The following is a 57,671-nucleotide window of genomic DNA, read 5'->3' on the forward strand; positions in this document are numbered from 1 at the left end:
TTTATTTCGCAGCTATATTGATCACTGCTAACAAAATGTAAACACTACGTAGTATAACTTATAACCAATGACTGTGATTTTTCAACTTTTATCAACCAAATTAAAATTTTTGCGTCTAACAGATATAAACAGGGTTGCTATACAATGGATTGCCATATCCGCTGTCACCCCAAGAACGTAAAGATAAATAGTGGGAAGCAATAAAGAAATACCGGGATGTTTTTATGGTTGTCAGTTAATCAACGGTATGAATGCAAATCAACGGTATGAAGCCCGTGTGGGCTTCCCCGTATGGCATTCCCCGGGTTGTTAGTTTTTAGTTATTAGAGAATCCCTAACTGGGAACCGTGTCTTAGAGCGTTCAAGGTCAAGGAAATTGTTGCAGAGACTCTCTTTAACCGATAACTGATAACCGATAGCCGATAACTACTAAAGGGAGAAACGAGTGCCAAAAATTAAAAATATATGCGGCGTTGCTTGCAAGCCGAAACTTGCTATCATAAGTCAGGTTTTTGTCGTCTGTCTTGCAGTTCTGTTGGTGCCTGCTGATGTCTGGGCAGGTCTCACGAGTTTATCACTTGATGCAAAGGGTGATTCGATTTTCAGGGGAGAGAAAGAGCATTTAAATATTGTTTTTTCGGTTGATAATGAAACCGCTGTAGATGGTGATTCCTATACTGTTCGGGCAAATCAACATCTGATTCGGCGAGGGACTATCTTCCGAAACCTATCAGTCCGTATTAGTTGGAACGGACGTGTTAACGATGTACAGTTAGCCGACGGGACTTATACAATTAGCGTTGTTCTTGACAAGGAAGCCGCACCGGGCGAAGTATTGGAGAGAACTGCTGAGGCTATTTTAGACACCAGACCGCCCCGCATCTCCAGCATATTTGCCAATGACGATCCTAATTTGTTGCTTACTAATGGCATTCTTATCAATGTCCCCCTACGGAACATAACTGTAATACCGGACGTGGATGAGGGGAGCGCGATTGATTTCGCTGCGAGACGGACGAATGTCGTCTTAAGGAATGCACGCGGTGTTGTCCGTCCTGGATCCCTCAATTACACAACGCAGCTGAGTTTTAGTTTAGGAAACCCCTTAGATGTACGTGCCGAAAATGGAAGTTATACCCTAACAATTACACTTGTCGATAAAGCCGGTAATCTTGTTCAAGAGACAACAGAATTTACCTTTGATAATGTGCCTCCCAATTTGGTGAGCGTTGCTGGTAATACCGGAGCTATCGCTCCAGGGAGTGGCGTTAGCCGTCAGTTAGATTTTGTTGAAGCGACGCTCGCAGACAATTTTGAGAACGGTGTGAATCTCTCAGGTTCAACGATTCGCCTCACGGGACCCGAAGGTGAGATTTTAGGGCGGCAGACATTTCCGGGGAAAAATAAAATTCGGTGGGTATTTTTATCGCCTTTATTACCCAAAGACGGTCTTCGCGATGGCGAATATACCGTTGAAGTTGTTGGAACGGATAACGCTGGTAATCAAAGTGGTGCTATTCGTGTCCCGTTTGTTTATGATAACCTCGCACCGCAACTCGTCTCTTTGAGCCCTACACAGGATGGCGGTGCCTTCAACCAAATTGGCGATACCATTTACCAGAATCAGCCGCTTACCCAGATAGTTGCCGTCTTTAACGATGGCGATGCTGGGGTTGGTGTCGATTTTGAGCAGGGAACGCGGATTCAATTTAGTGCTATCGGTGCTGGAAATACTGCTGAGTTACTCACCGGTCGTACTTTTGTAGATAGAACAAACTCCCAAATTACCTACGTTTTAGACGAGCCTCTCGTGAGTCAGGATGGCAGCTATAGGCTTGACATACAATTCGCCGATACACTCGGTAGTAGGGATAGCGAGACTTTCCTGTTTCTCTATGATACTCAACTGCCAACCCTTGTATCTACCTTCCCCGCACCTAACGAAACCGTTGATAATTTATCACAAATCCGCATCGTTCTGAATGAAACAGCGAGTGGTATTGATTTCATTCAAAGTAGTTTCCGGTTAACACGGGAAGTGGGGGGCGCGCAAATAGATATCCCTGTTAATATCGCAAATAATGGAAGAGATACCGCAACTTTGACCGTGTTGGAGCCCATTGCCTTGGATGGCTCTGACGATGGCACCTATGTGATAGAGGTTACACCCACTGACCGGGCCGGCAACCTCGGCGCGCCGGCGCGCCGTGAATTCTATCTCGTCAGCCAAACCCGAGCAGAAGTAAGACTGACAATGCCTGAAGAAACGATAGTCACTGATTTGGAGACGGTTGTCGCAGCACTTACTAATTATATTGGGACGGGTATTAATTTCAACGAATCGACGCTTACTGTCACAAATCCTCAAGGTGTTGTTGTTCCAGAGCGAAGGATTGAGACGGATACGACAAATAACCTCCTAACTTGGAGCACTGATGCGGTAATTCCCCGTGACGGCACCGCAGATGGCGAATATACCATAACTGCGACCTTCGTTGATTTTAGTGGAAAACGCTTTACACAGGAATTTCCAGTCTTTTTGGATACGCAATTTCCAGCGATTGAGAGTGTCCGTGTTGAAACACGCACCCAACCCCTACTTTCTGTGAACCGTACAACGGACTTGACTGCAGGTTTCTCACAAATCGTCGTAAATTTTGGGGAACGTTCTGGAAGCGCGGCACGGAATTTACAAATCCCGGATAATGATGTCGATTTTGTGAATACGGGTGTTACCCTTGTCGGTCCAACTGGCGAAAATATACCCGTTAATCGTTTTGATAATGGTCGAACGACTTTAACATTGAATTTCCAAGCCTTGACGCAGTCGGGGAACTATACGCTTTCAATTACACCGCAAGACACGATAGGCAATCGGAGCACAGCTGCCTTTGTCTATAGATTTCAAATTGATGTCTCTCCGCCCGTCGTCAGTTCTGTTCTCATTGATGGAGAGATTGGCGGGATTGTTTACGTCAATGGTGCTGCGACTGCGATAGAGGTTACGTTTACGGATCCATCTGGTGTTGGGGTAGACTTAGGCGATGGCGGTTCAACTATTACCGTCACAGGTCCCACCGGTATTCCTGCCCCTGGTATCACTACACGGAGTGGAACGAATCAATTGAGATGGGTTCCCGTAGTCCTGCCAACCGATGGGACTGCAGATGGGAGTTACACGGTTGCTGTCACACCCGTTGATAGGACAGGTAGACAAGGTCAAGTTGTTTATCGACAGTTGATTTACGATACGCAGGAACCTCGTATTACCGCCTCGACACCAGTGGCGTTGCTCCAACCCGTCACATATATCGGCGGGACGCTAACGCAACTCCAATTTACCATTGAAGATGTAGGACCTGCCGGTTTGGATTTAGAAGAACAAACGGTATCAATACTGGATGCGAGAAGCACACCTATTGCCGCTGCTCGCATTGCTGATGAGATAAATGGTAACCTCTATCTCACGCTTGACGCGCCATTTGCTCGGGATGGAAGTATGGATGGTGAGTATCGGGTAAGAATATCACTTGTTGACAGAGCCGGGAATCGATTTAATGCTGAGCGTCGCCTGATTTATGATTCGCAAGTGCCGCGAGTATCTGCTGTCACGATCAATACGGCTTCTCCCATGGAGCTCCTACCGCAGCGGCTTAACGAGATTGTAGAACCTATAAGTCATATTACCGTTCAATTTGAGGAGGCAACGCGCGTTGATTTTGACAATACAGTGATTACGTTGGTAGCTCCGAATAACGTGTCGATTCCACTCACGTTGCGAGATGATGGTAAGTCTCGACTCACGGCGAGTTTCCTTGATTTGCATCAAGTCGGTGTCTATACGTTATCTGTCACATCGAGAGATATAGCTGGGAATGTTGCTCCCGGTTCTATTGATTACCGGATTGCTCTGGGTTTAACGTTGCCGAGTGTCAGTTCGGTTGTTATAGGTGAACAGGTTGGTGATGTCGCTTACCTCAACTCAGATAATGTAGTGATAGATGCTACTTTCCTTGATCCAACTGATATAGGATTAGCGTTGGATAGTGAAGGGTCAAGCATCGTGGTAAGGAATGCTTCGGGAATGGTTGTGCCGGGGCAGACGGAGATAAATGGTGTTGACCAATTGGTATGGAGACCTATATCTCTTCCGGCAGACGGTAGTGTTGATGGACGATACACAGTAGAAGTTACACCTGTGGATAAGCTTGGCAGGCGCGGTGATATTGTTTCTCGTCAGTTTATCTATGACACGGAGATGCCTCGGATAACCAGCGGGTCTCCGTTGATATTAAGTGAACCGGTTTCTTATATCCCTGGTGATTTCAGACAGTTTGTGTTTACGATTGAAGATGTAGGGCCTGCGGGTCTATTTTTTGGGGATCAAGAGATTACGTTGATGGATGCTGCAGGTAATGTTGTCCCAACAACGATGACGTTTGATGAATTAACGAATCAGCTCTATCTAACGCCTGCAGCTTCGTTCCCGCGGGATGGGAGCGCGGATGGTCAGTATACCGTACAAGTGTCGCTTGTTGACAAGGCACAGAATCGTTTAGATTCGGCGTACGTATTTGTTTATGATTCCAAGGCCCCTCGTTTAACCTCGGTTCTGGTAAATACCGATCCGCCGGTGGCACTTGTGCCAGATCGAACGACTGAGTTTTTGGCGTCTATTAGTAGTATCACGCTTGCGTTTGAAGAGTTGACGGAAGTTGATTTCTCGAATACGGTGATTGAGTTGGTCGGTCCTGATGAAGCAGCAATTCTACTCACGTTAGAAGATGATGGTATTTCTAAGGTTGTTGTGGATTTCTTAGAATTGACGCAAATTGGTTCATACACCTTGTCTGTGACCCCTCAGGATATAGCCGGTAATGCGGCATCGGGTGCGGCAAGTTATGAGTTTGTTCTGGATATACCGCCGCCGAGCGTTGATAGGGTGGTTATCGCTGAACAAGAGGATGGCATTGCGTACGTCAATGCCGGCAAGGCGGTAATAAGTGTTAGGTTCCTTGACCCGACTGAAACTGGATTGGTTTTGGGGAGCGAAGGCTCAAATATCCTTGTGACGAGTGCTTCAGGTGCGGTTGTGCCGGGTCGGATGTCGTCCAATGGCGTTGACCAGTTGACATGGCAACCGTTATCTCTCCCGACAGACGGTAGTGCTGATGGGCAGTATACAGTAGAAATTACATCCGTTGATAAGGCAGGAAGACGGGGGGATGTGGTCTATCGTCAATTTATCTATGACACGGAGAAGCCTCGGATAACGGCAGCCTCTCCGCTAATATTGAGTGACCCTGTCTCTTATATCCCTGGTGATTTCAGACAGTTTGTGTTTACGATTGAAGATGTAGGGCCTGCGGGTCTATTTTTTGGGGATCAAGAGATTACGTTGATGGATGCTGCAGGTAATGTTGTCCCAACAACGATGACGTTTGATGAATTAACGAATCAGCTCTATCTAACGCCTGCAGCTTCGTTCCCGCGGGATGGGAGCGCGGATGGTCAGTATACCGTACAAGTGTCGCTTGTTGACAAGGCACAGAATCGTTTAGATTCGGCGTACGTATTTGTTTATGATTCCAAGGCCCCTCGTTTAACCTCGGTTCTGGTAAATACCGATCCGCCGGTGGCACTTGTGCCAGATCGAACGACTGAGTTTTTGGCGTCTATTAGTAGTATCACGCTTGCGTTTGAAGAGTTGACGGAAGTTGATTTCTCGAATACGGTGATTGAGTTGGTCGGTCCTGATGAAGCAGCAATTCTACTCACGTTAGAAGATGATGGGGTGTCTGAGGTTGTTGCGAACTTCTTAGGATTGACGGAGATTGGTTCGTATACGTTGTCTGTGACCCCTCAAGATATAGCCGGTAATGCGGCATCGGGTGCAGCGAGTTATGAGTTCATCCTTGATATACCGTTGCCGAGTGTTGATAGAGTTATTATAGGTGAGCAGGAGGAAGGGGTCGCTTATGTCAATGCCGGCAATATGGTTATAATTGCTGCGCTCCTTGATCCAACGGAGACGGGATTAGCGTTCGGTACTCAGGGTTCAATAATCCAAGTGCAAACGCCTGATGGAATAGTCGTTCCGGGAATTACCGGTTCTAATGGTGTGGATTTGATTGGTTGGGAACCCGCAGCCTTTACCTCTGACGGCAGCACGGATGGAAGATACAGCGTATATGTCGTACCTATTGACAAGGCTGGAAGGCAGGGCAACACCGTCTATCGTGAGTTTGTCTACGATACCCAAAAGCCCCAGATAACTTTTGCTGATCCTGTTGATCTCAGTCAACCTGTTTCATATATCAGCGACAATTTGACACAGTTTCATTTCAGCGTCGAAGATGTTGGTCCTGCAGACCTCGAATTGTCGGCGCAGAAAGTTAGCCTGCTTGATGTGAGTGGAAACCCTGTACCAGTGCAACTCACGAATGATACGAGCAGCGAAATCTTTCTCACACTGGATGAACCGTTATCCCGTGACGGTAGTATGGATGGAAACTATACTGTCCGTATTGAGTTAGCTGACAAGTCTGGGAATGCTTTCGGTGTTGAACACCGTATTGTCTATGATACGCAAGCCCCGACGCTGGTGAGTACTGTCCCTGCTGATGGTGCCCTTGTTACCGAGGATCGTACACAGGTCCTGGTAACCCTCAACGATGACGGAGGAAGTGGTATGGACTGGGAAGCTACTACGTTGACGCTAATTGACCCAAATGGAACCCAAATATCGGGTGAACTGGTGAGTGACGCGGCGACACAGTTAACACTGAATACGAACCAACTTATTGAGGATGGACGCTATATCATTCGCGTGCGAGCTATCGACCGAGCAGGGAACGGGAGGGCGACTGTCTTTGAACGCGGTTTTCAAATTTCAAGACGTTTGCCAATCCTTGTTTCGACCTTGCCAACAACGATGCCAGTAGATGAAGCGTTTAGTAACGAAGAAATTGATCAGATAGAGGTGACAATTGAAAATGATGATGAAAACCATCTCTCGACCCTACGGCTCCTGAATGCTTCAAATCAAGTCGTTGCTGGACAACAACTCCGTGAGACTGACCGGTTGATTTATAACCTCGCCCGTCCACTCGCTGTAGACGGGTCTGACGACGGAATATATACCATTGAGTTTACACCCATCAGTGGATCTGGACGAATTGGGGATATTCAGTTCCTCACCTTCACTCATGATACAGAAGTCCCCGAAGTTGAGCCTGAAGCGATTAGCCTCATTGTTACATCTCCTGATGTTAATAATTCCTTGACGGAAATTCATGTTAACCCGACCGATGAGCAATCGGGAATTGATTGGGAAAACGTTGATGAAGAATGGCTCGTCCTTGAACGCGTTTCACCCAACCCAACCAAAATTGACGGACGCGTTGAGGATGACAACCAAACCACGCTCCGTTTTGTACTTGCTGTGCCCCTTGCGGACAACGGGTCAGCTGATGGTGAATATCGAGTGACGGTTACCCCCAAAGATCAAGCAGGCAACGGGGATGTGTCTTATGAAAAGGTCTTTACCTACGACACCAGCCCACCGATGATTGATGCAGGTGCCTTGCTTCTCAATGATGCGCCACTTCTCGTTGACATTAATGCAATAGATTATCCGACAGCAGTTTCTACGACGGGTGGGGTCGTTATACAAGCGAACATGTTTGACACGGGCTTAGGTGTTAACCTCGCTCAGTCAAGAATTGTCGTCAGGGGACCTGATGGTGCCGAACTTTCTGGAAACACGCAACAAAACGGTATTGATACGCTTCTCTTCAAATCCGATGGTTTAACAGCCCAAGGGCTTTATCAAATTACGGTTATTAGTGTCGGAAACGACTCTGAACTCCTCGGCTTCGCACCCACCGATTCTATTACAACGGAATTTCTTTATGAAACGACGGTGCCTACTGGTGCTGTAACGAGTGATGGGGGTGAGACTGAACTCACCGATGCAGCACTTCCTTTAGAAGGGACAGCCTCTGACCCAACCGGCACGCAACGCGTCGGGGAGGGCGAAATCTCTGTCCCAGCATCTGGGGTCTGGCTTGTTGAAATCGTCGGGATTGGTCCCGATAATCAACCCATTGATCCGGTCCCTGCTGTTGATGATAGCAACGCTGAACAGGAGCCGTGGAGCATCTGGTCTATTGATTTCCTACCAACGCGCTCTGGTGAATATGACTTGGATGTTCGCGTTACCGACAATGCGGGCAATTACGCGGTTTACGACATCGGAGAATATACCATGTCGGTATCTCTGACATTCCGAGAACCGACGTTTGGATGGCCAAATCCACTCAGGATCTCCAGAGGTGATGTCGCATTCTTTTCCTTTGATGTTAACGTACCACTCGGGGAGACTGTTGAACTTACCTTGAGCATCTATGATTGGAGTGGCGATATGATCCTCTCACAGACCTATCCGGATGTTGTATCGGGGCAGCGGAACGACCAGTTAGTGAAATGGAATTTGGAGAACCAGGCGGGGAACCAAGTCGCACGAGGGCTCTATATCTTCCGGTTAGAAGCGATCAACGCAGCTGGAAATAGCGCAAACGCTGTCGGCAAAGTGCTTGTTGTGGAATAGTTGTCAGGGAGAACCGCAGACCGCTCTTCGCGAACCGCGAACCGCGAATAGCCAATAGCGAAAAAGGAGAATTTATAATGGAGAAAAGGGGAGCCGTTTTCGCAAGCCGCGTGTGGGCTTGGCGGTACAATGTAATGGTGCTTCTCATAATAACCGCAGGTGTCCCAACTGCCAACGCAGTTAATATCCACGACGGAGCCGGGACTGTAGGTGCCGCTTTCCTCAAGATTGAAGGCGGGAGTCGTCCTGTCGGGATGGGTGGGGCATTTGCAGGACTTGCGAACGATGTCAACACCATCTTTTGGAATCCTGCAGGCTTAACTGCCGTTCATGACCAGGAATTGACGGCAATGCAGCACTTTTCGTTCGCCGATATTAACAATCAGTCTATCGGGTACGCACAACGGGTCAATGGGTTCGTCTGGGGGGCAAGTTTCCTCGGCAGTTTCACAGAAATTGAGCGTCGGCAAGGCCCAACGGAAGACCCGGATAGCACGGTAACTGTTGGGGGATTCGCTACGGGTTTATCTGTCGCTTATCCGCTTGGTACTGCCATATCTATCGGTGGTACGGCGAAGATAATTTCAGAGCAACTCGATATTCAAAACGCCTACGGTGCTGCCGCGGATGTCGGTTTAATCCTGCGGCTCCTTGACAATCATCTCGGTATCGGGGTCGCTGTCCAAAATGCTGGAGTCTTAGATGGAGCGGAGAACTTGCCGATGGCACTCCGTGCAGGTCTGGCTTATAGGGCTTGGCAGGAGTCGACGGAATCGATGCCTGAACGTGAAATGTGGGCTCTCGTTGCCGATGCACACCTTCCACTCATTGATGCAAACCCAAGTTTTCACGTTGGGGCAGAACGCTGGTTCTATGGCAGTGTGGCGGCGCGTATCGGCTACCGTATCGGCTTAAACGAGAATCCGAGTGACGGGTTGTCACTCGGCGTTGGTGTCCGACGCAGCGGCGAGGATGCCTTAGCGAATATTGATTTTCAATTCGACTACGCTTTCGTACCGGACGCTTACGTCGGTAATGCGCATCGCGTCTCTTTTATTACAAGGTTTTAGTAGCGGTCAGCGGTCAGCACGCTCACTACGTTCGCTTTCAGTTGTCAGTAACTCGCTTGTGGCGAGCGAAAACGTCCGCAACTGCCACACGACTTACCTGACGGCTGAAAGCGTAGCGACCTGATGGCTGACGGCTATTAAACACTCGCTTCAAGCATTCGCTCGATTGGTGCGCGGGCTTTGTCGATAACTTCAGGGTTGAGTGTAACCTCATATTCGCTGAGGTCATCGTTCTGATCAATTGCTTCCAGAATATTCGCAATCTTGCCCAAACTCACCTTTGCCATGTGTGAACATCGGACGGAACAGGCTGTCCAGAATTGGACCGCCGGGAACTCTTGTGCCAGATTCGAGGTTAATTCACACTCCGAGGCGACAAAAGCACGTTCCAGCTGATTCGCTGCCACACGCGCCGCAATGTCCTTCATAATCTGACTCGTACTGCCGTAAAAATCTGCTTCTTGTAAAACATTCGGACGGCATTCCCAGTGTGCATAGAGTTTGCGGCTGGGGTGTCCTTTCGGAATTTCAAAGGATTCGCGGATACTTAGAAGGTCGGCAAGTGTGAATCTTTCATGAACTTCACAGACTGCGCCGCGCGCAGTATTATCTTTACCGGGATAGACAACCTTTTTCTCGTCCTTCAACTCTTCCTCTAAATTCTGGGCGAAAAAGATGTCCGGCACAAAAATTACTGTGTCCCCGGGTAACGTTTTTGCGATGTGTGCTGCGTTTGCCGATGTACAACAGATATCCGATTCCGCTTTCGCATCGGCGTAACTGTTCACATAGATCATCACTGGTGCACCGGGATAGAGGTTTTTCAACTCCCTGACATCTTCCGCACCGAAGTTATCGGCGAGTGAGCATCCTGCTGTTTTATCTGCAACTAACACCGTCTTGTCGGGGCTTAAGATTTTCGCTGTTTCTGCCATAAACGGTACACCGTTGAAGACTAAATAAGGTGCTTCCGTTTTTGCTGCGTACATACTCAAGCCGAGTGAATCGCCCTGTTCCTCTTTTTCGGACAATCCGAAGACGAGCGGTTCCATATAGTTGTGACCGAGCATCACAACGTCGTGCTTCTGCTTTAATGTGCGTATTCTGTGGATGGTCTTGGCATGCGCCTCTATATCGAGAAACGTTAAACTCGGATGGTGTCGCTTGTATAACTCTTGCTTAACGTCCTCAACACTGAGGTCGGTTGTACAATCAGGTGTATCTGTTGCTTGAGGGGTTTCTCCGTTAGAACGCATAACAGTCATCTTTTTATCACGCTCCAAGTCAATTTTTAATCGTTCCTATTAAGATACCCCAAAACTATTCTTTTTGTCAAGGTTAAGACAAAAATGCGAAGTTTATGTCAAATTTTCTCTGAGAAAAAAAAAGAGATGTGCGCTTTCGCCCTTATTTTCTCTCTAATGTGGGGGTTGACACCGGCTGCGGAGAGTATTTCGGTTAAATTAAGAGGGAAAATTGCGTTGGCTGGGATTCTGTCGGGACTTGCGTATGCAACGCATACCCTTATTAAGCGAGACAGGCGGGCAGTGGAGAAACTACGACTCCATCTTGGCCCACCTGAGCGTGTTGTTCAGTTTGAACGCGGATTCGATTTATGGCGTATTGATTATTACCGGGAACAGTGTTATCTGTTTCAAAACAACCGGTTCATCAAATCTATGCCTTACGCTGACCTGCAATCCGGACATCGAGCGAATATTCGTAGTAAGACCTGCACATGCAAGTTCATGCCACCATTTCTTATTGATACGCCCGTTTTAGGGTCCCCCAGGTGGTCGCGGCTTTGCCTTTTGCACTTACAGCAAGCCCCTCAACTTGTATCTTCCGGTCTCTATCGTTTGGGAGCCGAACGTTCGCTTGATCTGGGGCTGTCGCTTTCACGTTAGTTGTCACGAAGATTGCATCGATCATCGTAGCGTCTTCCCGGACAGCGATCCGTAAAAGCGTCTCACCCTTTTTGTCGAATTCCCACTCTCGATCAAATGTTCCGCCATCTAACCAGTGGTTGATACGGTCCCAGTGCCACGCGGCACCTTGACCAACGCCCCACCGAAACTCTGTATTCTGTGTCTGTTGGGCATCTTCGTCTGGATCGGCGGGTTGCCATGTTACCCAAAAGGAATCACTGTTGCCATCCCATGCGATGACATGCCCCCAGAGAGCATAGTCCCCCGGTTCCGGAATATTAATGATAAAATCAGCATGACCTGTGCCACCGCCACCGGCGACCGGTGCGCCTTCCATCCAGATAAATTTCCCATCAGAGGCAAGTTTATCCTCTGCAATAATCATAGGTTCTACCATCTCATTTGCGAGTTCCGCTTCGAGAGCAATCTCAACCTCTGCGCCAAGTCTTGCTGTTCCATATAAGAATGTTGTTAATATAACCAGCATGAAAATTATACTGTGTCTCATCGCAAACCTCCTTTCTTTGTATAGTAGTCAGCGGTCAGGGCGCGTTGCTACACAACTCTCTCAGCAGTCAGCAGGATGTTGTGGGTATGACAAACGTTCAATTATTGCCACAAACGAGTTACTGACCGCTGATCGCTGAGAGTGAAGTGGAACGGAACGCCCTGACTGCTATTACCTATCTTGCTGCTTTGAGTTTACCCCAGGTTGTAGTGAGTTTATCTTGCGGTTCAACCGGGACTAAGGAATCTGATGGAATCGGGTCGCGGGGACCTGCTTCCGCTTCATCTTCAGAAAGATTGTCGGTGATGAAAATTACATCCAACATTGTCGCATCTTCCCGAACTGCGATACGGAGTGTTGTTTCGCCTGCCTCCAATTCCCATTCCCGTTCAAATGTTCCGCCGTCTAACCAGTGGTTAATACGGTCCCAGTGCCATTCTTCACCTTGGCCAACACCCCAGCGGAACTCAGTGTTTTGAGTCTCTTGAGCGTTTTCGTCTGGATCGGCGGGTTGCCACGTGACCCAGAAGGAATCACTGTTACCGTCCCATGCGATGACCTTGCCCCAGAGTGCGTAAGTGCCGGCTTCTGGGATAGGCAGGATGTATTCTGCCCAACCTTCACCACCGCCACCAGCCAATGGAGGTCCTTCCATCCATATAAACTGGCCCCCTGAAGCATCGGCATCGTCGTCGATTATCATTGGTGCTTCGATGGCATCCGCCATTTCTGCCTCAATTGCCCGCTCATAGCCGTAACTGATACCGCTTGTTAGCAGTAATCCGAATATGAAGAGCATACCTAATACTAAAGTTGTGAAACGCATAAAACGTATCTCCTTTTATTGTAGCACTCAGCCATCAGAGCGCTGCGCTTTCAGCAATCAGTAAGGCGTTGTGGTGTTTACAGAAATTTCTACTAATACCGATAACGATCTCTAACTGACTACTGACCACTGACAGTGAGCGTAGCGAACGCCCTGATGACTGACAGCCATTTTGTTATGGGGTTCGGATTTTGCCCCATTGTTGAATTTGTAATCCTGAAGGTTCTATTGATAGTGCATCTGGACCGCTATACCATTTCGGTTGTGTTGCCCATGCACCGTTGTTAATTAATTCACGGCGTTCGCTACCATCAGCACGTATGAGATGGATAACCCACCTGCCGTCTTTTTCAAATTGAAAAGCGATAGTATCTCCATCAGGTGCATAAGCAGGAACGGCTTCATCTGTGGGTGTATCGGTCAAAGCTTCCTTATTTTCACCGTTCACTGCGTCCATAATATACAAGTCAAAATCGGCGAGTTCTGCCTCTTGGTGCATGGCGGCGTATACAATCCGTGTGCCGTCAGGTGCCCAAGCCGGATAAGTGTCCATCAACGGTTGATCCGTCAACCGCCGTTCAACTCCGGTATGGACATCAACGACGTATATATCCCAATTGAATTCCCGCTTTGAGTGGAAAGCGAGACTGTTTCCATCGGGTGCCCACGCTGGAATCTCATCTTCAAAGGCATTTTGCGTAAGTTGGATGACCTCATCGTTATGAAGATCAAGCAAGTAGATGTCGAAATGCCCGCCGCGATTTGATGTGAAAGCGAGGCGTTTACCGTCGGGTGCCCACGCTGGTGCTTTATCCGTCCCGGGGTGATGTGTTAATCGGTGCTGGTCGTTGCCATCAGCCTGCATCACGTAAATCTCATGATTTCCGTCTCGCCGTGAAAAAAATGCGATCTGCGTGCCGTCAGGTGCCCACGTTGGATAGTAGTCCGCCGCAGGGTTGCGTGTAAGATTCACAGGCTGCTTCCCGGCGGTGTCTGTCAGATAGATTTCCCAGTCACCGCTCACATCCGAGGCGAAAGCGATCGTTAGGGGCGGTTGTGGTTGGCACAAAGCACTATCGATTAAAAGTACAAACGTGAAAAAAAGACTACTCTGACATACTAACAAAATTCGCATTTTTTGTCTATGTTTTTTATGAGGGTTCTGGGTTTTGGGTTTTGGGTTAAAGAGACCTCTCTTGACTCACTACCCACTACCCACGACTCACCACCCACTTCAGAATTTCCCGTCGCGTACCTCAAAATGGGTCGGTTTGTGAAGCGTTGTGCCGCCTATCCTGACCCATTCTGCTACCCATTCAACCATCTGCCCTAAGGAGACACAAGGGTATCCAAACAGTTGATGACACCGAGAGGCGTTGCTCAACAGGGCAGTTTCTGCCTCTTCACCGTCAAAACGCAGCGATTTGCTAAAGAGTGTTCCGAAACATGACGCAAGGTATCGGACAGAAACAGTCTCTGGACCCGTCACATTGAGAATCAACGGTGGGCTTTGACAGTGCGCAAAAGCCCGTAAGGCGACCGCATTCGCATCGCCTTGCCAGATTACGTTCACATTTCCCATTTCCAAGGAGATTGGCTCTTCAGCATAAACTTTTTCAGCGATATCCAACAGTATACCATAGCGGAGGTCTATGGCGTAGTTCAGTCGCAAAATTGCCATCGGCGTACCGAATTGCGATGAGAAGTAGGTGCATATCCGCTCACGGCTCAGGCACGATTGCGCGTATTCACCAATCGGAGCAATAGGTGAATTCTCAGTGGCACCGCCGTAAGAGACCGGGGTCAGCGGATAGACGTTCCCTGTTGAGAAAATGACCAACCGGGAGTTGCGAAACTTATCCGCTACACGTCCCGGCATATAGCCGTTCATCGCCCACGTCAGACTTTCATTGCCTATAGAGCCGAATTTCCTACCTGCCATTAGAATCACATTTTCGATGTTAGGTAGGTTTTGCAGACTGTTTTCTGAGAGTAAATCGGCGGCAATCGTTTCAATACCCGCTGCTTGTAAGTTTTCTTGTACGCCGGATGTCGAAAAACGGGAGACCCCAATCACTCTTTTGGTGATACCTGCAGCGTCGATGGCGCGTTTCGCCTGTTTCGCGAGTGTCGGTCCCATCTTGCCCCCGACACCGAGGATGAGGATATCCCCTTCCAGCGCAGCGAGTGCCGCGATTACTTCATCTGTCGGCTTGGATAAATATGATTCTAATTGGGATTCTGTTTTTATCAAAGGAGGTTAAAAAGTTAGCGACGATTAGGAATCCTATATCGCCTTTCTCTTAAGTCGATATGTTTAAGGGACAGGCACTGAGACCTGTCCCTACCGTCTTTTGATTAATACTCAGACTTGATGTTTGCCCATGTGGTGCTCAATTTGTCCTTAGGATCAACGGAAAATAAAACACCTTTGTTCATATCAGCGTTAATTTCGTCCTCGCTCAAGGCACGTGTATAAAAAGCAAACTCATCAATAAATCCGTTGAGGTATTGAATATCTGCCTCATTGTCCTTGCAGAGAACAATAGCACCCGTCGGTGCGGCAAAGATTGTGAACTTACCACTCCAATCATCTTCACCCACCACTTTGCCGTTGAGATAAGACTTCTGAACTTTGCCGTCATACGTGCCAGCAATATGCACCCACTTCTTAGTTGGTAGAACCGGAATCGGTGTCCGGTGTTCTGTGTTTTTAGTGTCGTAGATGTAGAACACCATATCCGCGGCCCCTTCGATGAAGGTTTCCGCGGGCCACGCTCCTGCAGCATTCAGTGATTCCCAGATTTGCTGTGTGTCACCGGTAGGTGCCTTAATCATTACCCAATGCTCCACGGTCATCTCTGTGAGTTCAACGTCGGTGAGGCCGGGTACCTCTGGTGGTGATTTAATAGCGCTTTGCTCACACTCCATCGCACCGCCAATTTTGCCCTCCTTGCTCCAGTCTGCGCCATCGACTTCGGCATCAAACCCGTTCCCGGTGTCGTCTACAACCTCTTTGTCATCATCTTCGTCGAAGGAGTAGTAGATTAGTAGGTCAGGATCGTTCCGAATCGCTTCAACGTTCGCTGAAAACGCGAGGACAGCACAGAAAGCCAGCCAGAATAGTAACCTTTTCATCGTGATTCTCCTTTTTTAATGGTTGTTGGTTATCAGTTGTCAGTTGACGGTTACCAGTAGTAAGTCGAAGCCGAGCTATCTGTTCGACTTAATGTTCGCCCAAGACGTAGTGAGTTTCCCTTTCGGTTCTATAGGTGTTAGGAACGACGTAGCATCTTGGTCCATGCTCGCTTGGATCTCGTCAGCCGAGAGGGCACGCTCCCAAAGTCTAACCTCGTCAACGCTCCCTGTCCATGCTTCACCGCCCCAGGTGCCGATAGTCACCGCACTCGTGTTTTGAGCAGGCGCGACCGGGTTGCCGGATTCTTCGGAATACGTCACCTCGCCGTCCACATAGATCTCCACTAAGCCGTTGTTGTCGTCTGTATGAGTATAAGCGAGATAGTACCATCTGCCTAACTCTAATTCTGTTTCGTTATCGTTAATATCTTTGAATCCACCATTTGCACCGTTTGTCCAAACTTTGATACCGTTTCCTGGATTCATACCGAACCCGAAACCGATATGCCGAGTTGCCCCGCTCTGCCGGGTACCGAAGATAATAGCGTGTGCGTTTGGCAGTCTGTCGAGTTGCACCCATGCTGCCTGTGTCATCGCGCCTTCGAGATGGAAAGCAGCGTCGTCTTCAATAAGGACGTGATCTGCAGCCGCCCCAAATTGAAGGGCTTTGCCGAATTGTCTGTCAATCCATGTTGCGCCGCCCATCACTTCGCCTTCAAATCCGTTTGGTGAGAAGTCTTGTGTCACGGACCCCGAGCCTTCATCAAGCGACAGAACAAGCCCGTCCATTAAATCAGCGTGCGCGAATGCCGTCGTTATGAGTAGACAGAATGTGATTACTGAAAAAATTTTCATGGAGTCTCCTTAGTTACCTTAAATACCTTTAAAATAGGACTTACGCAAAGCGCAATTATGAAGATTAATTTATTAATTCAGTAATTTTCAACGTGCGATAAATCGCACTACTACGAACCGGTCCGTTTGTAGTAGGGCAATTTATTGCCCGTCAATTACCGAATCATTTTCTGAAACTTCATCATTGCGCTACTATGAACCGCGCGTGTTCCAAAAAACACGGATATTTTCAAGAAGTCGTGTTTGTGGTAAGATTTTAACAAATTTTGGTTTTTGTATCAACGCTAAAATGAGATTTTGAATTGTAGCATGGTTTCCTGTTAGGCTGTGCCCCGCGTCGGCGAAAAAAACTTGTCACCCATCGAAACAAATTGACGTTACTTATGGTAAGGTTTAGAATTAATTGGATACTTTGCATTGGCGAGGTTAGGAAACCTCGCCAGCAATGGTAAAGCACTTTGTGTCTATCTATTTTTGTTTCCACCATAAACCATATCAAAAAAATCTTGACAATTTTATGCTAAATGATGTATAATACACTTAATTTCAAGATTTTCTTGCATTTAATAGCTGTATCGTGTATAATTTTAACGTAACCGCAGCGGTTTTCGGTTTTGTGATAGCAGAGCAGTTGACTGGAATTGCGGTGCATTCAAAGAAAACTTGACAATTTTAGTTACATCCTGCATAATGTGCATGAGAACCTAAGAAGATACTTGGCAAGTTAATCGTAAATGGTCCATCATGTTCATGAGTGCTGAAAATTACTTGCATTTAAAATGTGTATTATGTATAATTTAGGGTAACCGAAAAAAGTTACCTTGACACAAAGGTTTCAATCGTTATTACGATTGAATGGAGAACAGGCAGAAATGTCTGCAAAGGAATGCGGGGCCTGCCCCGCGAACAGGCTTCGCACCTGTTGCCTCCAAAACGCGAGGCACGAACGACGCGAATGTAGTGCGGTAACCCACACACAGGCGCGTAGCGTCCCTGCTGTTAGCGCGGTGGGGGTTGATGAATGTGCTCGAGCACATCAACATAGTTTGTTTTAAAGTTTTTCAAACTTAACTTTAAGGAGAATTGAATAGATGAAAACGTTTTCACGTTTAAGTTCATTTGCTTACTTTGTCCTCGTTTTCTCGGGTATTGCGTTCATGCTTGTTGGTAATCTGGCTGATGCGCAACAGGATGGGCTGCTGGTCGAAACAAATAAGCAAGCAGGTGATTATGCTATAGGGGATACAGCAGAAGTGAGATTTACTGTGACACCTGAAGCTGAAATTACCCTCAATGTTTCATGGGTAGGTATCAATGTCACGTCTGTGGTTGGTCAAGGTGGAATTATTGCCGGCCCTCATACTTCGCCAGCAAGGTACACTACTGATGGTGATACAGGTCGTTTGGTTGTTACGGGTACTGTGATATCATCCGGTGCTCACGTTACAGCAGTTTGGCCTGAAGGGGGTAACAATGGTCTGGAGGCTCGGGCGCTTCTCGGTGGAAGCCCGGATGCTCCGAGGATTGTTGTGGGACCGCCTAATGTAAACGGCACGGGAACACGCTCGCCACTGCAGGTCGGCGATACCCTCACGCAACAGATTTGGGCTAGGGATTTTCTGCCACCAATCATTACCAGTGATTTATCGGCATGGCAAATGGAGATTACATACAATCCCCAGATACTTAGCCTCGTTTCAGTCACTGAAGGTGATTTTCTTGAAGAGGGCGGCATAGATGCCCTTTTTATGGCAGATACGAGAACTCGCGGTAAAATCAAGGCATATCAGGCTCGTATTGGACGACAAACTACTGATGGTGTTGAGACGCTTACGCCAGCCGTGCCGGGTGTCACTGGAAGCGGCTTGCTGCTAACAGTGGAATTTAAACTGTTGGAATTTGCAGAGGAAGCCTTGGGCTTGAGCAATATTCAACTCAGTGATTCACAACTGACCGCAATCACTGATAATGCCTCACAAGCAAGTCGAGAATCTTACCATGTTGTCGTCAATCCGATTGTTGCGACGAACAGGTTCCCGGCAGTGGATGTCAATCGTGATGGCATGGTTGATGTGATGGATCTGGTCGCCATAGCTGGTAGCCTTGGAAATGTCGCAAGTAATCCGAGGACAGATGTGAACAACGACGGTTTTGTCAATGCCCTTGATCTTATGGCAGTCGCTTCAAGTGCGTCATGGGGACAGGCAGTGGCAACTATTAACATCCGAAGCGCAAATAATCCGGATGCTGATGGTAGTGCCCCTGTTGCCAGCGTGGCGAACGTCACACCTGAAACGATTCAAGCGTGGATTGGACTCATACAGGTTGAGGACGATGGTTCCGCTATCTTTAATCTCGGTATCGCGAATCTTGAGGCACTTCTGGCTTCCAGAATTCCGAGTGAGACGAAGCTCCTGCTGAACTACCCGAATCCGTTCAACCCTGAAACGTGGATTCCGTATCAGTTGGCGAAAGCCACGGAAGTCACTGTGATGATCCATTCCATGAACGGTTCCCTGATTCGGACCATTGAATTAGGACATCAGGCAGCTGGCACTTATAAGAGCAAGAGCCAGGCGGCATATTGGGATGGTCGTAACGAACTCGGCGAGCAGGTGGCGAGTGGACTCTATTTCTATACGCTGACTGCTGGCGATTTCACAGCCACGCATAAAATGCTGGTTCGGAAGTAAATCTTGTTTCTATAGGTGCGTTTGAAAAATCGTATCTATGAACCCAATTAAAATCAGGCGATTGATGTGCATCTTTTGGATGTGTGTTGATCGCCTGATTTTTTTCTATAGGTATGTTGTTCTGCTGTGATTATCGGTATTCGGTAATTTGTCACCTCTGGCGGATGCCCAAACTTGTTTGGGCCCGTGTGTATGCTCCCGAACAAGTTCGGGCTTCCAAGAATAGCAATATTACCGAATTAAAAAATTAATTCTTCATTCAGTTTGCCAAAACTCCACACTCCAGCGGAGTGCTATGTCTTAGATCCCCCAAGAGGCTAATAAATCATCTTCCTTTAATTAGAAATGGTGTTAGCATTCACCGTAGCATTTGAAGGGGCTGCTTGTATGATGGGAATGACGTAGCTCCGAATGCTCACACCAGCCACGGTTTCCGTCTCTACGCGAGTTTCCGGTTTTTGACGGTGATCAAAGACGACGTAATAGCCTTCCTTTACACCTTCCAATTTGAGATACGCCGCCAGTTGCTGTTTGCCTGCCTGATAAGACCTATTGCCTTCCCAAATCTTTGTTTCAACGATATATTTTCGCTGATTGTGTAGGAGCACGAGGTCCATCCTGCCACGGCCTGTTTGGACTTCGAGAAACATATCGCCGCGTACGATCCGGACAAAGGTGTCCAGATAGGCATAAAGCAAGTACTGTCCAACGTATTCTTGCGGCGTGTCTGGGACTTGGAGGATCCTGAACCCTGCGCGTGCGATGAAGTCCTGGAAGTTATCCAAGAGCTGCGCTATCTCCAACGCTCCTGTAGGAGAGAGGTAATCCGTAAAATCTATGTCTTCGGGGAGATATGTCAATTCAAGTCCGTTAATTGTAGGCTTGAATGTCTGGAGGATCCGGTGTTGATAGATCGGATTAACGATCTCACACATTCGATCGTCTCCGTTCTTAATGACGCCATAGGTGACGAGTGCGTTTATAAGTGGATCGTCCGGGTTGAAAGTTAAACCTCTGTCATAAGAGGCAATTCTCATGAGAATTCTTTCAAAGTGCCGATCCCTGCGAACATTGGTTAGGAGATGATCGATGTTAGTGTTGCCTTCCTCAAGAAGCTGCGTATGGGCTTTTGAGAAGTGATCCATCGTAATTGTCTCAGTTTTGGGAATGTTGAGTTCCGCTGTCAGAATTTGTGCGGCGCGGTTGACGAGGAACGGCTGACCAGCCGTCTGTTTGTGGAGGGTCTGAATGACTTCAGGTGCGAAAGGTTGTCCGACCGCATCTGTATACTGTGCGAGGAGTTCACCGACCTGTTCGAGGGTAAAGTTCGGCACGACGAACTCATCTTGGATATTAAAAGGTGAAATAGAGTCGTCATAGTTGAGTTGCCTGATGTTTTTAACGCCGACGATGCCAACGCTGTGAGGACAGTGAAATTCCTCGGAGAGATAGATATAGCGGAGGGCGTAGAGAAAATCGCTCACAATCTCCTCGGGAATGCCGTCAAACTCGTCAATAAAGAGAACAACTCGGTGATGTTTGAGTAGACTCCCTAATTGTTCAAAGAACGCCATCATCGAAAAGTGGTCGGTGAGGGATGTGTTTTCCAAGAATTGTGTGAGTGCGTCAGGCAGTAACTCGCCGCGTTTTTGGAAAACGAATTGGATTTGCCTACGAATCATGTAGAGGAGCTGGGCATAAAAAGCGGGGAGTGCGGCGTTACGCTGGATTTGGAAGTCCAGTTGAATAGGGAAGTAGGAGGGGTCTTCCGTTGTAAGTGTAGCGAGTGCAGCGCGAAAGAAAGTCGTTTTTCCGGTCTGTCGGGGTGCAAAGATGACGATGTATTTTCCATTTTTGATACGCACAATGAAATCAGCGATTTCCTGAGAACGTGTAACGATATAGTTATCATGAGGATTGACAGGACCCTGCGTTCCAAAAGTTCTCACGGTTTTTTTCTTTAGCCAGGGGCATTAATTTAAAAAAAATTGCTTTATATGTGTGTACGTTTTCCTCTGTAGGAGCGAGCTGTGCTCGCGATAGTTGAGAAAAAACGTCAACTTATACCATTTCTAAATAAACGCTTCTCATTAAGGAAAACCCGTTCGTAGTAGCGCAATTCATTGCGCTCTTACATGCGGATACCTCATAGAGTTCCACAATCTCTATAAGGCGACTTTATTTTTCAGATTTGGTATTATGTAAACGAAAATCGAAATCAAAACCGAAAACTAAATAGTCCTGTCCTTTAGCGGTTAGGGGTTGACAATTAATCCATGATCTCCCGACTGTTCTAAGACTCTCTTTGCTCCAGATGGAGTTCATTAAATATTTGGGTAATTGACGGGCAATGAATTGCCCTACTACGAACGGTGTGGCTTGTAGTAGTGCGATTTATCGCACGTCTGGCTGTGGAGAAATCTAAAACTCTCGATCCCATGATTGTCTTTCTGACTTGAGATAAGCGTCAATTTCTTCGACGGTGCTGCCCCATGCCCCTTTCATTGAACCACTTAGTTTCTGGATCAATGCTTTTTTTTCTTCACGGGAGAGTTCGTGAGGCGTTTTTTGGAGAACGCTGAATTCAATCTCAAGTTTTTGTCCTTCGGGAAGGTTGAGTTTATCCAACGGTTCAATAATGCCGTTTTTGTATGTTGCTTTTATCTTTTTCCTTTTCATTCTTTCTCATTTCCCATCCCCATACCTCTGCAGTGCCTGCATGAAATTCTCCAGATGCTCTACGTCGAGAGCCGTGTGAAAGAGTGCCTTGAGTTGTCGTAAATCATCAATGGTTTCGAGTTGATGACGCAACTGGTGTGTATGGCTGACATCGAAGCGTCGCTGGAGTAGGTCCAATACATTTTCGATAGTACTTTTTTTCTCACCTTGTTCGATGCCTTGTTCGATGCCTCGTTCAATACCTTGTTCAATCCCTCGCTCAATAATCATTTGGTAAACAGATGACTGTTCCATGATATCCTCCGAAAGTAGTGTGGATATGTGTTGGCGTTCATGTGCCAAACCACTCATGACCCATAACTCTACCAGTAGGTTGCTCCGTGCTTTTGTATCTAAGGGTAGTGATCGTGTTACCTCCGCACAATGCTCCGTCCACGCAAGTCCTGACATACCCGCGGGAGGGTTCATCAGTGGCGTAAACGGCATTAATCCCGGATGCCGTGCTTCCAGGATTGATTGTCCATCAATCTCACTCAGCCGGATGACCTGATATTCAACGATAAAACGATGTCCCGGTACATTTTGGAAATACCCACCTGGATCCCCGCGCCCGGCTGTTGAACGCAGATAAAGCACGAAGGAGTAGACAGGTAGCCCATATTTTTCATAGCATCTACCAATATAGCCTACATTCCGCCGCACCATATCTGGATTCCGGCTGTCGTCTGTTTGAATTTCGCAGTGTATGAGAACGAGTTGTCCATCAAGTGCTACCTTTATCAAAACGTCCATGTGGCGGACTTCGACGTTGGTTAGATTGCTATCAACGTGTTCGATAAACTCAAAGTCTTGTCTGTTCATTAGAAACTGTAGCATATCTTCAGGGAAGACGTAAAACGGGTCTTTGGCTACAATATCGAATTGTTGGCGCGGTAAAATAGACGCATCAGATGCAGGTTGTTCTTTATCTATGTTATTTTTCATTTCAACTTTCTCCTCCCTGTGCCCCAGCGCATATCTTCAACCCTGACACGCCACCACACCCGTATTATATATCAATTGACTGCCAGATGTCAAAGTAAAAATACAGCCTCTTTACCAATAGCCAACAGCCATTAAAAAATCCGCGTCATCCGATAAATCCGCGATAATCCGTGATTTGCGGTGTCCCCGCCTCGGGAAATGCCATACGGCATTCATATCGTTGATTCATGCGACGTGCATTCAGACAGAATTATGAAACTTATTTCGTCTCCATAGCGTATAAAAGCGTGAGGTTAATCGTTTGATACGTTACCTTGCGAAACCCAAAAAATATTAGCCGTTTCGCTGGAAGTTCTTGTAACAAATAACATGCGTGAATTGCGTAAAATTTCAAAAAATCAGTCCAACGCCGCACCAGCGTGTAGTTTTAAAGGAAAGAAAAGGAAATGAAAAAGCAAATATTTGTCTGTGTTCTTATTTTCACAACCTGTCTATTTTACCTTTTAATGCCAAGCGTTGTTTTCGGACGATCCGCTGTAGTGGTATTTTCAAAGTACAAAGATACTGTGTTTCAATATCCGGATGTTCAAAGGTATTTTCCGGATGTCCTGCGCGCTTTTCAAGATCCGCACAAGCAATTATTTCTTGATTCAAGTGCTATGAACCGTTTTGTTGTGGAACCTGACTATCTACGAAGAGCTTACGCTCCTGCAGCAGATGATAGCATCCTAATCCTTCTGCTTCTGGATGCAGACTTCCAAGCGTTATTCAGAGATGGAGATTTTCATGCTATTATTAAAAGTACCGGCGAACTTAATACGCTTATACGGTTGATTCCGCAACCAACAACACAACTACCCGAGGACTGTGAAATCCCTGAACCTGAACCGCCAAAGGCGACGACGTTGGAGATAGTCTTAGGAAATGACCAGAGCGGTGAGTTTGGCGAATTGTTGGCACAAGAATTAGTAGTCGGTGTAAAAGATCAAAATGGCAGCCCACTACCTAACATTGGAGTGACTTTCCGTGCTCGTACCTCTACCTCCGGAGTTAAGTTCTCAAATCAATCGACATCTACGGAATCGACATCTACGGATAGTTTCGGTTTAGCCAAAACGACTCTCACGCTTGGTAGCCAGGAGGGCGAGAATCAAATAGAGGCAAGTGCTGCTGGTATTTCATCACCACAGATTTTTACAGTGACTGCTATCGCGCCTCCACCTCCAGAACCGGAGCCAGAGCCGGAACCAGTTATGCCTGATCCACCTTTGACACCGGAGCCCCCTCAGTTTCCACCGGTGTATTGGATAGAAGGCGGTACCCTTTATCGTGAATCTCCGATTCAAGGAGTTGAAAAATTAGAAGTGCATAAGCCAACGAATGGGACGCTAACCGGGGGGCTTGCCATGGATATGGAGGGCGGAAGGATTTATTGGACGGAGGAAACCGCAGACGGGATGGGAAGAGTTCTCAGTGCTAATTTTGCTGGGGGAGATCTCCAAATAGCTAAGGAAATAGAAGCAGTGCCTTATGGTATTGCTGTTGGGAGTGACAAGGGTAACAATCGTTGGATTTATTGGACGACCTCTACCGGAAAGATCCAACGTATCAAGGTTAATGGTTCAGGTTTTAATGGGAACCTTGTCTCAAATGTGGATTCTCCAATGCATATCGCCTTTGATGAGGTGAATCATCAACTTTATTGGACGGAAGCGAGTCGTATCCGGTCTGTATCTGCCAACGGTAAAGGAAAAAAGGAAAATGTAGTTGAGAACTTATTGGGTCATTTAGGTGGTATTGCTGTTGCTGAGGGTGTCGTGTATTGGACGGAGTCAATAGGTTCTGAACAAGGAGTCGTCAAGTCCCAGAAGGGCAACGGATCCGGTCAGAAGCTGCTCGCTGTGTTAGCGGGTGTCCCTGCAGGAGTTGCGGTGGACGCTGCGGGTGGTAGGGTGTATTGGACGACATCTCTGGGTGGCGTCGAGAGTGCCCCGATCATTGAAGTTATCGAAACTGTGGTTAAACGTGCGAATATCCCCACTACAGGTATTGCCTTGGGGAATGGGTCATTGATACCATTGAGTTCTGTTGCTGCTGCACCTTCAATAAGTTCGGTGGGGCCCCAGGAGAGTACTTTACTTGCGAACTATCCGAATCCGTTTAACCCCGAGACATGGATACCGTATCAGTTGTCGGAATCCGCGGATGTGCGTGTGTCCATCTATGCTGTAAACGGTAGTTTGGTACGTCAGTTGGATTTAGGACATCAGTCTGCGGGGGTGTATCGTAATCGGAGTCGTGCGGCGTATTGGGATGGACGTAATGAGTTCGGCGAGCGCGTTGCGAGTGGTTTGTATTTCTATACGCTGACGGCGGGCGATTTCAGTGCGACGCGCAAGATGCTAATACGGAAGTAAGTTTTAGGTTCGTAGTAGGGCGATTCATCGCCCGTTGCGAGTCACAGAGGCGCAATAAATTGCGCTACTACGAACCGGTTCTTCAGAAATGTTACCTGCCTACACGGTTGGAGAAGGAGGAATCCGAAAAGTGAAGATTTTTGTTGTGTTGGTTTTATTGATGGGTCTCGTAATGCTTGCAGGCTGCGGTGAAGAAGTAGAAATCATAGACACCGTGGATACGATTATGGATACTCCAACAACCGTGCCACCCGAGCCGCAGCTGCCTGTTACCACACAGCCCAATCCTGTCGTCGTATCTGGAAATATGGTGCGGATTCCGGCAGGCACGTTTCGGATGGGGAGCAACGATCCGGAGGCATTTATAGATGAGCAGCCGGTGCGTTCCGTCTATGTCAACGCCTTTTCTATGGACAGGTACGAGGTAACGAATGCGGAATATAAACGGTTTTTAGATGCTAACTTACAGTGGCAAAAGGGTCGTGTTCAGGCGAGATACCATGATGGGGATTACCTTAAGAACTGGGTTGGAAATAGTTATCCGTCGGGGGAAGGAAATCATCCGGTCGTCTACGTAAGTTGGTATGCGGCACGGGCGTACGCATCGTGGGCAGGGAAACGGCTGCCGACCGAAGCGGAATGGGAAAAGGCTGCGCGCGGTGGACTGGTTGATCGGAAATATCCACGCCGCAATTCTACAGATGCGGATTCTATAGATGCGAGTAGTGCCAACTATGGCAACGGTATTGGTGGAACAACCGCTGTTGGACGGTATCCTACGAACGGTTACGGGTTGTCGGATATGGCAGGGAATGTGTGGGAGTGGTGTTCAGATGTGTATGATAATATTGAAAACTCCCGGGTATTGCGGGGTGGGTCTTGGAGTTCGCACGCGCTGGATGCGCGGGTCTCGTTCCGGGGTGCGGACATTCCGATTTTCACGAGTGACGATGTCGGTTTTCGGTGTGTGAGGTAGGGGGAGTAGCGGTTGGCGATTAGCAATGAGCAGTTCGTAATTAGTGATTAGTAGTCAGTTTCACTTCTCGGTAGGCGCGGTTTCCGAATCGCGCCTATTTTTTTATTCTCAGAATCAGGATTTTCAGGATTCAAGGATTTTCAGGATTATAGTTCTGTAATAGGGCGACGCGGAAGATGTTGATACGAAAGTAGACCGCCACCCCTATCTGTTTGAAGGGGCTTTTTGTATAACAGGAATAACATAGCTCCGAATTTTCACGCCATCGATCATCTCTGTTTCTATGCACGGTTCGGGTTTTTGACGGTGATCGAAGACGACGTAATAGCCTTCCGTTGCGTTTTCCAATGTAAGGTACGCTGCGAGTTGCTGCTTCCCTGCTTGATAAGACCTATCGCCTTCCCAAATCTTTGTTTCAACGATATATTTTTGCTGCTTGTGTAAGATGATGAGGTCCATCCTGCCCCGACCGGTTTGTACTTCAAGAAACATGTTGGCACCCACGACCCGGACGAAGTGATCCAAGTAGGCGTAAAGCAGGTGTTGTCCAACGTATTCTTGGGGTGTCTCTGGGACTTGCAAAATACGGAATCCTGCGCGTGCAATGAACGCCTGAAAGTTATTGAGGAGTGCCTCTATCTCAAGTTGACCTGTAGATGAGAGATAATCGCTGAAGTCTGCCCTTGTGTCTTCAGAGAAGTATTCCGCTTCAAGTCCGTTCACTGTCGGCTTGAATATCTGAAGAATGCGGTGTTGATAAATCGGGTTAACGATCTCACACATTCCATCAGTACCTGCTGCGATAACGCCGTAAGTGACGAGTTCCTCTATGAGGGTGTCGTCGGGATTGAATGGCACGCCTCTATCGTAAGAAGCGATTTTCAGGAGGAGGGTTTCAAAGTGCCGGTCCCTGCGGACATTGGTTCGCAGATGATCGATGTTGGTGTTCCCTTCCCTTAGCAGGCGTGTATGTGCTTTTGCGAAGTGCGTCATTGTCAGCATTTCCGTTTTGGGGACGCCCAGTTCTTCGGTCAGAATTTGGGTCAGGCGATTGACGAGGAACGGCTGTCCTGCCGTCTGTTTGTGTAGGGTTTCAACGACTTCAGGGGCGAAAGTTTGGCCCACCTCATCGATATACTGCATGAGAAGTTCGCGCACCTGTGCCAGCGTGAAATTGGGCAGTACGAATTCGTCTTGTATGTTGAAAGGCGAGATAGAGGCATCATAGTTGAGCTGTCTGATGTTCTTAACCCCCGCGATACCGACGCTGTGCGGACATCGGGGCTTCCCAGCAATGTAGATATGGCGGAGGGCGTGCAGAAAGCCTTGGACTGCATCCTGCGGAATCCCATCAAACTCGTCGATGATAAGAACGACGCGATGCGGTGCTAACACCTTTCCGAGTTGTGTAAAAAACCTTCGGGTTGTGACGGGGTTGGTGAGTTTCGCATTTTCTAAAAATTGCATGAGGGCTGCAGGGGACGTGCTCCCGCGCTGCTCAAAGACGTTATTGATTGCCTCGTGAACATCTTCGGAGAATCCCGAATAAAAATCGGAGCCGGTGAGTGTCGCGTATGTTTCAACATTCAGTTGGATAGGGAAATAGAGGTCTTCTTTTTTGGTGAGTCTGTCCACTGCTTGTTGAAAGAAGGTTGTTTTTCCTGTCTGTCGAGGTGCGAAGATGACGATGTATTTTCCGTTTTTAATGCGTTGAATAAAATCCTCGGTTTCCTTGGAGCGTGTGACGATATAGTTCTCTTTAGGATTGACGGGTCCGTGTGTGCCGAAGGTTCGCATAGTATGCCCCTCGCTGTTAGGTTTTTTTATGCGTTTATTGTATCACGCGGAGTGCTGTGTGTCAAGGTGCGCGTGAACGAAATGCCCCTTTACGTTTTCCCAGAAAATATCGTATGATTTTATGGTTTGTATAGGATAATTGTATTTAATTTGAAAAAAAAAGAAAAATAGACCTATTATAACCTCAATGGCTGAGGGTGGGCATAATCCGAGATCCTTCTACAGTCGTAAATCATTGCCTGACAAAATATTTTTTTTCACCTGATGTAAGGTTTTGGCAAAAAAATGTGTCTTTAACAATTAGGGCAGAATGTGTCTTTACAATTCTATAATAACATAATTGTGTAGATTGCATTGCACAAAGCCCGAGACGCAGTGCTTAATTAGATGTTTCTGTGGATGTCAATGCAGCCGAATCTGTGCCTAAGGAGGGAACTCAGTGGCGAGAGAAGACGATGCGCAATTGGTTCATGCCGTTTTATCAGGCGACGACTCAGCATTCAGCATTTTAGTTAAAAAATACCAAAAAGGTGTTCACGCCCTCGTGTGGCAGAAAATCGATGATTTCCACTATGCAGAAGATCTTACGCAAGAGACCTTCCTCCGCGCCTATCAAAACCTTTCAACGTTGAAAAATCCGAGCCAGTTTTCTGGATGGTTGTATGTCATTGCGAATCGGGTTTGTCTGAATTGGCTGCGCGAACAAAAACCTGCGCAGCAGTTGCAGTCATTGGAGGACACACCTATGGAAGAAGTGGTGAAATCTGATTATGAGCGTTATGTATGGGAACAACGCGAAGCAGAAGCAACTGAACACCGTTTTCAAATCGTCAAAAAACTTTTGGACAAGTTGCCGGAGGGTGAGCGTACAGCGGTGGTGCTTCATTATCTCGGCGAAATGACAGCGAAGGAGATTGGCGAATTCTTGGGGGTGTCGCCGCAGACAATATGGACTCGACTGAGTCGCGCCCGAAAACGGTTACAAGAAGAAGAGGAGCTCTTGATCCAAGAAGTTCTCGGTGGTGTGCAGATATCAGCAAGTATAAAGCAGAACATCATGCGAAAAATTGTTGACATGACACCGACACCTTCTCCGAAAATGGAACCGTTCTTGCCGCGGGTCGCTATTGGAACTGCTTTGGTTGTAGCAACCCTATTGATTTTCAGTAGCAGCAGCCAATACCTTCCATATTTCAAAAACTTTATAGGATTTATTTTGCGCGATGAAAAGAGTTTCACTGCTGATTTTACCATAACACTCGGAACCCATAGGAGTGGTAGGGATCTTTTAAATACACTGCTCGAAGCAAAATGCCAGATCAGCGCATGGTCGGCGCAAGCCCTTGAAAATCCGGATTTTCCGGTGGTGGCAGTGGAAACAACGGTTGATATCGTTGTTGTTTCTATGCTGGAGATGGGATTTGCTGCGGGCGAGTTCGCCACCCTTGATACCATTTATGATCGCGCAAAACAGATGGGACTCGAAACGTGCCCGGTTGAGACTGCCGCGCAGCTGCGTCTGTCATTTCTCGACCAGCCACACTGGGCAACCGAAGGGAGGCTGGGGAAGTTTTTCGTCGCGAGTGAACCGTTTGTTCTGACTCGCGATGGCTTTCCGAAGATTTTCAGTGTCGTGCGGGGTGATCAATTCCCACACCCTGAAATCGGTATCGGTCTATGGCTGATTGCAAATGGTACCGTTGAAGTCGAAAATGCGAAACGCCCTGACAGACTGTTTAATGCATCCGATGAGGATCGTGACCACAGAGGTCGTTTTGCATTCGTTATTCCGAAATAAACAGGACACAGTCCTTGTGTCCAATAATACTTAACACTCTTTAAAAATAGGAGGATATTGTGAAAATCACAAGAACGTTTTCCCTAATTATACGCCTCGTGCCAGTTAACATTTTAATAATGTTGGTCGGTTGCGGTGTAGCTCAAGTAGCACTTGAACAGCATAGAGAAGCTGATCCTGGAAATATCAGTGTTGCGAAAACACCTTCGTATAGTTCTGATCAAGTTGCTAAGTATAACAAGATAATTGTCGCATCCCGTGAATCAGGCGGGAATCAGTTAGGTGGCGTGATGTATGGCGGTGCTACTGAAGTAATTGGTGGTTTGTTGCCAGCAATCACTTCAGGTGCTTTGAAAAAGAAATTAGAAAGGAACTAACAATTCAATTATGAAATTACTTAAATACGGGTTTTTGTGTATCGTTTTATTGGTCTTTATTAGCAGTGGAATGGCGCAAGATGATTTTGGAATACAAAGTGGTTTTGGAATACTAGCACCGAATGCCGAAATCATTGAAACAGTGTATGACAATCGCAGCATCGCCATGGGTAAAACAGCAATCACTACCGCAAGAGAAAGTGGTGCTATCTTTTCTAATTCATCGATCCTCGCGACGTTCTCCGAGCCACAGATACAAGTGGGTGGAAAACTTCTGTACGGGACAATCACGGCTGAAGCACTAAGCGAATTGGACCGCTATGATTCTTATGAGGCAAAGTATCCAACCTTCCCCAGTCGCTCCTATCTTGCATTGGCAGTACCCTATCGGTTACCTGATACACAACTGAAACTTGTGTTTGGTGTTGGATATCAGCGGAATGAAGGAGTGAAAGTGGAAGAGGAGGCGGCCTGGTCAGTGGAAGATTGGTCAGAATCAAAGGGTAGGTTCGTGGACGTTCGCGTTACATCAAATAGCACCGGCAGAAGTCGCGGGAGTTTGAGCACACTCACCCCAGGGGTTGCCCTTAATTTCCAAGACAAATATTTCTTTGGTGCAACGTTCAACCGGACCCTGGGGGCAATTATCGGTACAAGTGAAGGTAGAAGTTCAGATAGACACTGGAAAATAGATGTGGAGAGAGAACAGTCAGCACTGTTCCTAAGGCTTGGAGCTCTTGCTGAACTAACCCCTGAACTCTCTGTGGGTCTGATGTACCGCCCAGAATTTGAATGGGAATTGGGAGAAACGATCGTGAAAATTACCGAGGATGGCGACCTTGACACAGAGAGAAATCAAGATTATCTTGAGTTAACGATGCCCGCTATGTGGGGAATCGGGGTAGAATACGAGGTGAATCCTGAATTCATTGTCGCTGCAGAAATACAATCCCGTCCATTTTCTGACCTTGAGTGGAGAGGGGATGATGTTAGTGAACGTCCCATTATTGACGACGGTTTTAACGTTGCTATTGGTGCAGAGTATTTAGGACTCGACTTTCCGGTTCGTATTGGTGCCTTTCGCGACCTGATTCCGTTTGTGGATGAAAACAACACGGATCCTGTGGGTGTTACCGGAATCACTGCTGGTATTGGTTCTCTTGGCGAGGACGAAGACTTCTCTTGGAACCTTTCAGGAGTCTTCGGTAGGTGGGAACGTATCGTCAATGACGATGGACAGAAGTACGCAGAAGACCTCTTTCGTGTGGGAATTTCGGCGACTTATCGTTTCGATACGAATCTTGTTTCGTCCCTCATAAGATAAGGTAATTTCCATAATGAAAAAAACGCTACTTTCCGTTTCTTTAACGCTGTTTCTGACCTTAGCACCCTATTTACCGAACACGCTTGTGGCGCAAGAAAACATCCACACCCGCTACGTTGAGCATAGATATGCCGTCTACAGCGTAGCGTTCAGTCCGGATGGGCAAATTCTCGCAAGTGGAAGTGCGGACAAGACAATCGGTCTGTGGAGTGCTACAGCGGAAAAGCAAACGGGATTAAAAATTTCTAACAGTGTCAGTGTGGACAAAACAATCAATCCGTGGAAAGCTGCGAGGGTTACTTCCCAATTGATGTCGTCGGATGGTAACGTATCGAATACAAAACATCTGAAGACGCTTGTCGGGCATAGGTATACTGTCCATAGTGTAGCGTTCAGTCCCGATGGAAAAACCCTTGCCAGTGGCAGCGAAGACAACACAATTATCCTATGGGACACAACCACCGGAGAACACACGAGAACTCTCGCCAGCCCCACGGGTCCCTTCGTCGAACCCACAGGTACCCTCGTCGGACATACGGATACCGTCTATAGCGTGGCTTTCAGTCCCGATGGACGAACCCTTGCAAGCAGCAGTGAAGACAGCACGGTTCTCCTATGGGACACAACCACCGGAGAACACATAAAAACTCTCGCCAGACCTACGGGACCTTTCGTAGGACCCACAGACCCCCTTGCTGGTCATACGGATACCGTCTATAGTGTGGCTTTCAGTCCCGATGGTCAAATCCTCGCCAGTGGCAGCGCAGACAACACAATCATCCTCTGGGATGCAACAACAGGGCAATACAAGCAGACGCTCACTGGACACAAGAGAGCCGTCTATAGCATAGCGTTCAGTCCCGATGGTCAAATCCTCGCCAGTGGCAGTTGGGATAAGACAATTATCCTATGGGACACTACCACATGGAAATATATACACATACTCACCGGACACGAGAAGGTTGTCTATAGCGTGGCGTTCAGTCCAGATGGACAAGTCCTCGCCAGTGGAAGTGCTGACAAGGCAATTATCCTATGGGATACTACCATTGGGAGACACATAGAGACACTCACAAGGCATCGGAAGGCAATTTATGGTGTTGCCTTTAGTCCGGATGGACAAACCCTTGTCAGTGGTAGTGCTGACAAACGTATTCGCTTTCAGACGCGCTCTATTATCAAGTGAGAAAACCATGTGGGTCTCTTTACAACTTATCGTTTCAATACGAATTTCAGGATATCGTTCAAAAGATAGGTGCGTTTTTTTTATGCCTGCCAAGATTCATTCAAACCGTAGTCCTAAAAAAGGAGATTTTTACCATGAAAACAATTACAACGTTATTTGTTCTTCTGATCATATTTTCATTAAACACCTTTGCCCAACATGTTCCCTATACGAGTCTTGAAGGGCATAGGGATGCTGTTTTCAGCGTAGCGTTTAGTCCTGATGGAAAGATGCTCGCAAGTGGCGGAGATAGAACTATCAAATTATGGAATGCCGTCACAGGCAGCCTCATACGCAGACTTATAGGGCATAAGTATCAGGTCTATAGCGTAGCGTTTAGTCCTGATGGGAAGATACTCGCAAGTGGAAGTCAGGATGATACAATCAAACTATGGGATATCGCCACAGGCAAACCCATAAACACACTCAGAGAGTATAGTTCGCTCTATAGTGTAGCGTTTAGTCCTGATGGAAAGATACTCGCAAGTGGGCGCGGAAGTCGGAGCGGCGATGGAATTGGAATTATCAGATTATGGGATGTCGTCACAGGCGAACTCATACACACACTCACCGAACATACGGACTGGGTCTCGAGCGTAGCGTTTAGTCCTGATGGAAAGATGCTCGCAAGTGGGAGCGGAGATGAAACTATCAGATTATGGAGAATGCCTTCTACCCATGTCAACATTGCGCCTGATCCGGTGGTGTCTCCGGCTATTGGTGGACAATTTACTATTAGGGTCAGTATCCTTGCGGGGGAAAATGTAGGTGGATATCAGATGAGTTTGGAATTTGATGCGACCGCCCTCCGCTATATTGAGAGCAGCAACGGCGATTACCTGCCGCTTGGAGCGTTTTTCGTGCCACCCGTTATAGGCGAGAACAGAGTAACGCTTGGATCAACCTCGCTCACCGGGGTCAGCAACGGAGATGGTACGCTTGCGACGGTAACGTTTGAGGTGGTTGATGTCAAACACTCCGTCATTAATTTATCTAATGTAATTATCACCGACAGCACGGGTGAGCACTTGCCCCACTTCGTTTATGGGGTGAAGGTTGAAGAACCTTCCCTATTGCCTTCCTCCGCGGTCGTAAACCTTACACCTTCCTCAATACTGTCTCCAGCTATCGGTGAACGACTGGCCTTTGACATTGAAATTACCGGGGGACAAAATGTAAAAGACTTTGAGTTCACGATTGACTTTGATCCGTCAGCACTTGGATATATTTCAAGATTGCGGGGTAACTATTTTGCAAACGGTGTGGGGAACGGCGATGGTATACTCGGAACTCTCATATTTGAGGTGGTGGCTGTAAAAGCATCAACTGTCAGTCTCTCGGGCTACCTTGTTGCGACAAATGGACTTAATTATGTCCCTACTTTTGAAAGTGCAAAGGTAATTGTCCCCATTTTTGGAGATGTGAATAGAGATGGCGTTGTGAACATCTTGGATTTAGTGCTGGTTGCCTCAAAGTTCGGACAACAGGTCAGTAGTGATGCCGCAGATATCAATGAGGATGGTGTTGTCAATGTTGTAGACTTGGTTAAAGTTGCTGGCGCGCTCGGAGGTGAAACAGCTGCACCATCAGCATGGAGTCTTGACTTGGAGGGTGCTCTGACAAGAGAGCAAGTACAACAGTGGCTGTCTGAAGCACGACATTTAAACTTGACAGATGCAATCTCTCAACGCGGTATTCTCTACTTAGAGCAACTCTTAGCAGCATTGACTCCGAAAGAGACAACACTCTTGCCGAACTACCCGAATCCCTTCAACCCAGAAACGTGAATACCGTATCAGTTGGCAGCACCCGCAGACGTGACGGTAACTATCTATGCGGTAGATGGCACAGTGGTACGCACGTTGGCATTAGGGCATCAACCTGTAGGTATGTATCAGAGCAAAAGCCGTGCGGCGTATTGGGATGGTAGAAATGCATTCGGTGAACCCGTGGCAAGTGGTGTCTATTTTTATACGCTTAAAGCCAGGGATTTTACTGCCACGCGAAAACTCCTGATTCGGAAGTAGGGTCCATAAAAACGTAATTGCACTACGTAAATCCAAGTTGCTACTTACACGGTTTTAGACATGCATACGTCGTTTTTTACTCAAAACTGTCGATAATCCAAGTATTTTGTAGCGCAACTGTATGAAGTTTAAGAAAATATTTCGTTAATTAACGGGCAATGAATTGCCCTACTACAAACGGACCGGTTCGTAGTAGTGCGATTTATCGCACGTTTGAAAATTACCGAATTAATAAATTAATCTTCATTCAGTTTGCGTCCTCAAATGCACAACCTAACAGGTTATGCTACAAACTGGCAACTTGGGTTACATAATTTGGTTGTAGCCTAAATTGGAGAGAAAAAGATGAAAAAGTGGTTATATTGGAAAACTTTGGCACTCATGTTAATTCTGGGCTGTTTTTTGGGATGCGGCGGTGATGATTTTAGAGGTAATGATGGTAGTGTCACCGATTCTGAACTGGATAATGAGGACCAAATTCCAACCATCACGATCGAGAAGATCAAAACCGAAAAATTGGAAGAAGGAGAAAAGGTCTGGTGGCGGCTTAAGGCGGACCCTTCCCCTAAAACTGATTTAGCGGTGTGGATAAATGGTAGGGATTGGGTAATCATCCCTAAGTCTAAGAACAACTCCGAAACGCTTAACAATACGTTTCATTTTAGCCGAGAGATCAGGATTGAGTCGTTACCCGTAGTTTCTGTTGTCGGCAAAGGTCTTGTGGTTGATCTTGAGTTACTTCAAAGAGATTTACCTGATGAGTCGCTCGGTGGTCACAGAATTCCGAAAGATTTTGACTTTCCAATCTATAATGTAGGAGATCCTTCACATATTCTGGTGGAAGTAAAAGAATTGTTACCTACTGCATGGTTCATATCAGCGCGCCCCCCATCGGGGAGTGGAATCGCTCCCAATGCAACTATTGTTACTATTTTTGACAGTAGCCCCCGTGATGTAACGGTGAGCGCGGGGACCGCCACTGTTGCTGGTAGAACGGTTACGATCAGAGGACCCTTCGCGCCCGGTCCTCTGAATCTCACGATTACGTGGGCTGATGGCACGCAGACGTTATCTTATATTGTCATTGCTCCGGATATCTTAGCTCCGTTCGTCATTGATGGAACCGTCAAAAATGGTGACAAAGATGTCGATCCCCAGAAGATCAATAATGATGCTGTGATTGAAGTTACCTTCAGTGAAGATGTCACTGGTAACATCGCGCTGCAGACTGAAGCCGGCCATGATGTCGGTTGGTTGGGCAGCGTTAAAGGCAACCGAGGGAGACTTGAACTTGTCAGAGGCAGAGAGATTGGCAACGAGACTACTTATGTTATCAGAGGCAAAGTTCGGGACGCTGCCGGTAATGAAACCGAAATCAGCATCACTTTTATCACTGCCATTAAATTGTAGACTTGATAGTTCGTAGTGAGGCGATTCATCGCCTGTTGCAACCAACGCACAAGAGCGTAATAATGCACGTCGCATTTGGACGAGTACGCCGCAAAATTGCGCTACTACGAATGAGATTATGTACTGCTCTCAGTTAAATACAATGTTTGAAAGGGATAGAGTGTTATGGTTCGCTATTTTGTTTTGTTAAGAGATTGGAAGGTTAACATCAAAAAGATTATTGGGATTCTATGTGTTCTTTTTGTTTTTTGTCTTTTGTCGGATTTAATTATTGCTGTTTCAGATGCCCAATGGGGACCAACGATACATAAAGAACCTAATTCTTCTGATGTTTATTTGAGACCTGGTGAAAGTCAGAAATTTAAGATTCGCGCACAAACTAACCTCGGGAATTTTATTAAATCCATTGAATTTTCTGCAGATGGACAGACCAAAAGGGACAAAGATTCATGTAATTGGCCTATATGTGGTAAACTTGAGCACTCAATCACTTACAAATGGAATGAATTAAATTTTTCTCCTTATCAAGTGGTTGCAACCGTCAGTACTATTGACCGTGAATATACAGAGGTATGGAATGTATATGTTCGATCAGATCAACCAGAGATAAAAAAGTTTGTTCCACTTCGTAGGCAGCTCCAAATTGATGTAGGGGACCCTCTGGTATTTAAGATTGAAGCGAGCAGCGATTCTGATATTGAATATATTGAATTTTCGTCTATCGATCAACCTACAAAATACAAAGACTATTTCGTTCCATTTGTTACTCCCTCTGCTTCGGTAAGATATGTCTGGAACATTTCTGGGCTTTATACAGTAACTGCCGCGGTTGGGTCTAAGGCGGGAGGTGTGGAAACGGTTACATGGTCAATACAAGTTGGCCCTCCCAACCAAGCTCCGGAGATAAAACTGCTTTCTCCATCTACACAGTCAGTTACTGTTCAAAAAGGGGCAAAAAAGAAATTTCGAGTTCAGGCAACAGATCCAGATGGAAGCATTAATTATAAGATTAGCAGTATTGTATTTAGCGAGGATAATAATTCTCAGCTTTATGGACAACGCATCAGAAACTTTGGACCTAATTGGCCCTACCAATACAAACATGAAGTGAGTTACTCTTGGTTCTTTCCCGGCACGTATGAAGTGAGAGCAGTTGTCATAGACGGGACTGGCGAAATTGACTCGGTGACGTGGGATGTGACTGTACCAGAGCCTAATAGGGCTCCTGTGGAAGTGGGCGCAATTCCGGGCAAACCCTAACATCGGGTGGTTCTGCCGTGCGCTTAGACTTATCAAACTACTTTCAGGATCCAGACAAGGACGAACTTACTTACACTGCGCGTTCTGATAATACAAATATAGTGTTACCACAGGTGGTTGACACGAGTCTTATTATTCATTCTCAGGATGCTGTAGGCAGCACGACGGTAAAGGTAACAGCGAGCGATGGAAAGAAGTATGTTACACGTCTAATCTTTGTCACTGTGACTGGTAGATCTCCGGAACCAGACTTAGTTGTTCAATCGATTTCTGTCAGTAAACTCATCTTAACCCCCGGTGAAGGTTTTACGCTTTCTACTACAATCAGAAACGCAGGAACAGGGCGGTCCGCTGCCACAAAGGTACGTTGCTACCAATCTGCTGATGCTAATATTTCGACAGACGACACACAAATAGAGATAGCCGACATGGGGGCTATCAGTTCCGGTGGAACCAGGAACAAGAACTTCAGAATCATAGCACCAGATGTGCCGGGTACCTACTACTACGGCGTATGTGTTGACGGTGTTCAGAACGAAAGCGAGACAGCCAATAACTGTTCCCAAGCCATTGCTATCACTGTGCAAGCACCGGCTTTACCGGATTTAGTGGTTGAATCCATTTTAGCAAGCAGTAATGTCGTGGGGCCAGGGGAAAACTTTACACTGTTTGTCACCGTCCGTAACCAAGGGACAGCAACCTCTCTGCCTACAGCGTTGAATTACCACGATCCCAATGGCGGGAAAATAGGGACAGATCGCATAGGACGTTTGTCACCGTCTGAGGTGAGTGAGCAGAGCATCAGCCTGCGGGCACCGGATAGGGTAGGGACGTACTATTACGATGCGTGTGTCGAAAGTCCGCTTCGTAGTGATGAAAGCAATCTGGACAATAATTGTTCTGTAGAGCTCGCTATCACCGTTGGCACTCCGACGAATCGGGTACCTGTGGCAGTCGGTAGAATTCCAACGCAGAGCCTCGTGGCAGGTGCCTCTCGACAGGTCGATGTTTCTATCTATTTCCGAGACCCGGACGGTGATAGGTTGACTTATAGGGCATCTTCTAATAACACGAATATTGCAACAGCGAATGCATCAGGGGGCATAGTAACGATTACCCCGTTGCGTGTCGGGAATACGACGGTGTCCGTAACGGCGAGTGATGGACGTTTGACGGCGACCCAACGTTTTACGGTGGAAGTACAATCCGGACAAACGACGCAGCCCACACAACCCACACAGCCTACGAACCAATCCCCGGCGGCAATTGGAACACTTACGCCGCTAACGTTGATAGCGAATAGTAATGCTCGGCGGGTGGACGTGTCCAGTTATTTCCGTGACTCAGATGGCGATAGACTGACCTACACTGCCCGCTCGGATAACACGAATGTGGCAACTGTGCGCGTGTCGGGAGCTGATGTAACAATTACCCCTCAGCGTGCTGGGAACACAATGATTCACATAGCAGCGAGCGATGGGGTATCAACTGCCTCACAAAGTATTTCTGTGACTGTCACTTCTACGCCTCCTGTGCAGGATCCAACGTCTTTTGACCTTGCCATCCAATCTGTTACAGTGAGTAAAAGCACCCTGACACCAAGTGAATCCTTTACATTATCTATCACTATCCATAACAACGGTCCTGCTGCTTCTGGAGTTTTCGCTCTTTCCTATTATTATTCGCTCATTCAAGGGCGAACTTCGGAAGATAAGATACATAGGGAAGGAACGGTACAGCTGGATCCGCTTGCGTCAGGGACAAGCACTACAAAGTCATTCAGATTAAACGCTCCATCAACGCCGCGACCCTATTATTACGGTGCGTGGCTATCTGGCATCGCCGACGATACGAATATTTTTAATAATGTCGCTACTGAAGTCGGAGTTCCTGTTATCAATCGCGATATTCAGCCTTCTAATTTGCCGGACTTAGTGATTCAATCCGTTCGGGTGAGTGAGAGCAGATTAGCCCCCGGTGAACGTTTCAGGCTCTATGCTACTGTCCGTAATCAAGGTGCGGCTGAAGCAAATCGCGCGACGTTACGTTACTATCGCTCAACTGATTCATCTATCTCAAGGAGCGATACCCAAGTGGATACCGACTCTGTCATATCCTTAGATCCAAATGAGAGCGACGAGGAATGGGAAAACCTCAGCGTACCCAATTCAGCCGGTACTTACTATTATGGCGTTTGTATAGACAGTGTCAATGATGAGAGCAATACAAGCAACAATTGCTCTAATGCTATCAGAATTACCGTTGAAGTATTGACACCTGATTTAGTGGTTGAATCGATTTCAGCGAGTGAAAGTACAGTTGAGCCGGGCGAGCGTTTTCGATTATCTGCGACTGTCCGAAACCGAGGGAGTGGGGAATCGCGTTCAACGAGGTTACGTTACTACCGTTCCTCGGACGCGAGCATTTCAACTTCAGATACAGAAGTTGATACGGATTCTGTGAGTTCATTGGATGCCGATGAGACGAGTAACGAATGGGATAATATCACGGCACCGAATACGCCGGGGACCTACTATTTCGGCGCGTGTGTGGACAGTGTGCGAGATGAGAGCAATACGAATAATAACTGCTCAACTGCTGTCAGGGTTACGGTTGAAACCCCGGGGTTGCGTATCAGGGATTCCGTTTTCGCCCAAAATACCGTTGGTGGTGGTTTTAACGGTCTTCGGGTAAGAAGCGGTGCTGGCACAGCTTTTGACCAAATAGGAGGTGTCTGGGACGGTGCCACAGGCAGGATAACCGATGGGCCAAGGACAGCGAATGGCTATACTTGGTGGAAGATCCGTTGGAATGCCTCCAATAAAGTTGCGTGTGACGAAAACCCGTGTGAAGGGTGGAGTGTGGAGTTTTTTAATGGAACTCGGCTGATTGGTAAGCAGGGGTTGGCAGCACCAACCCTCAATGTTGTGATTCCAACGGGGATGACTCTGCTGCCGAACTATCCGAATCCATTTAACCCCGAGACGTGGATTCCCTATCAGTTGTCAAGAACATCGGATGTGACAGTGTCCATCTATTCTGTAAATGGCATGTTGGTTCGGAGGCTTGATTTAGGGTATCAACCTGCGGGTATCTATCAAAGCAGAAGCCGTGCGGTGTATTGGAACGGTCGCAACGAATTCGGTGAACCTGTGGCGAGTGGTTTGTATTTCTATACGTTGACTGCAGGCGATTTCAGTGCGACGCGGAAGATGTTGATACGGAAGTAGGGCTCTATGAGGATTGGGAAGATAGAAGGAAATGAGAGAGAGGGCGCAAACTAAAAGTTTGCGCTACACTCCATGGGTTGCGTCTTAAGGCGATATGGACTTTGCACAACGGAATCCCAACGCACCGATACCGGCATACGTTGGACTCGTGCCGTGACGGTTTGAGGCACGCAACCATTCAGGTTCGCTGTTCCATCCACCACCCCGTAGAACCCTAAAATCTATAATGTTCTCGAAATCGTTAACAATCTCCTCAACGTTATTCGCCCCTGCGGTCGGATTCCGACGTGGGGAATTAGCATAGAAATCGACCTCATAGCCGTCGAGACACCATTCCCAGACGTTTCCAGCGATGTCGAATACACCGTAGTCATTGGACGGATACTCACCAATAGGGGTTGTCTGACCGAGATTTTTGCCGTAGTTTGCCCTGTTGAAATTAATGCCATTCCCCCACGGATACTGCTTCCTTTTTAATCCCCCACGCGATGCTTTTTCCCATTCCGCTTCAGTCGGTAAACGTTTGTCTACCCAAACTGCGTAAGCCACCGCAGCGTACCAACTCACATAACGCACAGGATGATCGCTTTCTCCAAGCGGATGGTTGTTTCCATTCCAGTCGTTCAGATAATTACCATCGGCGAATCTGCCGTCAATAAGATCTTTTTGCCACGCCGGGTTCGCAAGCACGAAATCCTTGAACTCAGCATTCGTTACCTCGTTTGCGTCTATGTAAAACGCGTTGAGATGAACCGTATGCACCGGTTGTTCGTCGTTATCGCCGTCGTTGCTCCCCATCTGAAACTCGCCTTCTGGAATGAGCACCATTCCATCTGGAATGATCGGTTCAGGAATAATTGCAGGTTCGGGTTCAGCGGATGGTTCAGATGGTTCAGTTGATACAGATGATTCTGTAATGATGGGTTCTATTGGTGTCGTTTCCGCGTCGTCTTCACGCGGACCGCAACTCAGTATATAAACAGAGAACAGGCAGGCAAATATTAATCCTAAAGGTATAAATAAATTTTTCATAGATGTAAAAAGCTCGCTAATAAACCTCCAAATAGTTATCGGTTTCCCACTGACTAACACTCAAGTGATAATTCCGCCATTCCTCACGTTTGACTTGGATATAGTAGTCAGCGTACTCATTTCCGAGTGCGTTTTTAATAATTTCGTCTTCTTCAAGAGCGTCTACAGCATGACTGAGAGTTGCTGGTAGAGAGCCGATGCCTCGATTTTCCAGTTCATCTTCTGGCACCTCATAAAGATTGTCCTCGTTTTGTACACCCGGATCAACCTGGTTTTCGATGCCGTCGAGACCCGCGGCGAGCATCACCGTCGCTGCGAGGTAAGGATTCGCTGCCCCATCACTTAATCGGTTTTCAATACGTCCCGGTGTTGGGATCCGAATCATTTGCGTCCGATTGTTTGCACCGTAGGTAACATAAACCGGTGCCCATGATGAACCCGAACGCGGGGGTCTCCGAACCAAGCGTTTATAGCTATTCACAAGTGGATTCGTGACCGCTGTTATCGCCTTCGCGTGTTTGAGGATACCCCCCGTGAAATAGTAAGCGATCTCGGACAAGCCGTTTTTATCGTTCTCGTCAAGAAACAGATTCGTCTGATTATCAGTATCCCAAAGACTCATGTGAAAGTGTGCGCCATTACCCGTCAGATTCGTGAACGGTTTCGGCATAAACGTTGCCAATAACCCGCGTTCTTCAGCGATTGTTTTGACCATCCACTTAAAGAAAGTATGTCGATCTGCTGTCGTGAGTGCGTCCGCATACGTCCAGTTCGTCTCGAACTGACACGTCCCGTCTTCATGGTCGTTCGCGTAGGGTTCCCACTCCAATTCTTGCATATATTTGATGAGGGTGGTCATCATGTCAAGATTGCGATGCAACGCCCTTAGATCGTAACACGGTTTGTCCAGCGTATCGAGTTTATCCCATGGGGCATAGTGCCCTGCTTCGTCCTGCTTCAAAAGCATGAATTCCGCCTCGATACCGACATTGAAGGTGTAACCCATTTCTCGTGTCTTTTCTAATTGCTGTCCCAGAATAGTCCTTGGACAGTAGTGCCACGATTGTCCTTCGACATACATATCCCCCGCGACCCATGCTAAATTTTTCCGCCACGGCACGATTGTGAACGAATTAAAATCGGGGATGCTTGCCATTTCTGGATCGTGCGGGTATTGCCCTATCTCACCTGCAGCAAAGCCGCCGAAACCCGCACCCTCTGCCGCCATATCCTCAAGATGTGTTGCTGGGATGACCTTCGCCTTGGGGGCACCGCTCATCTCTACGAAAGAGCAGATGAAAAACTCAATACCTTTCTCTTCGACTAAACGTTTAACTTGGTCTATAGTCATAAAATTCTTCTCCAACGATTCGTGTTGCTGATCGCTGACTGTGATAAAAATGATAACTACAAAATGCGAAAATATGATACCATTATAACTGAAGTCCTGAAAATTTCAAGGAGTTTGTGGAAAAGCAAAATGATGACATTCTTCTCTCGCTTCTACACAAAATGGTCAATTTTGATGGGTGCTTTGATTCTTATTTACTTGCTACCGATCTGGCTGTTCCCCTATTTTCCGACACAAGATGGCGTAAGTCACGTCTATAATTCCCAAATCTTGACCGAATACAACAACCCTGAATATCAATTCCGAGATTATTACGAGATTAACTGGTATCCTTTTCCGAATTGGCTCTCACACTTTTCATTGGCGGTGTTAATGTTCGTGTTTCCACCGCTCATCGCCGAGAAAATCTTTCTGAGTCTCTATGTTATCCTCTTTCCGCTTGCTGTCTCTTATTTCCTCAATGCTGTCCAGCGCGGGCGGCACACCCTCGTCATCCTAAGTTTTACCTTTATCTACAATTACCTTTTTCTCATGGGCTTCTACAACTTTGCCGTCAGTGTGCCGCTCTTTCTGCTTGCACTCGGTTATTGGTGGAAACACAAGGCGCAGATGAACAGAACGCGTATCGTTTTACTCAATCTGCTCATCGTTGTTACCTATTTCGCACACCTCATCTCTTACGCCTTCATCTTATTCTCTATCGCTTTACTGGCACTATTTCATTTCAGGCACGACTTCAAACGGATTCTCATTACAGGTTGCTATCTCCTCCCTGCTGCCGCGCTACTTCTCGTCTACCTCCCTACTTCTGATCTGTTGGCAGGGGCACCACTTGAGTTTGGACTCAGCCGGTTCGGAGAACTGTTCGCTAACCTAATCGGTATGTATATGCTTGTCGCTTACGCTGAACCTCCAAGTTGGCTCTCCGCGCTTGTATCCGCCTTCTTACTGTTCCTCGTTGTTGTGACAATCTGGCAAAATAGGAGAGGAAAAGCAGCAGCATCTGCTGGACAGACAGCGTTTCTCTGCCTCACTGTTGTGCTTCTCGGACTCTATTTTATCCTACCAAATTCTATTGGTCCCGGCGGTTGGGTCAATGACAGGCTCGCTATTTTAGCCGCGCTTACCATATTCGCATGGTTTCGTGAATTTGATAAGATTCAGTGGAGACGTGTGTTCACGGCGGCTGTCGGACTTTTGGTGTTGGTTAACATTGTTTATGTTGGCATTGTCTTCAAAAATCTCAACGCCGAGATACATCAGTTTAACGCTTTTGTGCAACGGGTTGGAAAGAACAAGATCATCCTTCCGCTCCACTTTGATCCGAGAGGCAGCTCCGAACGCGTAGGCATCTTTGTCAACGCCGCCAACTACTACTGTCTTGACAACGGGTGTATCAATCTCGGCAACTATGAGATACAGTTTGACTATTTCCCTGTGCGTTTCAACGCCGAGTTTGAGAGACCGTTAGACGAGAAAGAGTGGGTCCAAACCGTCCACTGGGAACCAGAAAGGATAGATCTCTGCGCTTATGCTGACAACGTGGATTATCTCTTGCTGTGGGATACTCCCGACACACCTATCGTTGCTGAGGCGATTGAGACGTGTTATACATTGATTGCATCGGAAGGCAGGTTGCGGCTTTATAGCGGGAAGCGATAATAGGGCGCGAAATCGGAGATAGCGGATACCCACAGACCACTTCAATACTCTCCCTTAAGCGTCAAGGTCGCAATGGTGTGTGTATAATTCAAAAAATCGAGCAGCGGATCCGCTTCGTTCGTGCGGTTTTGGGTAACCTGATAATCGGCGTTGAGTGTTAGATATGGCTTGAGCTGCCAGTTCAGCTGGACATTTGCCGCTATCTGTGTATCTCGACGATCTTCGGGGATTTCTGGAATACCGCCAGTTTCATCCAGAATCTGTCTACCTTCAAACTGCACCCAGAGTCTGGAGAGTCGAAGCCGGACCCACCGTCCGGTATCCAGTCGATAAAATGAACTCGCCGCAACTTCTGTACTGGCGAAGCTAAAAAAGTCAACGCTGGAACGATTCAGAAATAGATTCACCTCTTCCTGAAACATAAGCCCTTCAGTTGCTACCTGTATCAGTTTCGCGGCACCGATGTGCCGCCAATCGTTTCGGCGTTCATTATCTTCAAGTCCTGTGATGCCTAAGATGAGGTTGTTTAGGTTGGTTTCGTAACTGCTGTTCTCTATCGTGTATTCAATTTTACCGAGCAGCTGTTCGAGAAACCCGAATTGCAAACGTCCCGTTATGTTTTGGCTGTTGGAGCCGATGAGTAGGAAATCCTCTCTGAGCGACTCGTCATCGTCAAATCGGTGTAATCTTAAGTTATATTCTAAGACGCGTCCGAAGCGTAGACCGAGTTGTCGTTCGGTATTGTTATAGACATTGGAGGTCCGCACGAAACGTTGCAGACGATGTGAAGCCACAAGTGGCGGTAGGCTTTCAAGCGGTCGGAAACTCAGTTCAGTTAAAAGAACATCGCTGAACGCGTCGAATTCGTCGAGTTTTCCCTCTGCACCGGTATAATTTTCAACTTGGGGGATATATTGCAGTCTGAGTCTGAGTTTATCAGCGACCGGTAAATCTCCGTTCAAGTCAACGCCGAAACGATTGATTATGCCCACAAGCTGCGGGTCATCTTCTCCTGCCAAGCTGCTGGTGTATGGATCTACGCTTAAACCCAATTCGATGTGATTGTTGAATGTATTAGAGAAGTGGGAGCTGATTGTTAGTTCTGCGGGGTGAGTCTCAGACCTTTCGGGTTCTTCTAATAAACTCTGTCCGAATTCAGTCTGAAGTTGCGCGAAGGCACTTTGTGTATTGAATAAGAATACGATGCCTGTGAGTTGTGTAAGAATGAGCAGGCATGCCCAACTATTGTCTTTCATTTTTATAATGTTCATTTGAGATTGACCATTGAGTAATCCCTCCTATATTAAGTTTGGAGAGTTTATGAGATTCAAGGGTATAGAGGTCTATTTTCTCTGGGCGAGTCGATTATTCAATCATCCCGTCTTGTGGACTTGAGGCAGTGGCGTAGAGTTTCCGAGGGATACGCCCTGCCAGAAACGCCGCTCTCCCGGCTTCAACCGCTTTTTTCATCGCCTCCGCCATCAGTACAGGACGGTGTGCTTTTGCTACCGCTGTATTGAGCAGAACGCCGTCGCACCCTAACTCCATTGCTATTGCTGCATCTGATGCCGTCCCAACCCCCGCGTCCACAATCAGTGGCACCTGCACAAGATCGCGGATAATCTGGATATTATACGGGTTACGTATCCCCATCCCTGAGCCGATCGGTGCCCCTAACGGCATCACTGCAGCACATCCAAGATCTTCTAATTTCTTACAGGTAATCGGATCGTCGTTACAATACGGTAGCACAGTGAAACCGTCTTTGACAAGCGTTTCCGCTGCGTTGAGGAGCTGCTCTACATCAGGAAAGAGTGTCTCCTCATCCCCGATAACTTCGAGTTTGATGAGCGATGTCTCAAGTGCCTCTCTCGCGAGGTTTGCTGTCAAAATTGCGTCTTTCGCTGTGAAACAGCCAGCGGTGTTTGGCAGAATCGTCATGTCCCGTTCACGTAGAAGAGCGAACAGATTTTCACCCGATGTCTCCGTAAATTTCACACGCCGCATTGACACCGTCGCAATTTCGGCACCACTCGCCGCAATGGACTCCGTCATTATATGAAAGTTCGGATACCCTGCCGTTCCGATAAGGAGTCTTGATGCATAAGTCTGATCTGCGATTTTGAATTCTTGCATGTTTTCTCTATTATTTGCGCGTTGAATCCAACGTACCTCTTGGCTGTTCATAGTGTTTTGCCTATAGTTGTCGCCGATCTGTTTTCAATTAGTATAGCAGCCTCAAGGTGTCTTTATCAAATATTTTGGCATCAATTCTCCTATCAGTGTGCTTTGTAGCCGTGTTTATCCGCCTTGGACAGCACGGATAATCTCCACATCGCTATCCTCGCGGAGCTCTGTCGCCTGCCATTTTGTTTTTGGAATAACCTCCCGATTCACAGCGACAGCGATACCCGCCTGTGTTGGATTCAGTTCTAAGGCGATGAGTAGGTCGTGAATATTTAAATTCGGATTAACCGTTTTTTCTTCGCCATTAACAAGTATCTTCATTTTTTTTAAGTGTGTTTACGACACACAGCGTGTGCCTACTACTTTAAAAACCGGTTTAACTGAAACGGGGCGATTGTCTCTGAAGTCTCACCCGTCAGAATCAGTTTGGCAATCTCGTAAGCCGTAATGGGTGTGAGTAAAATACCGTTTCGGTAGTGTCCAGTTGCGTATATCAGATTCTCAATAGGCGTTTTACCGAGTATAGGGGCATTGTCTCTACTGCCGGGACGTAGGCCGCTCCATGTTTCGAGGAGTGGGAGTTCATAAATCCCCGGTACCGCTTCCCATGCCCCGCGGAGAAGTTCAAACACACCACCAGCCGTTAAACGCGTATCAAACCCCATCTCCTCACTCGTCGCACCGACAATAAGCCTGCCATCGCTTCTCGGCACCAGATATACGGATGTCGGATACCTCGCCCTGACAATGCGGATGACGTTTTTGACCGTGATGCCTTCTTCCATTTGTAGTGCTAACATCTGCCCTTTCACAGGACGCACCGGCGGGATGACCCTATCCGGTAATCCTTCAATCTGGGCAGACCAACATCCCGCTGCGAGAATAAGCACCTCCGCTTCATGAAAACCGTTTTGTGTTTGCACACCCGTTGCAGCTCCATTTTCTATGACAATTCTTTCGATGGTGCTGTTTTCGTACAACACGCCATCGTGGGTCTGGTAGGCGCGCTGGAGTGCTTGGACCATCAATCTGTTATCGACTTGATGGTCGGTTGCGCAGCGAATGGCTGCGGTCACGCGGGGTGAAAGCGCAGATTCAATTTCACGTGCTGCTCGACCATTCAACCACTCAACATCCAGTCCTAATTCCTGTTGTGAAGTGTAAAGATGCCGAAGTTGGTGCGTATCGTCGGATTCCAATCCGACAATAAGGGTGCCTTCCACTCGATAGCCGATGGGCATCTTCGCATCTGCCTCTAACTCATCAACCCATTGTGCATAGCATGCTAAACTTTGGGAACCGAGTTTGAGCAGTTCTGGTTCTTCGCTATGTGCCTCAGCGAGTGGCGCAAGCATACCGGCAGCTGCCCAAGAGGCGGCACGCCCGGCTTGCGCACGCTCGTAGATAGTGACGGCTGCACCCGCTTTCGCAAGCTGCCATCCAATGCTGAGTCCAATCACACCGCCACCAATGATGATAATTTTCTTATTTGCCATTAATTCAGCACGAAAAACCTTTATTCTTCCAATACGTTGATGAAGCAATCTTTCGCTTCAACGGTTTTGGAGATTAACCCTTTTTCATAAGCGAATTTCGCGAACGCATCCCACTTTTCCGCAGATTGCACCTGCGTCGTTGCGAATACGTCCAGTGTATCTCGAAATGCCAGTTCTTCTAACGCTTTCGTGGCATCAGGGTTTGCCTGAAAAAAGAGTTGAAGTGCATCATCGGGGTTTTCCTTTGTAAATCCGATTGCTTCCTCAATCGCCATCATTAGCTTTTTAGCCGTTTCTGGATGGTTTTCCAAATAAGTGTCGTTAGTAATAATTACTAATTCATAATAGTCGGGAATACCGTGTTTCTCAAGTGCGAAATAATCGGCTTCTGCCCCCTCAAGTTTCAATAGGTTAATCTCGTAATTCCGAAAGGGTCCAATCACAGCATCTATTTGACCGCTGAGGAGAGGTGCCAAAATATTCGTGCCTACGTTTATCAATTCATAATCATCTTCTGCTAATCCAGCATTCGCAGCGATGGCGTTAAACAGAAGCACGTCCAAGGGTGCGACGGTATATCCGATTTTTTTTCCTTTGAAGTCTGCAGGCGTTTTAATGCCGGTCTTTTTCAGGAAACTAATCGTGTTGAGCGGATGTTCCACAAGGAGACCGATGGATTTAACTGGCAAAACTTCTTCACTGGCTCGCGCAATTGTGACGCTCTGTTGGTAACTCACAGCAAACGGATATTCCCCGGCTGCCACCAGTTTGAGCGGTGCGTCTGGGTCCCCACCCCAAAGAAGTTCAACTTCCAACCCGTGTTTGGCGAAGATTTTGTTCTCTTGTGCAACATAAAGCGGGGCGTGATCTACGTTAGGGAACCAGTCGAGAAGCAGTGTCACCTTCGCTATTTCGCCTTTTTCGTGGCTGTCTGCGTAGTTATCCATTTGTCCTGTTAGAAGTATAGCACAACCGATAAGAAAGATTAAGCAAATTGCTGTCTTCATGAGAATTTTCCTCTCTTGTTGATTGTCCGATGTACCTATCGGACGTTTGCTTTGTTATGCTGCCGCCACGGCATTGCGTACCGCTCCAGCAGCGTCATTAATCCAAAAAGACTTAAACCTAAAAGCGTTAAACAGAAAATAGCAGCGAATACGAGTGAAACTTGGAGTCTTCCATTGGCGTATAACATCAGATATCCAAGCCCTGCCTTTGCTCCGACCCATTCACCGATAACCGCGCCGATTGTCGAGATGGAGATACCTATCTTCGCACCTGAGAAAATGAACGGCAGTGCCGACGGGATGCGCACCTTCCAGAGTATCTGCCACCGCGTCGCTCGTAGAATCCTAAACAGGTTTACCGTATCGGGATCGGTGGACTTCAAGCCGTCTAAAGTATTCAAAACGATTGCGAAAAACACAATTAGTGCTGCCATGGCTACTTTTGAAGCAATCCCGAAACCGAACCACAGCACTAACAGCGGGGCGATAGCAAACACTGGGACGGTTTGTGAACCGATGACATAGGGATAGAAGGCTTTCTCCAGCATTGGAAACTCAAACATCAAGATGGCTAACGGAATGCCAATGCTGACAGCGAGAACAAAACCGAGCAGCATCTCTTGGAGCGTCACGAACGTATGTTTCAGCAATTGTGCGTGCTCCACAAAGAGCGTCACCACAATTTTCGAGGGTGCTGGTAGGATATAACGCGGTATAGCGAAAAGATGCACGGCAGCTTCCCATATTCCTAATACTGCGAGTAGGATAGCCACGGGAATTACAAATCTGCCGAACATACGTATCTGCTCCTTAACATAAAAAAACCGTCTTCTATTTTCGGTGTAGGGAACATACCCCTGCGAAAAAGGAAGCGGTTCTATGTTTTGATGGCTTTCGGCTTTCAGTCTTCGGTTTTCAGGGCCCCGTTTGTGGCAATAAAGGCGTTTGAAATTGCCACACGTTCTACTGGCGGTTTCCGATGGCTGATGGCTGACAGCCTAACATATTTCCCTACGCTGGTATGATCCAGATCAGGTTCAAAGGGTGTTTTCTCAGCTCTTAAGCACATAAGAGCACCCCATAATGTTGTTAATAATTATAGCATATTCTCCATTTTTAAAGCAAATTTTGAAGCAGGAACAGTTTTTTCTTAATCTGTGGGCATCGCAGGCACCGGAATTTCCACAATTTGCTCGTTAGACCCTATTCCTTTGAAAATCTGTCCAGGTGAAACGGGGCGATTGTCTCTGAAGTCTCACCCGTCAGAATCAGTTTGGAAATCTCATAAGCTGTGATGGGTGTGAGTAAGATGCCGTTGCGATAGTGTCCTGTTGCGTATATTAGATTCTCGACAGGTGTTTTACCGAGTATGGGAGCGTTGTCGCTGCTACCGGGACGTAACCCTGTCCACGTTTCGATAAGTGGCAGTTCATAAATATCCGGCACAGCCTCACACGCCCCGTGGAGGAGTTCATATATACCGCCAACGGTCAGATCCGTGTCAAACCCCATCTCCTCGGTTGTTGCACCGACGATAAGTCTACCATCAGTTCTCGGCACTAAATATACCGGCATCGGATACCTCGCCTTGACGGTACGGATGACGTTTTTGATCATAATGTCCTCCCGCATTTGCAACGCCAACATCTGTCCCTTCACGGGACGCACGGGAGGGATACTCGTATCTGGTAACCCGCTGATCTGCCCAGACCAACATCCTGCGGCGAGAATACACACATCTGCGCCTTGAAAACCGTCTTGTGTTTGAATACCCGTTGCAGTTCCGTTTTCTATGACAATTCTTTCAACAGGACTATTTTGATGCAACACGCCGCCGCGCCCCTGATAGGCACGCTGGAGTGCCTGAGCCATCAGTCGGTTATCAACTTGATGATCAGTTTCACAACGAATAGCTGCAGTCACATAAGGTGAGAGTGCCCCTTCAATTTCACGTGCTTCTTGTCCACTCAACCACTCGACATTCAACCCTAAATCTTGTTGTAAGTCATAAGCATGCCGGAGTTGATAGGCATCATCAGGTTCAATTCCTATAATGAGCGTACCTTCTGCGCGGTAACCGATTGACATTTCTGTTTCTGTCTCTAACTCATCGACCCATTCCGGGTAGCGTGCTAAACTTTGATTGCTAAGTTTGAGGAGGTCGAGTTCGTCGATATGTGCTTCAGCAATTGGGCCGAGCATACCGGCGGCTGCCCAAGAGGCACCGCGCCCGGCTTGTCCGCGCTCATGAATGGTGACAGCGGCACCCGCTTTCGCCAGCTGCCACCCGATACCAAGTCCAATCACACCGCCACCAATGATAAGAATCTTCTTATTTTTCATTATTCGTCTCTTCTGATAGATTGATGAATCAATTTTTTCCTTTGACTGTTTTGAAAATCAATTTTTGATGCGCGAATTTTGGAGACACAACAATTTTTTGTTAATCCACCGGCATCGCGTGTGCCGTGATTTCCACGCCCTGTTCGCTCCAGAATTTATAGGCACCGTGGTGAAGCGGAATGACAAACGCCTTCGGTGCATTCTCGATCGTCATGTCAGCAGCAGCTTGGTTTGTTTGGAGCATCGCCTGATGACCCTCTGATGAGTAAATATGCTTCAGAAGTGCGTAGATTGTCTCCTCGCTTACTGCTTTGTTTGAGATGAGGACTGTCGGCATCAGAATCGTCTTCACCGATTCAACCTTACCTTCATAAGCACCCTCCGGCAGAGAACCAGAGAGATAAAACGGGTACTTTTCGTAGAAACCGTGCTTTTTCGCAGGTGTGTCGAGATCTATCATACGGATGGATTTAATCGTCGTCAGTTGGATAACAGCACTGTTCGGGACGCTGACAAGCCACTGGAATCCATCTACCTGTCCATCTTGGAGTGCCTCCGCAGCGGCGGTGCCACCTTTGTAAATCGGCGTGAACTCGCCCCAGATACCTGCCAGTTTCGACAACCGTTCTAACGTCTGAGCTGTCCCGGACCCACTCGCTCCAGATGCGATTTTTTTACCAACAATGTCCTCAAATTCATGTACATCGCTGTTTGCCAGTGTTGAAAATTGATCATAGGCGATAAAGAGCAGCGTCACCATCCGGATATTGGTTTTCGGTCCTTCTTCTGCGAAAATTTCTTCTCCATGATAACCGAGATACGCTTCAGAGGCAAAAACGACACCGAGTCCTTCTGCATCTTCGTTTACGCGCCGCGTATTTTCAATGGATCCCGCTGAGGCTTCAACAGATATTTTTATGTGTGGCTCTTTGTGGCTCAGAACGTGACTAACACCGCCCGCAAATTGTGAAAAACTACCACCAATGACACCCCCCATAATCGAGATCCATTCCCTCTTTTGCGAAGATGCATCCCTTGTTGCGGCTTTTTCACTCGATTGCTTGTCGCTGCACCCGTAAAAAACGACCAACACAGCCAACGCGACAGATATGAATAGATGAAGTTCGTTATGATATGCAAATCTACCTTTTGTAAACATAAGATTTCCTTTTGCGTTTGTATATTACATAGTTATCAGTTGTCAGTCCAGAGATATTTGTAGTGTTTACAGAATTCGCAACTGCCGCAAGAGACTCTTAACCGATAACTGATGACTATAAGAATACCAGATATTTTCTCATCTTTCAAGAGTTTTCTGATGTGATTACGAGAAGCATAAATTTGCTTGATAAATGTCTACGAAACTGTTAAACTTTAAGAGTTGGACAAAGAAAAAAGGAGGCGACAAAGAACAATGAGACGTTTCTGTGCGCATCTGTTACTGGTCGGATTCAGTCTGTGCTTCATTATCGGTCCTATTGCTGTTAGTGACGCGACGACGAAAAAACGTATTGCTGTAATCTATTTTGAGGACCACAGTCGGTTTGATTCACCTACTGGATGTGGTTGTGTGCCGGGCTTCATTGGGAGTATGTTTGGCACGAAGAAACGGTGGGATTTGGGGGCGGGGTTCCCCAAAATGCTTAATCGGAAGTTAGTTGAAACGACCGTATATGAACCGGTGAGTGAGGATGAACTCTTAGATGCCATGGGATTTATGGAACTCTCGCGGCCGATCTTAAGGAAGTTGGATCAGGCGCAACGTGCTGAACTGGCGAAGCGTTTAAAGGCAGATGTGCTTGTAATGGGAGATATCCGAAGGTTTAACCAAGAGCGTTTAAGGGCTAACGCTTCTCGGACCCTACGGGAGGGTGGACGTGAAGCACAGCGAGGCAGTGCCAGTGCCAGTTATATGGCGCCTGTCATTTTACGCGGTTCTTTCCATCGTGTCACGGTTGAACTGAATATGAAATTTTATAATGCTTCCGGCAGTGTAGTCGCTGAACCTCGCATTTCTACCAGTGGCGACCATTCGTATGCTGGTACAAAGATCGCTTCCCTTGAAGCGAGTGTGACGGAAGAAGGCACGAACCTCACATTTGGTCAGACACCAGACACGCAACGGGCAAATCCGCGGCCGATTGTCAAACCAACGGAGTTGAATCAAATCCAATTTGCGAGTGCCGAATACGACAGGACGCTTTTCGGTATGGTAACGAATCAAGCGCTCATCAAAGTCGTGTTAGCACTTCGTGATAACGTCGGACCCAATTTCATTACGCCTTGGGAGTCGAAAACTGAAACCCCGAAAAAAGCACAGGAAACTGCTGAGAAAGCAGCAGGAAAAATAGTCGATGGACCTATCAAAGGGAAAATCCAATATGTAGATAACGAGAACCTTGATAAAATTTATATCAGTATTGGGTCTAACAGAGATATCGCTATTAACCAAGAATTTGCTGTCTATACCAGAGGCAAACCCGTGCGCGACCTTGATACTGGTGAAATCCTCACCTACCTCGAAAAACAGGTAGCAGTTGTGGCGGTTTCTGAAATCCTGAATGATAAGATTTCCATATTCCGTGTCGTTGAAATGACGGAAGATCTCAAAATCGGCGACGTTGTTCGCGAAATTACCGCTGATGCTGACGCGTCTGCACAATCCGATCCTGAAGCAGATGCGGCTGAAGAAGAGAAATAGATTCTCTAAAGGAGTGCTATATGATACAGCTCTCAACTTTTTACAGCAAGATTTGTGTAAAAGCCACATTGCTCTTCTGCTTTTTGGCAGTGGGTCTCGTAGTACTATTCGGATGCGATACTCCGAATACGCAAAGGAAAAGCGACACAGCGGATTCTACCGGCACGCCTTCTTCAGATGCGGTGGACAAAAAGATTAAAATCGGTTTATCCATGGATTCCTTACGGGTAGAGCGATGGCAAAAGGATAGGGATATCTTCATAGCCGAAGCAGAAAAACTCGGTGCTGAAGTTATTGTTCAATCTGCTGATGGCGATGAACGGCGACAAAATGAACAGGCAGAGAACATGATTACACAAGGTGTGGATGTCCTCGTCGTCATTCCCAAGGACAGTGTTGCTGCCGCCCAAATTGTCCAAGCCGCACATGCAGAAGGGATCAAGGTGATTGCCTACGACCGCTTGATTCGTGAGAGTTCACCCGATCTTTATATTTCTTTTGACAACGAGAAAGTCGGGTATTTGCAAGCCGAATATCTGCTGCGTCAGAAACCGGAGGGTGACTATTTCCTACTCGGTGGGGCACCGACGGACAATAATGCCCAACTCCTGCGGAAAGGTCAGATGCGTGCTTTGCAAGCTGCAATTGATAGTGGCGACATCCGATTAGTGGCAGATGGTCAACATTGGGCAGTCAATTGGGATCCACGCGACGCACTCAAGAAGGCGGAACAGGTCTTAACGCAGACAAACAATCAGATAGACGCTGTTGTCGCTTCTAATGATGGGACTGCGGGTGGTGTCATCCAAGCACTTGAAGGACAAAACTTGGCGGGGAGTGTCCTCGTTTCTGGACAGGATGCGGAACTCGCTGCGTGTCAGCGGATTGTCAAAGGCACACAAACAATGACGGTTTATAAACCGATTCATCTCATCGCAACCAAAGCGGCGCAGGCTGCCGTTGCACTCGCAAAGGGTGAAACAATCGCTGAAGCCACGCAGACCGTTAATAACGGCAAAATTGACGTGCCATCAATCCTACTTACGCCTATCCAAGTTGACAAAATGAACCTTGATGAAGTCGTCATTAAAGACGGATTTCACACACGCCAAGCCGTTTATCAGGAATAGTTGTCAGTCGAAATGCCTATTTTTTTATTTGGAATAGATACTGGAGACATCGGCATTGGGGACCGACTCGGGTGGGTGTGGCACTCTGATGCGTATCAGAACATCGTCATTATTATCTTGGGGGTCATTATAGGATGGCTCCTTCGCTACGCCTCTCGACAGGAGTATTGGCGGAATGCTGTTCGGCAAATTCGCGGAAATCGGATTGCCATTGTCTGCTTCTTTATTCTTTTGGGATATCTTCTCATCGGGGGCTTGGATAGTATCTCCTGGCGGGATCCTCTGTTTAACCAAGAAGGTGTTCTGACACGCAGCGAAAGCAGGCGGGTTGTTTACAGACCGAGGTCTCTCAGTCTCCTTGATAGACTTTGCACGCCGCTTCGAGAGCGGACCGAGAAAACCTATTCCGCACCCTTAGCAACGCACCTATATGCCAAAAGTACCGTTCAGACCCCTGATGGACAAACAGCTCGCGAGTATCCGCCGCTCGCGTATCCACGCACACACCTTTTGGGCACCGACAAAGTCGGTAGCGATGTCTTCTATCGTGCCTTAAAAGGCATCCGAACCGGACTCATCATCGGCGGATTTACCACCTTGCTTCTTGTGCCTTTCGCCATATTTTTTGGTGTTATTGCTGGCTACTTTGGTGGCTGGATAGATGATGCCGTTCAGTATATCTACGCCACACTTGATTCGATCCCCTCTATCCTTCTTATTGTTGCCTTCATGCTCCTTTTCGGACAAGGGTTGTTCAATCTCTGCCTCATCATGGGAATCAGCGGTTGGACGGGGTTGTGTCGTATCTTGCGCGGCGAGACTTTGAAACTCCGAGAATTAGAATACGTGCAAGCCGCTGAAGCCTTCGGTGTGCACCGTGGATTCATTATTCTCAAACATCTCGTTCCGAACCTTATGCATATCGTGCTAATCACCTCTATCTTAGGGTTTAGCAGATTCGTGCTGGCGGAAGCGGTGCTGAGTTATCTCCAAATCGGTGTTGATCCGACAATGGGAAGTTGGGGGAATATGATTAACACGGCGCGTTTGGAACTCGCCCGTGATCCGATTGTCTGGTGGAATCTTGCTGCAGCGTTTGTCTTCATGTTTGGGTTGGTGTTACCGGTGAATCTATTCGGCGATGCTGTGCGTGATGCCTTGGATCCGAGACTGCGAACGGAGTAGACAACCAATTTTTTCCGTCCGCTTAAAAACAAACAACGGGCATTTCTACCCGTTGTTTATCGTTTTCAGACTGTTTTTGGTAAGATTACTCTTTCTCATATTCCTTGAGGAATCCTCTGAACTCCCGACGGTGCTTTTCTTCATCGGCGAGGAGTTTGATGCAGAGGTCTTGCGTGACGTAATCTATCCCATCACAGAGGCGAATAATCTTATTGTATTGTTCGATTGCAGCGTCTTCCGCTTCAATGACCCCGTGAATTGTTGCGACGACATCGGTTGAATCTTCCGGCGGTTGGAGTGATGCCTGTTCCGGTTTAAAGGCGAATGAGCCGGGAACCCGTCCGTCAATCTCCTTAATGCGGGCGGCAAGTTCCTGCGCGTGTGTAATTTCCGTCTGGATGTCCTCTGCCAAGGATGTCTTAATCTCTTCGGCACGGATACCGT

The 57,671-nt window shown here is 47.3% G+C and carries 40 protein-coding genes and 1 riboswitch (1 of these 41 running past the window's edge); of the genes, 18 read left to right on the forward strand and 22 right to left on the reverse strand.

The genetic code is table 11. From position 1 onward, the window contains the following. Positions 1–445 precede the first annotated feature (445 nt). Together OXN25_20500 and OXN25_20505 are read left to right on the forward strand one after the other, a co-directional pair. Positions 446–8,611, forward strand: coding sequence for an Ig-like domain repeat protein (locus OXN25_20500; protein ID MDE0427240.1), 8,166 nt, complete (start codon positions 446–448; stop codon positions 8,609–8,611). 77 nt (positions 8,612–8,688) lie between these two features. Then, positions 8,689–9,681, forward strand: a complete 993-nt coding sequence (locus OXN25_20505; protein MDE0427241.1) for a PorV/PorQ family protein — start codon at positions 8,689–8,691, stop codon at positions 9,679–9,681. A 137-nt stretch (positions 9,682–9,818) separates the two neighbouring features. On the opposite strand, the gene OXN25_20510 is transcribed toward OXN25_20505, so the two are convergent. The 7 genes from OXN25_20510 to OXN25_20540 all read right to left on the reverse strand — a co-directional run bounded on the left by OXN25_20510 (position 9,819) and on the right by OXN25_20540 (position 16,936). Further along, complete coding sequence (locus tag OXN25_20510; GenBank protein ID MDE0427242.1) at positions 9,819–10,937, reverse strand: quinolinate synthase; 1,119 nt, start codon at positions 10,935–10,937, stop codon at positions 9,819–9,821. Positions 10,938–11,442: 505 nt separating this feature from the next. Next, on the reverse strand, positions 11,443–12,117 hold the full coding sequence (locus OXN25_20515) for a hypothetical protein (GenBank protein MDE0427243.1): 675 nt from the start codon (positions 12,115–12,117) through the stop codon (positions 11,443–11,445). 175 nt (positions 12,118–12,292) lie between these two features. Next, the gene (locus tag OXN25_20520; GenBank protein MDE0427244.1) at positions 12,293–12,943 is read right to left on the reverse strand and encodes a hypothetical protein; all 651 of its coding nucleotides are present in this window, start codon (positions 12,941–12,943) and stop codon (positions 12,293–12,295) included. Between the two features lie 175 nt (positions 12,944–13,118). After that, a complete protein-coding gene (locus tag OXN25_20525; GenBank protein MDE0427245.1) occupies positions 13,119–14,012 on the reverse strand; it encodes a DPP IV N-terminal domain-containing protein in 894 nt (297 codons plus the stop codon). Positions 14,013–14,177: 165 nt separating this feature from the next. Next, the gene (locus OXN25_20530; GenBank protein ID MDE0427246.1) at positions 14,178–15,194 is read right to left on the reverse strand and encodes an NAD-dependent epimerase/dehydratase family protein; all 1,017 of its coding nucleotides are present in this window, start codon (positions 15,192–15,194) and stop codon (positions 14,178–14,180) included. A gap of 107 nt (positions 15,195–15,301) precedes the next feature. Beyond that, entirely contained in the window at positions 15,302–16,081 is a 780-nt protein-coding gene (locus OXN25_20535) for a LamG domain-containing protein (GenBank protein MDE0427247.1), read from the reverse strand. Positions 16,082–16,156: 75 nt separating this feature from the next. Continuing rightward, positions 16,157–16,936, reverse strand: coding sequence for a LamG domain-containing protein (locus OXN25_20540; protein ID MDE0427248.1), 780 nt, complete (start codon positions 16,934–16,936; stop codon positions 16,157–16,159). A gap of 1,091 nt (positions 16,937–18,027) precedes the next feature. Between OXN25_20540 and OXN25_20545 the strand changes: the two genes are divergently transcribed. Then, positions 18,028–19,629: a T9SS type A sorting domain-containing protein gene (locus OXN25_20545; protein ID MDE0427249.1), complete on the forward strand. Its 1,602-nt coding sequence runs from the start codon at positions 18,028–18,030 to the stop codon at positions 19,627–19,629. Between the two features lie 335 nt (positions 19,630–19,964). Here the strand turns inward: OXN25_20545 and OXN25_20550 are convergent, their stop codons facing one another. From OXN25_20550 to OXN25_20560, 3 genes are all read right to left on the reverse strand, one after another. Next, positions 19,965–21,578, reverse strand: a complete 1,614-nt coding sequence (locus OXN25_20550) for an AAA-like domain-containing protein (protein ID MDE0427250.1) — start codon at positions 21,576–21,578, stop codon at positions 19,965–19,967. Between the two features lie 472 nt (positions 21,579–22,050). Further along, entirely contained in the window at positions 22,051–22,308 is a 258-nt protein-coding gene (locus tag OXN25_20555; protein MDE0427251.1) for a DUF104 domain-containing protein, read from the reverse strand. 6 nt (positions 22,309–22,314) lie between these two features. Next, the gene (locus OXN25_20560) at positions 22,315–23,292 is read right to left on the reverse strand and encodes a hypothetical protein (GenBank protein MDE0427252.1); all 978 of its coding nucleotides are present in this window, start codon (positions 23,290–23,292) and stop codon (positions 22,315–22,317) included. Between the two features lie 446 nt (positions 23,293–23,738). On the opposite strand from OXN25_20560, the gene OXN25_20565 reads away from it, so the two are divergent. Beyond that, positions 23,739–25,709, forward strand: coding sequence for a T9SS type A sorting domain-containing protein (locus OXN25_20565; GenBank protein ID MDE0427253.1), 1,971 nt, complete (start codon positions 23,739–23,741; stop codon positions 25,707–25,709). Positions 25,710–25,839: 130 nt separating this feature from the next. After that, on the forward strand, positions 25,840–26,685 hold the full coding sequence (locus OXN25_20570) for a formylglycine-generating enzyme family protein (GenBank protein ID MDE0427254.1): 846 nt from the start codon (positions 25,840–25,842) through the stop codon (positions 26,683–26,685). A 204-nt stretch (positions 26,686–26,889) separates the two neighbouring features. Here OXN25_20570 and OXN25_20575 read toward each other — a convergent pair whose 3' ends face one another. Next, a complete protein-coding gene (locus OXN25_20575) occupies positions 26,890–28,482 on the reverse strand; it encodes an AAA-like domain-containing protein (protein ID MDE0427255.1) in 1,593 nt (530 codons plus the stop codon). A 439-nt stretch (positions 28,483–28,921) separates the two neighbouring features. On the opposite strand from OXN25_20575, the gene OXN25_20580 reads away from it, so the two are divergent. The 9 genes from OXN25_20580 (at position 28,922) to OXN25_20620 (ending at position 41,133) form a co-directional block, all read left to right on the forward strand. After that, positions 28,922–30,280 (forward strand): RNA polymerase sigma factor, encoded by a 1,359-nt coding sequence (locus tag OXN25_20580; protein ID MDE0427256.1) that lies wholly within the window; start codon positions 28,922–28,924, stop codon positions 30,278–30,280. 59 nt (positions 30,281–30,339) lie between these two features. Then, a complete protein-coding gene (locus OXN25_20585) occupies positions 30,340–30,657 on the forward strand; it encodes a hypothetical protein (protein MDE0427257.1) in 318 nt (105 codons plus the stop codon). A gap of 10 nt (positions 30,658–30,667) precedes the next feature. Then, positions 30,668–31,981: a hypothetical protein gene (locus tag OXN25_20590; protein ID MDE0427258.1), complete on the forward strand. Its 1,314-nt coding sequence runs from the start codon at positions 30,668–30,670 to the stop codon at positions 31,979–31,981. Between the two features lie 13 nt (positions 31,982–31,994). Then, a complete protein-coding gene (locus OXN25_20595; protein ID MDE0427259.1) occupies positions 31,995–33,167 on the forward strand; it encodes a WD40 repeat domain-containing protein in 1,173 nt (390 codons plus the stop codon). A gap of 134 nt (positions 33,168–33,301) precedes the next feature. Beyond that, positions 33,302–34,993 carry a cohesin domain-containing protein gene (locus OXN25_20600; protein MDE0427260.1) on the forward strand — a complete coding sequence of 564 codons (1,692 nt, stop codon included), beginning with the start codon at positions 33,302–33,304 and terminating at the stop codon, positions 34,991–34,993. Between the two features lie 12 nt (positions 34,994–35,005). Further along, complete coding sequence (locus OXN25_20605; GenBank protein MDE0427261.1) at positions 35,006–35,233, forward strand: hypothetical protein; 228 nt, start codon at positions 35,006–35,008, stop codon at positions 35,231–35,233. A gap of 345 nt (positions 35,234–35,578) precedes the next feature. After that, positions 35,579–36,643 carry a hypothetical protein gene (locus tag OXN25_20610; GenBank protein MDE0427262.1) on the forward strand — a complete coding sequence of 355 codons (1,065 nt, stop codon included), beginning with the start codon at positions 35,579–35,581 and terminating at the stop codon, positions 36,641–36,643. A 165-nt stretch (positions 36,644–36,808) separates the two neighbouring features. Continuing rightward, the gene (locus OXN25_20615) at positions 36,809–37,903 is read left to right on the forward strand and encodes a hypothetical protein (protein MDE0427263.1); all 1,095 of its coding nucleotides are present in this window, start codon (positions 36,809–36,811) and stop codon (positions 37,901–37,903) included. Positions 37,904–37,920: 17 nt separating this feature from the next. Beyond that, a complete protein-coding gene (locus OXN25_20620; protein ID MDE0427264.1) occupies positions 37,921–41,133 on the forward strand; it encodes a T9SS type A sorting domain-containing protein in 3,213 nt (1,070 codons plus the stop codon). An 84-nt stretch (positions 41,134–41,217) separates the two neighbouring features. On the opposite strand, the gene OXN25_20625 is transcribed toward OXN25_20620, so the two are convergent. Both OXN25_20625 and glnT read right to left on the reverse strand, forming a co-directional pair. Next, positions 41,218–42,165 carry a formylglycine-generating enzyme family protein gene (locus OXN25_20625; GenBank protein MDE0427265.1) on the reverse strand — a complete coding sequence of 316 codons (948 nt, stop codon included), beginning with the start codon at positions 42,163–42,165 and terminating at the stop codon, positions 41,218–41,220. Positions 42,166–42,181: 16 nt separating this feature from the next. After that, entirely contained in the window at positions 42,182–43,516 is a 1,335-nt protein-coding gene (gene glnT / locus OXN25_20630; GenBank protein MDE0427266.1) for a type III glutamate--ammonia ligase, read from the reverse strand. A gap of 129 nt (positions 43,517–43,645) precedes the next feature. On the opposite strand from glnT, the gene OXN25_20635 reads away from it, so the two are divergent. Further along, a complete protein-coding gene (locus OXN25_20635; protein ID MDE0427267.1) occupies positions 43,646–45,178 on the forward strand; it encodes a hypothetical protein in 1,533 nt (510 codons plus the stop codon). 41 nt (positions 45,179–45,219) lie between these two features. Here the strand turns inward: OXN25_20635 and OXN25_20640 are convergent, their stop codons facing one another. The 8 genes from OXN25_20640 to OXN25_20675 form a co-directional block, all read right to left on the reverse strand. Continuing rightward, positions 45,220–46,434 carry a hypothetical protein gene (locus tag OXN25_20640; protein MDE0427268.1) on the reverse strand — a complete coding sequence of 405 codons (1,215 nt, stop codon included), beginning with the start codon at positions 46,432–46,434 and terminating at the stop codon, positions 45,220–45,222. 109 nt (positions 46,435–46,543) lie between these two features. After that, positions 46,544–47,314: a thiazole synthase gene (locus tag OXN25_20645; protein MDE0427269.1), complete on the reverse strand. Its 771-nt coding sequence runs from the start codon at positions 47,312–47,314 to the stop codon at positions 46,544–46,546. 165 nt (positions 47,315–47,479) lie between these two features. Beyond that, a complete protein-coding gene (thiS, locus tag OXN25_20650) occupies positions 47,480–47,686 on the reverse strand; it encodes a sulfur carrier protein ThiS (protein ID MDE0427270.1) in 207 nt (68 codons plus the stop codon). Positions 47,687–47,724: 38 nt separating this feature from the next. Beyond that, complete coding sequence (thiO, locus tag OXN25_20655) at positions 47,725–48,861, reverse strand: glycine oxidase ThiO (protein MDE0427271.1); 1,137 nt, start codon at positions 48,859–48,861, stop codon at positions 47,725–47,727. Between the two features lie 20 nt (positions 48,862–48,881). After that, on the reverse strand, positions 48,882–49,868 hold the full coding sequence (locus OXN25_20660; protein ID MDE0427272.1) for an ABC transporter substrate-binding protein: 987 nt from the start codon (positions 49,866–49,868) through the stop codon (positions 48,882–48,884). A gap of 35 nt (positions 49,869–49,903) precedes the next feature. Beyond that, positions 49,904–50,665, reverse strand: coding sequence for an ABC transporter permease (locus OXN25_20665; protein ID MDE0427273.1), 762 nt, complete (start codon positions 50,663–50,665; stop codon positions 49,904–49,906). A 193-nt stretch (positions 50,666–50,858) separates the two neighbouring features. Next, positions 50,859–50,959, reverse strand: a riboswitch (TPP riboswitch). 112 nt (positions 50,960–51,071) lie between these two features. Continuing rightward, on the reverse strand, positions 51,072–52,211 hold the full coding sequence (gene thiO, locus OXN25_20670) for a glycine oxidase ThiO (GenBank protein ID MDE0427274.1): 1,140 nt from the start codon (positions 52,209–52,211) through the stop codon (positions 51,072–51,074). 100 nt (positions 52,212–52,311) lie between these two features. Next, positions 52,312–53,370 carry a TAXI family TRAP transporter solute-binding subunit gene (locus OXN25_20675; GenBank protein MDE0427275.1) on the reverse strand — a complete coding sequence of 353 codons (1,059 nt, stop codon included), beginning with the start codon at positions 53,368–53,370 and terminating at the stop codon, positions 52,312–52,314. A 255-nt stretch (positions 53,371–53,625) separates the two neighbouring features. On the opposite strand from OXN25_20675, the gene OXN25_20680 reads away from it, so the two are divergent. The 3 genes from OXN25_20680 to OXN25_20690 are packed head-to-tail and all read left to right on the forward strand — an operon-like array spanning position 53,626 to position 57,227. After that, positions 53,626–54,912, forward strand: coding sequence for a hypothetical protein (locus tag OXN25_20680; protein ID MDE0427276.1), 1,287 nt, complete (start codon positions 53,626–53,628; stop codon positions 54,910–54,912). A 20-nt stretch (positions 54,913–54,932) separates the two neighbouring features. Then, complete coding sequence (gene xylF / locus OXN25_20685) at positions 54,933–56,042, forward strand: D-xylose ABC transporter substrate-binding protein (GenBank protein ID MDE0427277.1); 1,110 nt, start codon at positions 54,933–54,935, stop codon at positions 56,040–56,042. Between the two features lie 12 nt (positions 56,043–56,054). Next, positions 56,055–57,227 carry an ABC transporter permease gene (locus tag OXN25_20690; protein ID MDE0427278.1) on the forward strand — a complete coding sequence of 391 codons (1,173 nt, stop codon included), beginning with the start codon at positions 56,055–56,057 and terminating at the stop codon, positions 57,225–57,227. Between the two features lie 85 nt (positions 57,228–57,312). Here OXN25_20690 and OXN25_20695 read toward each other — a convergent pair whose 3' ends face one another. Next, positions 57,313–57,671, reverse strand: the 3' portion of a protein-coding gene (locus OXN25_20695; GenBank protein MDE0427279.1) for a ferritin-like domain-containing protein. Its footprint extends 103 nt past the window's final position; the window shows 359 of its 462 coding nt (coding positions 104–462); its start codon lies beyond the right edge, outside the window; it ends in the stop codon at positions 57,313–57,315.

The sequence above is a fragment of the Candidatus Poribacteria bacterium genome (assembly GCA_028820845.1).
Lineage (GTDB): Bacteria > Poribacteria > WGA-4E > WGA-4E > WGA-3G > WGA-3G.

Bases quoted from the DNA above. Each gene is read 5' to 3' on its own strand.
- OXN25_20505 (MDE0427241.1), top strand. From the start codon at position 8,689: ATGGAGAAAAGGGGAGCCGTTTTCGCAAGCCGCGTGTGGGCTTGGCGG.
- OXN25_20510 (MDE0427242.1), bottom strand. From the start codon at position 10,937: ATGCGTTCTAACGGAGAAACCCCTCAAGCAACAGATACACCTGATTGT.
- OXN25_20515 (MDE0427243.1), bottom strand. From the start codon at position 12,117: ATGAGACACAGTATAATTTTCATGCTGGTTATATTAACAACATTCTTA.
- OXN25_20520 (MDE0427244.1), bottom strand. From the start codon at position 12,943: ATGCGTTTCACAACTTTAGTATTAGGTATGCTCTTCATATTCGGATTA.
- OXN25_20535 (MDE0427247.1), bottom strand. From the start codon at position 16,081: ATGAAAAGGTTACTATTCTGGCTGGCTTTCTGTGCTGTCCTCGCGTTT.
- OXN25_20540 (MDE0427248.1), bottom strand. From the start codon at position 16,936: ATGAAAATTTTTTCAGTAATCACATTCTGTCTACTCATAACGACGGCA.
- OXN25_20545 (MDE0427249.1), top strand. From the start codon at position 18,028: ATGAAAACGTTTTCACGTTTAAGTTCATTTGCTTACTTTGTCCTCGTT.
- OXN25_20555 (MDE0427251.1), bottom strand. From the start codon at position 22,308: ATGAAAAGGAAAAAGATAAAAGCAACATACAAAAACGGCATTATTGAA.
- OXN25_20560 (MDE0427252.1), bottom strand. From the start codon at position 23,292: ATGAAAAATAACATAGATAAAGAACAACCTGCATCTGATGCGTCTATT.
- OXN25_20565 (MDE0427253.1), top strand. From the start codon at position 23,739: ATGAAAAAGCAAATATTTGTCTGTGTTCTTATTTTCACAACCTGTCTA.
- OXN25_20575 (MDE0427255.1), bottom strand. From the start codon at position 28,482: ATGCGAACCTTCGGCACACACGGACCCGTCAATCCTAAAGAGAACTAT.
- OXN25_20590 (MDE0427258.1), top strand. From the start codon at position 30,668: ATGAAATTACTTAAATACGGGTTTTTGTGTATCGTTTTATTGGTCTTT.
- OXN25_20595 (MDE0427259.1), top strand. From the start codon at position 31,995: ATGAAAAAAACGCTACTTTCCGTTTCTTTAACGCTGTTTCTGACCTTA.
- OXN25_20600 (MDE0427260.1), top strand. From the start codon at position 33,302: ATGAAAACAATTACAACGTTATTTGTTCTTCTGATCATATTTTCATTA.
- OXN25_20610 (MDE0427262.1), top strand. From the start codon at position 35,579: ATGAAAAAGTGGTTATATTGGAAAACTTTGGCACTCATGTTAATTCTG.
- OXN25_20615 (MDE0427263.1), top strand. From the start codon at position 36,809: ATGGTTCGCTATTTTGTTTTGTTAAGAGATTGGAAGGTTAACATCAAA.
- OXN25_20625 (MDE0427265.1), bottom strand. From the start codon at position 42,165: ATGAAAAATTTATTTATACCTTTAGGATTAATATTTGCCTGCCTGTTC.
- glnT (MDE0427266.1), bottom strand. From the start codon at position 43,516: ATGACTATAGACCAAGTTAAACGTTTAGTCGAAGAGAAAGGTATTGAG.
- OXN25_20635 (MDE0427267.1), top strand. From the start codon at position 43,646: ATGATGACATTCTTCTCTCGCTTCTACACAAAATGGTCAATTTTGATG.
- OXN25_20640 (MDE0427268.1), bottom strand. From the start codon at position 46,434: ATGAAAGACAATAGTTGGGCATGCCTGCTCATTCTTACACAACTCACA.
- OXN25_20645 (MDE0427269.1), bottom strand. From the start codon at position 47,314: ATGCAAGAATTCAAAATCGCAGATCAGACTTATGCATCAAGACTCCTT.
- thiS (MDE0427270.1), bottom strand. From the start codon at position 47,686: ATGAAGATACTTGTTAATGGCGAAGAAAAAACGGTTAATCCGAATTTA.
- thiO (MDE0427271.1), bottom strand. From the start codon at position 48,861: ATGGCAAATAAGAAAATTATCATCATTGGTGGCGGTGTGATTGGACTC.
- OXN25_20660 (MDE0427272.1), bottom strand. From the start codon at position 49,868: ATGAAGACAGCAATTTGCTTAATCTTTCTTATCGGTTGTGCTATACTT.
- OXN25_20665 (MDE0427273.1), bottom strand. From the start codon at position 50,665: ATGTTCGGCAGATTTGTAATTCCCGTGGCTATCCTACTCGCAGTATTA.
- thiO (MDE0427274.1), bottom strand. From the start codon at position 52,211: ATGAAAAATAAGAAGATTCTTATCATTGGTGGCGGTGTGATTGGACTT.
- OXN25_20675 (MDE0427275.1), bottom strand. From the start codon at position 53,370: ATGTTTACAAAAGGTAGATTTGCATATCATAACGAACTTCATCTATTC.
- OXN25_20680 (MDE0427276.1), top strand. From the start codon at position 53,626: ATGAGACGTTTCTGTGCGCATCTGTTACTGGTCGGATTCAGTCTGTGC.
- xylF (MDE0427277.1), top strand. From the start codon at position 54,933: ATGATACAGCTCTCAACTTTTTACAGCAAGATTTGTGTAAAAGCCACA.
- OXN25_20690 (MDE0427278.1), top strand. From the start codon at position 56,055: ATGCCTATTTTTTTATTTGGAATAGATACTGGAGACATCGGCATTGGG.